Source organism: Stutzerimonas degradans (assembly GCF_024448505.1).
GTDB lineage: Bacteria > Pseudomonadota > Gammaproteobacteria > Pseudomonadales > Pseudomonadaceae > Stutzerimonas > Stutzerimonas degradans.
Genome location: NZ_JAMOHV010000001.1, coordinates 1 through 54,624, shown reverse-complemented (window position 1 = coordinate 54,624; position 54,624 = coordinate 1). Strand labels below are relative to the sequence as shown.

Below are 54,624 nucleotides of genomic sequence, written 5' to 3'. Positions count from 1 at the left end.
TGGCTGATCGGCTCGCTGCGCCCGGGGCGGCGCTTCATCGGTTTCTGCTGTTTTCTGCTGAGCAATCTGCTCTGGGTGATCTGGGGCTGGCACGCCCAGGCGTGGGCGCTGATCGTGCTGCAGGTCTGCCTGGCACTGATGAACTTGCGTGGCGTGAAGAAGAACGATGCGCCCACAACCCGCGTGGCAGACGCTTCCGATGTCTGAATTGCCAGTCAGGAATGGCTGTCTATACTCCGTTCGTAGGCGTACCTGATTGAAGTTCCGACTGCGCGTGCAGGCGCCGGCGTAACCACCGCTTCATAGCGGCGGTGCGGCGGCAAAATCGGGCTGATCGAAAACGTAGCTGGCATCCCGGAACGATTCCGGCCAGACGATTTTCGGCGGTGGCGATGGCAGTCGGCGGGATAACAAGAATCATAAGGGGAACCCGCAATGTCTCGACATCCATGCATCTGGATGGGGCTTGGACTATCGACGCTCGTCAGCCAGGCGCAAGCGGCCTGGGACGTGAACATGCGCTCGGGGGCGACGGAGGTCAGTCGCTCGGTATTCGACCTGCATATGGCGATCTTCTGGATCTGCGTGGTCATCGGCGCGCTGGTGTTCGGCGTGATGATCTATTCGATGATCGCGCACCGTCGCTCACGCCGGCAGGAGTCGGCCAACTTCCACGAAAACACCAAGGTCGAGGCGCTCTGGACGATCATTCCGCTGCTGATCCTGATCGGCATGGCGGTCCCGGCCACGCGCACGCTGATCCACATCTACGACTCCAGCGAATCGGACGTCGATGTGCAGATCACCGGCTACCAGTGGAAGTGGCACTACAAGTACCTGGGCGAGGACGTGGAGTTCTTCAGCAACCTCACCACGCCGCGCGAGCAGATCAACAACCAGGCGCCCAAGGGCGAGCACTACCTGCTGGAAGTCGACCAGCCGCTGGTCATCCCGGCCGGTGCCAAGGTGCGCTTCCTGGTCACCGCGGCGGACGTGATCCATTCCTGGTGGGTGCCGGAGCTGGCGGTGAAGAAGGACGCCATTCCCGGCTTCGTCAACGAATCCTGGACCCGTGTCGAGCAGCCCGGCATCTACCGCGGCCAGTGCACCGAGCTGTGCGGCAAGGACCACGGTTTCATGCCGGTGGTGGTGGAGGTCAAGTCGCAGGAGGACTACGCCGCCTGGATGGCCGAGCGCAAGGCCGAGGCCGCCAAGCTCAAGGAGCTGACCGGCAAGGAGTGGACACTCGACGAACTCTCCGCGCGCGGCGAGAAGGTCTACCAGACCAACTGCGCCTCCTGCCACCAGCCGACCGGCGAGGGCCTGCCGCCGATGTTCCCGGCGCTCAAGGGCTCGGCCATCGCCACCGGCGAAGTCAGCGGCCACCTCAACATCGTCGTCAACGGCAAGCCGGGCACCGCGATGGCGGCTTTCGGCAAGCAGCTCTCGGAAGTCGATCTGGCCGCGGTCATCACCTACGAGCGCAACGCCTGGGGCAACGCCAAGGGCGACATGGTCACGCCGAAAGACGTGCTGGATTTCAAACAGGCCGAAGAAGCCACCCAGTAAGAGGACAGGCTGATGAGTGCAGTGATCGACGATCATGGGCATGCCGGGCATGACCACCACCACGGCCCGGCCAAGGGCCTCTCGCGCTGGCTGCTGACCACCAACCACAAGGACATCGGCTCGATGTACCTGTGGTTCAGCTTCTGCGCCTTCCTGCTCGGCGGCACCTTCGCGATGGTGATCCGCGCCGAGCTGTTCCAGCCAGGCCTGCAGATCGTGCAGCCGGAATTCTTCAACCAGATGACCACCATGCACGGCCTGGTGATGGTGTTCGGCGCGGTGATGCCGGCCTTCGTCGGCCTGGCCAACTGGATGATTCCGCTAATGATCGGCGCGCCGGACATGGCCCTGCCGCGGATGAACAACTTCAGCTTCTGGCTGCTACCGGCGGCCTTCGGCCTGCTGGTGTCGACGCTGTTCATGGAGGGCGGCGGGCCGAACTTCGGCTGGACCTTCTACGCGCCCTTGTCCACCACCTACGCGCCGGAATCGGTGACCTTCTTCATCTTCGCCATCCACCTGATGGGCATCAGCTCGATCATGGGAGCGATCAACGTCATCGCCACCGTGCTCAACCTGCGCGCACCCGGCATGACGCTGATGAAGATGCCGCTGTTCGTCTGGACCTGGCTGATCACCGCCTTCCTGCTGATCGCGGTGATGCCGGTACTGGCCGGCGTGGTGACCATGATGCTGATGGACATCCACTTCGGCACCAGCTTCTTCAGTGCCGCTGGCGGCGGCGATCCGGTGCTGTTCCAGCACGTGTTCTGGTTCTTCGGCCACCCCGAGGTGTACATCATGATCCTGCCGGCGTTCGGCGCGATCAGCTCGATCATCCCGGCATTCAGCCGCAAGCCGCTGTTCGGTTACACCTCGATGGTCTACGCCACCGGCGCCATCGCCTTCCTCTCGTTCATCGTCTGGGCGCACCACATGTTCACCGTCGGCATCCCGCTGACCGGCGAGCTGTTCTTCATGTACGCCACCATGCTGATCGCCGTGCCCACCGGCGTGAAGGTGTTCAACTGGGTATCGACCATGTGGCGCGGCTCGCTGACGTTCGAGGCGCCGATGCTGTTCGCCGTGGCGTTCGTCATCCTGTTCAGCATCGGCGGCTTCTCCGGGCTGATGCTGGCCATCGCCCCGGCGGACTTCCAGTACCACGACACCTACTTCGTGGTGGCGCACTTCCACTACGTGCTGGTGCCGGGGGCGATCTTCGGCATCTTCGCCTCGGCCTACTACTGGCTGCCGAAGTGGACCGGGCACATGTATGACGAGACGCTGGCCAAGCTGCACTTCTGGATGAGCTTCATCGGCATGAACCTGGCGTTCTTCCCGATGCACTTCGTCGGCCTGGCCGGCATGCCGCGACGCATCCCCGACTACAACATGATGTTTGCCAACTTCAACATGGTCTCCAGCGTCGGCGCCTTCATGTTCGGCGCCACGCAGCTGTTGTTCCTGTTCATCGTCATCAAGTGCATCCGCGGCGGCGTGCCGGCCCCGGCCAAGCCGTGGGACGGCGCCGAAGGGCTGGAATGGAGCGTGCCGTCGCCGGCGCCCTACCACACCTTCACCACGCCGCCGGACATGGACACCCTGCACGAGCACCGCACGGGGCCCAAGCATGACTAGCGCAGCCGCCGGCCGCCCACGCGGGCGGCGCCTGCCGAGGAGCCGCCGATGAGCGAGTCACTGCCCACCGCGCGTCTGGTTCGCCGCCTGTTGCTGGTGGTGGCGGCGATGTTCGCCTTTGGCTTCGCCCTGGTGCCGATCTACGACGTGATGTGCCAGGCGTTCGGCATCAACGGCAAGACCGCCGGCGCCTATGACGGCAAGCAGACGGTGGATGCGGCGCGCCAGGTGCGCGTGCAGTTCCTCGCCACCAACGCCGCAGGCATGGCCTGGGAGTTCCAGCCGCTGGCCGCGCAGGTGGAGGTGCATCCGGGCGCCAGCCAGGAAATCCGCTTCGTCGCCTTCAATCCGACGGACAAGCCGATGACCGCCCAGGCGGTGCCGAGCGTCTCGCCGTCGAAGGCCGCGGCGTTCTTCCACAAGACCGAATGCTTCTGCTTCACCCAGCAGGTGCTGCAGCCGGGCGAGCGCATCGAGATGCCGGTGCGCTTCATCGTCGATCGCGACCTGCCGGCCGATGTGCGCCACCTGACCCTCGCCTACACGCTGTTCGACATCACGTCCCGCCAGCCACCGGTCGCCGCCCTGGCACCGGCCGCGGCCAAGGAGAGTCTGCAATGAGCACCCAGACCCACGAGCAGTACTACGTCCCGGCGCAGAGCAAATGGCCGATCATCGCCACCGTCGCCCTGCTGGTCACCTTCTTCGGCCTGGGCACCTGGTTCAACGACCTGAAGGCCGAGCGCGCCGAATCCAGCGGGCCGCTGATCTTCTTCATCGGCGCGCTGCTGATCGCCTACATGATGTTCGGCTGGTTCGGCGCGGTGGTGAAGGAGAGCCGCGCCGGGCTGTACAGCGCACAGATGGACCGCTCGTTCCGCTGGGGCATGAGCTGGTTCATCTTCTCCGAGGTGATGTTCTTCCTGGCCTTCTTCGGCGCGCTGTTCTACGTGCGCTACTGGGTCGGCCCCTGGCTCGGCGGTGAAGGCGACAAGGGCGTCAGCAACATGCTGTGGCCGGGATTCGAGTACAGCTGGCCGCTGCTGAACAATCCCGATCCCAAGCTCTATCCGGCACCGGAAGGCACCATCAGCGCCTGGGGGCTGCCGCTGGTCAACACCATCCTGCTGGTGTCCTCCAGCTTCACCCTGACCTGGGCGCACCACGCGCTGCGCAAGAACAATCGCCAGCAGCTGAAGATCGGCCTGGCGGTGACGGTGCTGCTCGGCGCGGCCTTCCTGATCCTGCAGGCCGAGGAATACATCCACGCCTACAACGAGCTGGGGCTGACGCTCGGTTCGGGCATCTACGGCGCGACGTTCTTCATGCTCACCGGCTTCCACGGCGCGCACGTGACGATGGGCGCGATCATCCTCACGGTAATGCTGATCCGCATCCTGCGCGGGCATTTCAGCGCCGAACACCACTTCGGCTTCGAGGCGGCGAGCTGGTACTGGCACTTCGTCGACGTGGTGTGGATCGGCCTGTTCGTCTTCGTCTACGTGATCTAGGAAGCCAGCCCCGGGCGCAGTTCGCCGGACCAGAAGCCCCAGGCGATCAGCGCAACGGTCAGCGCAGCCAGGCAGACGCGCACGAACAGCGCCGCGATCACGCGAGAGCGGCGCCCCTCGTCGCGCACCAGGAAGAACAGGCCACTGAACAGACTGACCAGCGTGGCCACTAACAAAAGAACGATCGCCGTCTTGAGCATGAGCGATTCCAGAGGGCACCTCTAAAAACGTAGACGAGGCAGCCAGCGCAAGGCGGAAACAGGCGAAAAAGCGCAGTTTACGAGTTGTAAATGAGCATTTTGAGCCTGTTTCCAACGCAGCGAGGGCAACGCAGGTAGTTTTTAGAGGTGCCCTAGATGGGAGGGGAGTGGGGGTGGATTATAGCCAGCCATATCTACATTCCAGGGTGCCGGCCATGAGCCGCTTCCGCCCGGGGCTGCTGCCGACCCTGCTGGTGTTGGCGCTGCTGCCGCTGCTGATCTGGCTGGGTTTCTGGCAGCTGGAACGCAGCGAGCAGAAGCGCGAGCTGCTGGAGCGCCAGCAGGCCCGCCAGGAGGCCGCGCCGCTGACGCCGGAGCAGCTCGACGGCAGCGCCGGGCAGGCCTACGCGCGCGTGTACCTGCAGGGGCGCTTCGATGCCGCGCACAGCTTTCTGCTCGACAGCCGCACGCGCGACGGCCAGGTCGGCGTGGAGCTGCTGCAGCCCTTCTACGACGAACCCAGCGGTCGCTGGCTGCTGATCAACCGCGGCTGGCTGCCCTGGCCGGACCGGCGCATCGCCCCGCAGTTCGACACACCGCAGCAGCCCCTCAAGCTCGCCGCCTGGCTGTACGTGCCGCCGGGCAAACCGTTCGTCTTCAGCGAGCGCATGGCCGAGGGCTGGCCGCGGCTGATCAGCCACGTCGATGTTCCGGCGCTGTGGGCGCTGCTCGGCCGCGACGGCGTGGCCCAAGAACTGCGCCTGGAGCCCGGCCCGAGCGCCTACCGCGCGGACTGGCCGGTGACCAGCATGAGTCCGCAGCAGCACGTCGGCTATGCGGTGCAGTGGTTCGCCCTGGCCGCGGCGCTGCTGGCGCTGTTCATCTATTTCGGCGTGCATCAGGCACGAGGAGCACGGCATGAACCCGATGAATCCGACCATGAACGCCACTGAGCCCCGCCGCGGGCGCGGGCGTCTGCAACTGCTGCTGATCATCGCCGTGGTGCTGGGGCCGATGCTGCTGGCCTCGGCCATGTACCGCTACGGTTTCTGGGTGCCGCAGAGCCGCAGCTACCACGGCGTGCTGGTCGCCGACGGGCAGAACCGTGCGGCCATCGGCGTGCAGGCACCGGCGGCCGCGACACGCTGGGAGCTGCTGGTCACCGCGCCGCAAGGCTGCGCGGAAGACTGCCTGCGGCTGGTCTATCTGGCGCGGCAGATCAATATCGGCCTGGCCCGCGAGGCGGCGCGCGCCGGCCATGCGCTGGCCAGCAGCGCGCCGCTGGCGGCCGAAGCCGAACAGCGGCTGGCACGCGAATACCCGCAACTGCAGCGCTACGGACTGACCCCGACCGGCGATGCCGCGCCGCAGCTGTGGATCGTCGATCCGCACGGCAATCTGGTGCTGCGCTACGACGCCAAGGCCGACGGCAAGGCGATCCTCGACGACCTCAAGTACCTGCTGAAGATTTCGCAGATCGGCTGAAGCCGGCACAAGGAGCACCCGATGGCCCGCCCCGGTTACCGCCTTGCCCTGTTCGCTACCGCGCTGGCCGTGGTGGTGGTGCTGCTCGGCGCCTACACGCGGCTGACCCACGCTGGCCTCGGCTGTCCGGACTGGCCAGGCTGCTACGGTTTTCTCAGCGTGCCGATGAGCGAGCAGGCGCAGAGCCTGGCCGCCGAACGCTTTCCCGAGGCGCCGGTGGAGGTGCGCAAGGGCTGGAACGAGATGGTCCACCGCTATTTCGCCGGCAGCCTCGGGCTGGTGATCCTGGCGCTGGCGGTGCAGGCGCTGCGCCGTCGCGACGCGCCGGGCCAGCCGGTGAAACTGCCGCTGCTGCTGCTCGCCGTGGTCATCGCCCAGGCGCTGTTCGGCATGTGGACGGTGACGCTGCAGTTGTGGCCGCAGGTGGTCACCGCGCACCTGCTGGGCGGCTTCACCACCCTGAGCCTGTTGTTCCTGCTGTGCCTGCGCCTGTCCGGGGCGCTACCGCCGCTGGGCGCGGTCGACGGCCGGCTGCGCGCCTTCGCGGCGCTCGCCCTGCTGCTGGTAGTCGGCCAGATCACCCTCGGCGGCTGGGTCAGCAGCAACTATGCAGCGGTGGCCTGCACCGATTTTCCCACCTGCCACGGTGAATGGTGGCCACGGATGGATTTCGCCAACGCCTTCAACCTCACCCATCACGACATCGGCCCCAACTACCTCGGCGGCCTGCTCTACGGCGAGGCGCGCACGGCAATCCACGTCAGCCACCGGCTCGGCGCACTGAGCGTAACACTGGTGCTGCTGACGCTCGCCGCGCTGCTGCGGCGCAACGGCCTCGGCCGCCTCGCGGCGCTGGTGCTCGGCGCGCTGACGCTGCAGGTCGGGCTGGGTATCGCCAACGTCGTGCTGCACCTGCCATTGCCGGTTGCGGTAGCGCACAACGGCGGCGGCGCCGCGCTACTGCTGGTACTGGTGCTGATCAACTACCGCCTGCGCCAGCCTGCACGCGCCCGACATCCCGCATCGATGACGTCCTCGGCCGGTCGCTTCGACCTGCCCGGCGCCCGACCATAAGGAGAACATCATGGCCACCGTACTCAGCGAACGCCGCGTCCAGGCCAGCTGGCGCGACTACCTGGAGTTGACCAAGCCGAAGGTGGTGCTGCTGATGCTCATCACCTCGCTGGTCGGCATGTTCCTCGCCACCCGCGCCGGCGTGCCCTGGACGGTGCTGCTGTTCGGCAACCTCGGCATCGCGCTGTGCGCCGGTGGCGCGGCGGCGGTCAATCATGTGGTGGACCGCCGCATCGACGCGGTGATGGCGCGCACCCATAAGCGCCCGCTGGCCGAGGGCCGGGTGTCGCCCGCCGCCGCGCTGACCTTTGCCCTGGCGCTGGGCGTCGCCGGGCTGGCACTGCTGCTGGCCTTCACCAACGCGCTGGCGGCCTGGCTGACGCTCGCCTCGCTGATCGGCTACGCGGTGATCTACACCGGCTTTCTCAAGCGCGCCACGCCGCAGAACATCGTTATCGGCGGGCTGGCCGGCGCCGCGCCGCCGCTGCTCGGCTGGGTCGCGGTGACCGGCCAGATCAGCGCCGAACCGCTGCTGCTGGTGCTGATCATCTTCGCCTGGACGCCGCCGCATTTCTGGGCGCTGGCGATCCACCGCCGCGCCGAGTACGCCAAGGTGAACATTCCGATGCTGCCGGTGACCCATGGCGTGCACTACACCAAGGTGCATATCCTGCTCTACACCGCGATCCTGCTGGCGGTCAGCTTCATGCCGTTCGCCATCCACATGAGCGGCCTGCTGTACCTGGTCGCCGCGGCGTTGCTGGGCGGGCGGTTTCTCTACTGGGCCATCGCGCTGTACCGCGACAGCCGGCCACATGCGGCAATCAAGACCTTCAAATTCAGCATCTGGTACCTGTTCGCGCTGTTCATCGCGCTACTGGTTGATCATTATCTGCTGCTCGATTTCTAGTGGCCGAACAGGCCACCCAGCCACCCACAGGACGCCCATGACCCGCATCCAGAAAACCGTCTTCATCCTCGTTGCGCTGATCGCGCTGGTCGTCGGGCTGACGGTTTCCAAGGTGCTCAATGGCGAGCGCCAGCCCGACCCGACCCAGTTGCTGGATGCCGGGATCGTGCTGCTGCCGCAGAGCCGCCCGCTGCCGGCGCTGAGCCTGACCGACGAGAATGGCCAGGCGGTGCAGGTCGACCAGCTCAAGGGCGGCTGGACGCTGCTGTTCTTCGGCTACACCTTCTGTCCCGACATCTGCCCGACCACCCTTGCCGAGCTGCGCCAGCTCAACGGCCTGCTCCCCGAAACGGTGCGCGGGCAGCTCCAGCCGATCCTGGTCAGTGTCGATCCGAACCGCGACACGCCGGCCAAGCTCAAGGAATATTTGGGTTATTTCAACGCCGGTTTTCACGGCTGGACCGGCACGCCGGAGGCCATCCAGACGCTGGCCAACGGCGTCGGTATCCCGTTCATTCCGCCGGACACCAGCAAGGAAAACTACACCGTCGACCACAGCGGCAATCTGGTCATCATCGGCCCGGACGGTCGCCAGCACGGCTTCATCCGCGCACCGCTGCGGGTGCAGAAGCTCGCCGAACAGTTGCCCGCGCTGGTGCAGCAGCCGCGCTGAGTGACCACCCCTTTCCGTAGAAACGACAAAGCGCGGCGAAAGCCGCGCTTTGCATTCGGGCCGCGCTTACTTGGTCTGCAGGATCAGATCGCGGCGCATCAGCGTCTTGATCTTCAGCAGGTGATCGTCTTCCTGGGTCTTGGCCTTGACGAAGCTGTCGCCGATGTTCGGATGGCCCGCGGCCTGCGCCAGCTCGATCAGCAGTTCCCAGGCGGCGTTGTCCGCCAGCTCCGCCGTCAGCAATGCATTCAGACACTGCGGGATGTTGGTGCGTGGATCGGTCAGCACCTGCATGATGCCCATCGCCATGACCCCGGCCACGTCGGCACAGGGCGTCTGCGCGGTGGGATCGGCGCCGAGTTTTTCCATCGCCGCGTGCACCAGCATCATGTGCTCGAACTCTTCGTCACGGATGTGCTGCAACTCGTCCACCAGCGCGCTACCGGAATCGAGGTTGCGCGCCTTGGCGATCATCGCCTCGTACAGACGCACGCCGTTGCGCTCGAACGCCAGGCGCTCGCCGAGCTTGTCGATGAACACCTCGGGGCTCTTGCCCTTCATCATGTCGAAGCCGGTCTTGAGCATGCCCTTGGCCGAACCCGGCACCGGCACGGAGCCGATGCGGTCGGCCTCTTCATTGCGCTCGGCACGCTCGACCAGCATGCCGTGTTCGTCGCCCGGCACGTCCGGGTGAATCTCGTTGACCGCTTCCAGCAGGCGCTTGGTGTCCTTCGGCGACATCTGCACGCCGGTGAAATTGGTTCCTACTTTCGCTGCAGTAGCCATGGTCGTCTCCTCAGGAAGCCTTGCGCATCAGTTCGCCACCCGGCGCCCACTGGTAACCCGCCGAGACGATGTCCGAGGCGAGCCCTTCTGAGGCGAGGTGGTTGCGGTAGTCGAGCGAGGACTGCGGCTCCTTGGCCTTGTCCACGTAGGCCGGGCCGGCGGTACGCAGGTTGACCTCGGCGGCCAGCACCTGGCGGACGAAATCGCGCTGGCTCTTGAACTCGACCATCTTCGGCAGCGGGCCGGCGAGAATCTCGGCCGGATCGCGACCTTCGAGTTTCTTGAACCACTCGCAGGCGACATTGAGGTGGCCCAGCTCATAGTCGAGGAAGCGCTCCCACATGGCCTTGATCCGCGGGTTGGTCTCCTGCTCGGCGCAGCTGGCGTACATGTAGACCTCCATCGCTTCGTGCACCAGCCACTTCTCGATGTGGCTCTCGCTGGGGTCGGACAGCGCGCCGTACTGGGTCACGTGCTGCTCCTCCACCGAAGCGATCTCGGCGTACAGCTGGCGCGCCAGCGGGTCGGCGAACAGCGGGCCGATGTTCATGTAGTAGTCGTGGGTCTGGTATTCCGCGCCGGTGATCAGCGCCGCGTGGATCTTGGTGATCAGCGCGGCGCTGTTCTTCTCGTAGTTGTCGCGGATGTCGTTTTCCGGATGGCGATGGTGCTCGGAGGTTTTCCGTCCCGGCACGATGTCGGTGTAGCCCTGCAGGATGTTGTTGGCATCCTTGCCCTCGAGGCGATCAAGCATCGCGGAGTAGCGATACAGGTGGTCGAAGTCTTCCAGCAGGCCGAAGCGATAGGTCTGTGCCTGGTAGGGATCGGGCTCGTTCTGCGCCACGGCGGCGGTCACCTCGATGGCGACCTGCTCGTAGGCGACGGTGGTTTCCAGCGGCGAGTGGTCGGCGCCGATCAGCCAGTTGATCATGGTCGCCTGGTGCTGCTCGGTGCGACGAATCTGCGCCAGCGGCAGGCGCAGTTCCTTGTTGAAGCGGGCGATGCCGTGGGAAAGGCGCAGGGCATCGGTCTCGACGCCGTTCATGAGGATGATGCGCACACGGGTAAAGGCATCGTCATCGAGCTTGCTGATCGGCTTGCCGGCCATTTCCTTCCAGGTGAACTTTTGCTTCTCCAGCGGCGTGCCTTTGTTGTCGAAAATTCCGGATAGGGTCTCCATGGAGCCTCCGTGGTTATGCGTGGGTATCAGGCATGAGGGATCGCCGCCGTATGAATCGGCGACCTAGTAAAGAGGACCGGAGGCTTCGGCAAACGATTCGCACCGTTCACGGTCGAGGGAATCGCCGCCGATGAACGGTATATCGCAACTTTTAGACACATGAACCGCGTTCGGCGCAAAGCGCCGTGGTAGCGCGCGGCGCCGTTGCGCCTGCTCAGTCGGACAGCTGCCTGAGCGCGGCCTCCCGCTCGTCGGCGGGATGCTCGGCGAGCGCCTCGACCGCCGCGTGAAAGCGCGCCCAATCGCGTTCGCTCTGTTCGAACAGTGCGGCAAACGCCGGCACCCAGCGGTCGTACAGGCCGAACGGCACCAGGCTGGCGTTGTTCAGCGGCCGCGCGAACCAGCCATCGAAACGCCGCGAGCCGCCCCAGGCACCGTCGCGCAGGTGCCGGTAGTCACGCCGCAGCCGCGTGAATTCGGCCTGTTTGAGTGCCCGCAGCTCGGCCTGCGGCCTGTCCGAGGCATACAGCGCGGCCAGCCGCTCGCGCGTAGCCAGCAGCAGTTCGACCAACTGGCGATACTGCCGCTGCGCCTGGCCGTCCAGCGGCGGCAGGCCGCGCGCGCGGCGCCACTGGCGCAGTCCCTCGCGCTCGACGAAGGTGGCGTAGGACTCGTTGAACGCGGTGTCACCGGGCACGTAGAGACGCTGGTGCGCCAGCTCGTGGAACAGCAGCGCGGCAAGCTGCTCGTCGTCACGGCGCAGCATCGAGCTGAGCAGCGGGTCGGCGAACCAGCCGAGCGTCGAATAGGCCTCGACGCCCGCCACGTGGGTATCCAGCCCCTGCGCCTGCAGACGCGCCGCCTCGCCGCGCGCGGCACCCTGGCGGTAATAGCCGCGATAGGCCACGCAGCCGGCAATCGGGAAGCAATGCTCGACGGGCTTTACCGAGAACGCTTCGGTGGCGAACAGGTTCCACACCACGTAGGGCCGCTGGATGTCCGCGTACAACCGGTAGCTGTCGTTGTCCGGCAGCCCCAGCGCGCTGCTGGCGAAGCGGCGCGCTTCCAGCGCATGCGTCAGGCGCTGACGCAACGCCGGGGCGCGGGTTTGGTCGGCGATCACCCGCGCGACCGGCTCGCGCTGGCGCAGCAGTTCGAGCTGACCGACCGCCAGCTGGCTGTAATAGCTGCAACCGTTCAGACCAACGGCAAGCAGCAGGGGAACCCAGCGCAGGGCGCGGTGGTCGATGGTGGCGGCGTTGGGCTTCGGCATCGGGAATCAACCGGTGAGTCGCAACCGGCGTCGTGCCGGGTCAGTCGGCACCCTACAAAGGCCGCGCGGCGGATGGCAATCCCACGCCGGCATTCGCTTTCGTTTCGCTAGCCGGGCGCCCGCTGCCCGGTCGGAGCCTTCCCGATGCGCGCTCTCCTCGTTGCCCTGCTGCTTTCGCCCCTCGCCGGTTGTTCGCTGTGGATGCCCAAGCCCGATCCCAGCCAGGCCTGGGTGGATCTCAAGCCGCATGGCGAAACGCAGCTGCAGGCACTGGCGGTGGACGGCAAGGCGCTGGATGACGGCCGCTACTTTCAGGTCGAGCCGGGCAGCCGCACGCTGGAGATGCGCTATCGCTTCCAAGTCGAGGGCAGCAACATCGGCCCGGCCAGCGCACCGCTGCCGCGCGACTGCAAGCTGACCCTGGCCTACGACCGTTTCAATGCCGGCGCGCGCTATCGGCTGGTGGCCGGGGGTTACGGCTTCCGTCCGTGGGCCAAGCTCTACGACGAACACCAGTACGTGCTGGCGCGCGCCGAGGAAAAGGGCTGCGGCAACCTCGCCGAACGCTGAGGCCGGTGCCCGCCCGGCGCGGTTGAAAAGCCCCGGCATCTGGCGCAGGCTCGCAGGATCGTGACGAGGCAGTGGCCTCGTGCATGCCCGTCGAGGAACTCATCATGCGCCTGACGCTCGCCCTGTTGATCGCTCTCGCCGTGACCGGCTGCGCCAGCCCGCTGCCGCCGCACGATCCGCAGATGGCCTGGGTGGACATGCGCGCGCAGACCATCGACATCTTCATGTCCGACCGGCTGGACGGCAAGCGCACCTACGACGGGCGCTTCTTCCAGGTGCCGCCGGGCCGTCATGAACTCGAAGCCAACTACGAATTCGAAGTCAGTGGCGGCGGCCTCGGCATGTTCGGCGAGACCCAGACCATGCGCTGCACGATGGTGGTGCAGTACGACCACTTCGAGGCCGGCAAGCGCTATCTGTTCCAGGCGCGCTCGCTCGGCTTCACGCCACAGGGCTGGCTGCTCGACGAACAGCGCAACGTGCTGGTCGAGGCACAGGCCGAGCACTGCTATTGAGGAAGAGGTAGACGATGTCCCGTATTGCCCAGACCCGCTTTTCCGCCCTAGACCTGGCACCGATCCGCGATGACGGCACGCCGGCCCAGGCGCTGCACAATGCCCTGGCGCTGGCACGGCACGTCGAAGGGCTCGGCTTCGAGCGCTTCTGGGTCGCCGAGCACCACAACATGGACGGCATCGCCAGTGCCGCCACCGCCGTGCTGATCGGCTACCTGGCCGCCAACACCACGCGCATCCGCCTCGGCGCCGGCGGGGTGATGCTGCCCAACCACGCACCGCTGGTGATCGCCGAACAGTTCGGCACGCTGGAGGCCCTATATCCCGGGCGCATCGATCTGGGCCTCGGCCGTGCGCCGGGTGCCGACCAGTTCACCGCGCACGCGCTGCGCCGCGACCGCATGGGCAGCGCCGACGACTTCCCGCAGGACGTCGAGGAACTGGAACGGTTGCTCGGCCCGCGCCAGCCGAACCAGCGCGTCATCGCCATGCCCGGCATGAACAGCAACGTGCCGATCTGGCTGCTCGGCTCCAGCCTGTTCAGCGCCCAGCTGGCCGCGGCCAAGGGCCTGCCGTATGCCTTCGCCTCGCATTTCGCGCCGCGCTTCATGCATCAGGCGATCAAGCTCTACCGCGACAACTTCCAGCCCTCGGCGGTCCTCGACAAACCCTACGTGATGCTCGGCGTACCGCTGATCGCCGCTGACAGCGACGAGCAGGCCGAGTACCTGGCGACCAGCGTCTACCAGCGCATCCTCGCGCTGATCCGCGGCCAGAGCCTGGTGCTGCGCCCGCCGGTGCCGAGCATGCACGGCCTGTGGCTGCCGCATGAGCAGCAGGCGGTGGGCGATTTCCTCGGTCTGGCGCTGATCGGCGGGCCGGAGAAGGTGCGTGCGCGGCTGGACGTGCTGCTGGAGCAGACCCAGGCCGACGAACTGATCTTTACCTGCGATCTGTACGAAACCGCCGACCGCCACCGCGCCTTCGAGATTCTTGCCGGGCTGAAGTGAGCCCGGCACGCCTCAGCGCGGCTGCCGCGTCAGCTGTCGTTGAGGCGGAAGCCGATCTTCACCGTGACCTGGAAGTGCGCCACCTGGCCGTCGCGGATGTGCCCGCGAATCTCGCCGACCTCGAACCATTCCAGGTTCTTCAGCGTCTTGCCCGCCTCGGCCACGGCGTTGCGGATCGCCTCGTCGACGCTGTTGCGCGACGAGCCGACGATCTCGATCTTCTTGTAGGTGTGATGGTCCGACATGAATGCCCCCTTGCGTTCGATGAGCCTCCGCTCGATTGAGGCCGTCCCTGCCTGAATTGAGGCTAGCAGAGCCACGCGAAGTTCAGCCGCCGCGGCGGCCATTCATGCGATGCGCCGGTAGGGGTAGTGCTGCGGCTTGAATACCTGATTGAAATGCCGGCCCAGCGAATCGGCCTGCAGCAGCGCTTGCACCGCCGCGGCCGGCACCTGCTCGTAGCGGTACAGCGCGCCGCTGGCGAACTCCACCTCCAGCACCTGCTGCGCGGCGTCGTAACCCAGCGAGCGTAGGCTGCTGGAGGCCACCGGCGTGCGCTTCATCGCCGGCTGATCCGCTTCACGGCTTGCGCTCGATCCGCTGATCGACGCCGCCGACGGCGAAGTGCGGCTCCTGGCCCTGCCAGAGCAACTGGTTGTCGGCACCTTCGACGGACACCTGCGCCGGCGCGTCGAAGCGCAGCTCCAGTTCGTGCTCGGCACCGCTCACCTCCACGACCGCCGGCTCGGCGCCGGCCACGATGGCCGTGCGCACACGGTTGCGGTTGGTGTCCACGCTCAGGCTGCCGACGGCCTCGGCCTGCACGCTGTTCTCGGCACCGGAGACGGTCAGCGCGGCGGCACGCTGCAGGCTCACCTGATGATCCGAGCCATAGACCTCGACCGCGCCGCAGTCGCCGGTCAGCTGGATACGGTTGCCGTTACCGGAGATGTTCACTGCCTGACCGTTGCAGGGTACGTCCCGCGACAGGCCGATGCCGTCCAGTTCGATGACGGCGGCCTGCGCCGCGGCCGAGGCCGAGGCCGAGGCCAGCAGACCGGCCAGCAGGGCCGGAGCGAGAAAGAGCGGGGTCATCTGGAAAATCCTTTTTTGCGCGAAGGGGCTCGTCGCAAGGCCCGTCGAACGCGCCACGCGGCGATGCGCATAGGACTCGACGGTCACGCCGGAGTTCGGCCGCGGCGCAGGGTCAGCCCGGCGACGGGCGCGCCTCGTGAAGCTCCGCACGCAACCACTCGGCCAGCCGCTCGGCACGCCGGCCGACCCGCCGTGTCGGCACCCACAGCGCCAGCCGTGCGGAGGTCTCGACGAAGCCCCAGGGCGCCAGCAGACGGCCGCTGGCGAGGTCATCGGCGACCAGCTGCTGCGGGGCGATGGCCACGCCGAGCCCGGCCAGCGCCGCTTCCAGGAGAAAATACAGGTGCTCGAAGCTCTGCCCCAACCGCAGCCGTGCCGGCTCCAGCCCTTGCTGCTGTGCCCAGCTCGGCCAGGCCTGCGGTCGCGAGGCCGGGTGCAGCAACGGCTCGTCGAGCAGCGCCGCCGCCGGCAGCGCACGCAGCGCGGCACACCGCGGATGATGCGGGCTGAGCACCGGGCCGATGCGCTCGGCGTCCAGCTCGAACACCTGCATGTCGGCCGGCCACGGCGGCTCGGCGTACCACAGCGTGGCATCCAGGCCGGGGCGACGCGGGTCCAGCTCGCCCTCGCTGGCCGACAGTTGCAGGCGCAGTTCCGGCAGATCGCGGTTGAGCCGGTCCAGCCGCGGAATGAACCAGCGCGCCAGCAGGCTGCCCGGACAGCCGAGCACGAACGGCGCCTCGGCGGTATCGCGACGGAGTTCGTCACAGGCGCCGCGCAGCTTGGCGAAAGCCTCGCCACTCGCCTCGCCCAGCCGACGCCCGGTATCGGTGAGTTTTACGCCGCGCCCTTCCTTTTGCAGCAGCGCCACCCCGAGGGTTTCCTCGAGCGTTCGCAGCTGCCGGCTGATGGCCCCGTGGGTGACGTTCAGCTCGTCGGCAGCGCGCTTCAGGCTGCCCAGGCGGGCGACCGCCTCGAAGGCACGCAACGCGTTGAGGGGGGGAAGCTCAGTCGCCATAGGTGAGTTTTCCTGACGTGTTTCGGCGATCTTATCGCTTTTCCGCGAGGGCCTGCAGCCGTAAGCTCGCCCTCATACCTGCCGTAGGGTGGAAAACCCGCGAAGCGATTTTCCACCGTCGATCACGATGGTGGACAAGGCTGCGCTGTTGTCCACCCTACGGTCACCCCGACTGCGTACACCGGCACCCAATCAAGGAGCGCTCCATGACCTCATACCGCACCGGCCCGGACAACCGCGGGCTGTTCGGCCGCTTCGGCGGCCAGTTCGTCGCCGAAACCCTGATGCCGCTGATCAACGAGCTGGCCGCCGAGTACGAGAAGGCCAAGAGCGATCCGGCGTTCCTCGAAGAGCTGGCCTACTTCCAGCGCGACTACATCGGCCGCGCCAGCCCGCTGTACTACGCCGAGCGCCTGACCGAGCACTTCGGCGGCGCGAAGATCTACCTCAAGCGCGAGGACCTCAACCACACCGGCGCGCACAAGATCAACAACTGCATCGGCCAGATTCTGCTGGCCAAGCGCATGGGCAAAAAACGCATCATCGCCGAGACCGGCGCCGGCATGCACGGCGTGGCCACCGCCACCGTCGCCGCGCGCTTCGGCATGCAGTGCGTGGTCTACATGGGCACCACCGACATCGACCGCCAGCAGGCCAACGTCTTCCGCATGAAGCTTCTGGGCGCCGAGGTGATCCCGGTCACCGCCGGCACCGGCACGCTGAAGGACGCGATGAACGAAGCCCTGCGCGACTGGGTGACCAACGTCCACAACACCTTCTACCTGATCGGCACCGCTGCCGGCCCGCACCCCTACCCGGCCATGGTCCGCGACTTCCAGTCGGTGATCGGCAACGAGGTCCGCGAGCAGATCATGCAGAAGGAAGGCCGCCTGCCCGACTCGCTGGTCGCCTGCATCGGCGGCGGCTCCAACGCCATCGGCCTGTTCCACCCGTTCCTCGACGATGAAAGCGTGCAGATCGTCGGCGTCGAGGCCGCCGGTCACGGCATCGACACCGGCAAGCACGCCGCCAGCATGGCCGGCGGCGCGCCGGGCGTGCTGCACGGCAACCGCACCTTCCTCTTGCAGGACGCCGACGGCCAGATCACCGACGCGCATTCGATTTCCGCCGGCCTCGACTACCCCGGCGTCGGCCCGGAACACGCCTGGTTGCACGAGATCAAGCGCGTCGAGTACGTGCCGATCACCGACGACGAAGCGCTCGAAGCGTTCCACCAGTGCTGCCGCCTGGAAGGCATCATCCCCGCGCTGGAAAGTGCCCACGCCCTGGCCGAAGCCTTCAAGCGCGCCGCCAGGCTGCCCAAGGAGCACCTGATGGTGGTCAACCTCTCCGGCCGCGGCGACAAGGACATGCAGACCGTGATGCATCACATGGCCGAACAGGAGAAAAAAGCATGAGCCGCCTGCAGAGCCGCTTTGCCGAACTGAAGCAGCAGAACCGCGCCGCCTTGGTGACCTTCGTCACCGCCGGCGACCCGGACTACGCCACCTCGCTGGCGATCCTCAAGGGCCTGCCCGAAGCTGGCGCCGACGTCATCGAACTGGGCATGCCGTTCACCGACCCGATGGCCGACGGCCCGGCGATCCAGCTGGCCAACATCCGCGCGCTGGCGGCCAAGCAGAACCTGCCAAAGACGCTGCAGATGGTCCGCGAATTCCGCGAAACCAACGCCAGCACGCCGCTGGTGCTGATGGGCTACTACAACCCGATCTTCGCCTATGGCGTCGAACGCTTCGTCGCCGATGCGAAAGAGGCCGGCGTCGACGGCCTGATCGTCGTCGACCTGCCGCCGGAACATAACGACGAGCTGTGCGACCCGGCCCAGGCCGCCGGCATCGACTTCATCCGCCTGACCACGCCGACCACCGACGACCAGCGCCTGCCCACCGTGCTCAACGGCAGCTCGGGCTTCGTCTACTACGTCTCGGTGGCCGGCGTGACCGGCGCCGGCTCGGCCACCCTGGAGCACGTCGAGGAAGCGGTGGCGCGCCTCAAGCGCCACACCGATATTCCGGTATGCGTGGGCTTCGGCATCCGCACGCCGGAGCAGGCCGCGGCCATCGCCCGGCTGACCGAGGGCGTGGTGGTCGGCTCGGCACTGATCGACCAGATCGCCAGCGCCAAAAGCCCGGAACAGGCGGTGCAAGGCGTGCTGGGCCTGTGCCGCGAACTCAGCACCGGCGTGCGCAACGCCCGCGGCGGCGCCCGCGGCTGAACATCCCCGCTCCACACGTAGGGTGGAAAACGGCGCAGCCTTTTCCACCGGCCGGAACGCCGCAACGGCCCAGCGCCGGTGGATGATCGCCCAGGCGGTCATCCACCCTACGCGCCACGCTTGAGCGACACGCGCTTTCCGCGCGCCCTCACACAGCACCTCCCACTCGTCGAGCATCGATGATCGCTATCGATCCGGCTGATTTCGCCCCGGCGCGCCGAGCGCGTAGCATGCTGCGCACGCCCCGATTCGAATCACGCTGAGGAGATCGTCATGTCCGACAAGAGCTACATCCCGCCGAAAGTCTGGGTTCACGACGCACCGTCCGGCGGCCAGTTCGCCAACATCAACGCACCGACCGCCGGCGCGCGAGTGCAGCGGGCGCTGCCGGTGGGCAAGCATCCGCTGCAGCTGTATTCGCTGGCCACGCCCAACGGTGTGAAGGTCAACATCATGCTCGAGGAACTGCTCGCCAGCGGCCACGCCGGCGCGGAGTACGACGCCTGGCCGATCCGCATCGGCGATGGCGACCAGTTCGGCAGCGGCTTCGTCGAGGTCAACCCGAACTCCAAGATTCCCGCGCTGGTCGATCACAGCGCCGAAGGCGGGCCGCTGCGGGTGTTCGAGTCCGGCTCGATCCTGGTCTACCTCGCGGAGAAATTCGGCGCCTTCCTGCCCACGGAACTGCGCGCACGCACCGAGACGCTGAACTGGCTGTTCTGGCAGATGGGCTCGGCGCCGTTCCTCGGCGGCGGCTTCGGCCACTTCTACGCCTACGCGCCGGAGAAATACGAATACCCGATCAACCGCTACGCGATGGAAGCCAAGCGTCAGCTCGACGTGCTCGACCGCCAGCTGGCCGAACACCGCTACGTCGCCGGTGACGACTACAGCATCGCCGACATGGCGATCTGGCCCTGGTACGGCGTGCTGGCGCTGGGTGAGCTGTACGGCGCGGGCGAGTTCCTCTCGGTGCAGGACTACCAGCACGTGCAGCGCTGGGCAAATGAGATCGCCGCACGCCCGGCCGTCATCCGTGGCCGCAAGGTCAACCGTACCTGGGGCGAGGAATCGGAGCAGGCGCCCGAACGCCACAGCGCGGCCGATCTCGACTGAGCACGCCGCGCGGTTCGTAGGGTGGAAAACGGCAATGCCTTTTCCACCTTGCCCGCGTCCCGAACGGTGGATAAGCGCGCTGCGCGTTATCCACCCTACGCGCTACCTCACTTGCGCAACATGACGGCGAGATCCGTCTTTGCGTTGCATCCGGCCCTCGCGCATCAGGAGGCCGAGAAGGCTCCACGACAGACCCGTAGGGTGGAAAACGGCGCAGCCTTTTCCACGCGCCCACGCGTTACGTCCGGGCTGCCTTCGCTACCCCTTCGGAATCGATTCCGGACGCAGATAGGGCAGCATGTGCGCCACGTAATCCGCCTTGCCGAGCGCGATCCCTTCCTTGCGCAAGATCGAATACGCGGTCATCACGTGGAAATAGAACTGCGCCAGCGTCCAGTCACGGGCGTACTGCCCCGCGGTCAGGTCGAAGATCATCCCGTTTGCCAGCTCATGGGCGATTGGCTTGCCCGCGTTGGCATCCAGCGCATCGGCGGCGAGGCCGTCGAGCAACGCCACCGTCTCCTCGATCCGCGCATAGGCATCGGCCAGCGTGCCCGGCCGCTCACCCGCCTGCCGCCCCTCGTCCAGCAACTCGTTGATGACAGCCGGAAAGGCCTCGCCTCTCAACCGGCACACCGCCTCCCGCGCCTGCACGCAGGCAAAGCGAACCTGAGTCGACAGCGGAAACATATCCGGCGCCAGCCGCGCGGATAACAACGCCTGCGCCTCCGCTTCCGGCAGCTGGGCCTGCGCCTTCTTCAGCCAGCCGGAGAGGGTTTTGAGCATTTGCGTGTAGGTGGGGACGAGGAGAGTTGTTAGCAGCATGGGTTTGGACCTTGTGGAGAGCTACGCCGGAGAAAGTGGCAGCGTGTTACGAGCCTAGCAACCTGCGGATAAATGTCTGTCCCCCTTTTCCGTGTTTTCCTGCAATATAAAGCTAGCAACCTGCAGTAAATGAATCTGTCCCTTTCCCGGCCTAAAATAAAGCGGCATAGCACGGCCTAGCAAGCTTGCCAGCATAAATGGTCTGACCCAGGTTACCGCTGCGCTACAACTCACGATTTAAAAGGTGAACAACTTAGCCGCTCGTCAATCTGCAATGCTAAATCATACATCACATCGTACACTGCCTGTTCAAACCCTAAATAATATGAGACCTCATCAATCAAATTATTTTTCCCATGAGCAATTTCGTTCCTCCGGCTAACCAAGGTTCTTAGTTTAACCTCATGCTCCAAAATCTTAGAGCAACTCAAATCAGCAGTGACAAGCAAATCATTAAGCACGTTCGGCCAAAGGTTAGACTGAGTATCTACCTCAGGAAAGACGGGAGCTTTTTCCATATAGCTAGCGTGGAACTTTTTCACACCCTCCAGGAAGTCCGGAACACTGGAGTGCTTTAGCAAATTCAGAGGAACTGCTAACGCAAATACCTGCGTTGACGCAGGCAATTCAGAGCATACAACTTCAGCCTTGCTTATCGCATCAAAATATATAGTAAGCGCCTCTTTACAAAATCCCTCATAATGAGCATAGAGCATCGCCCACGCTGCCCTAAGCAGGGTTCTTCGCTGTATGTTAGAACTCGATGCAGAAAGCAGAACTCGCATAGTTGCGATTTCAGTTTCACGCCAGTCAAGATCTCTAGTAAGAGCATCCAGAACATCTGTCATGCAGCTAGGTACTCTGACACTACCGCAATCCTTTCGTTAAGCTTGGGAACAGTATTAGCTCCAGGTCCTGTTGCGTTAATAAAACGGTCATCTGAGAAAGCAGCCTGAAGCCGCTTTCTCACATCCTCAGCAGAAAGCGCTACCAAAGAATCTCGATTACTGTCAAACGCACATACAGAAGCCTCATAGTATGCAGGCGCCAGCCTACCCACTGCTTGCCCATCGTCATTGAAGCGAGTGAAGGCATCACTGCCTAATTTTTCACTAATTAAGTCAAATACCGTAAAGAACCGCTGTCGCTCCGCTGTTAAATCAAAAGGTTGTCTGCCGAATAAAATGTCCTCCATGAAGGAATCCAGCCAAGTCTCAATATTACCCTTATAATTTTGGCGATATAACGTAACCGCAAAGAACCGAAGAACAAGCTCCTCATCAGCTCGCTTCTCTCTAAAATTAGCCGGCAGTCGAGAGGTTGCAGTTAGGTAGTTTGGGTATTGCGCCATTTCCTGGATCGCATCATAAAATATATCCCCCCCCTCCACCATTCTCGAGCTACAATTTCTTATTTCTTGCGCTGACAAAAGAGAGCCGCCAGTATTCAGCCGCTTAAACATCTCGTACTTAACAAAAGCATCACCGGTTTTGTTGATTATTGTCGCTCGTATGGGGGATCTTTTTACTTTTAATCGAACGGTTAGCGGAAGATCTTGAAAGCGCAGGCCATTTAGCGAATCTAAAATATCGCACCCGATCAACACGAGCTCCGGCTCATTTATAGCTTCATGATCTAAGAACTGCAAAACAGAGCTAGTTCGCTGTAGGCCGTCAATAAGCTCCAAGACACCATTATCGCCTTCAACAAGGAATATAGGGGGAATCGGCAAACCCAATATTATCGATTCTATCAGTCTAGATCTTTGTTCGTTTGACCAGCGGAATAGCCTTTGATACTCCGGACGAATTATTATCTCTTTATCGTTATGCAAATTAAGCAATTCACCAAAAGAAAAATCTACAGCAGTAGTACGTATCTCTTTTCCAAACTCTGTTGTGTCATTCATGGACGTTACACGCCTTAAGATAAGTCTGGTCGGAGTCTAGCTTCCGTTGGTAAATTTGTAAAAACACATTGATGACACTTACTTTTACGGCGTGGGAATTTTTATCACCGCCAATTCGGCCACCACATCGCTTCCTGCGCCACTTCCACGACGTGTATCGAGTGCGCAGTTGCTGCGCGTGATGGCACATTAGTCACTGCTTACGCATGGGGTAAAGCAGACGATGGATTGATGCCCGCTTTTGGTGCGGTTTTCTGATCGCGGTCAACCAGTCGGCGGCCTCGACCATAGCTAGCCGGAAACCGCGCCGGTTGAAGCCACTCAGCACTGGCGCCAGACTCACCTCTCCGTCCTCTCAGACGATCCCCATGAAAACCAACCTCGACGAAATGCTCGCCTTTGTCAGCGTGGTCGACAGTGGCTCGATCAGTGCCGCGGCCGAGCAGCTGGAACAGACCGCTTCGGGCGTCAGCCGGGCGTTGAGTCGGCTGGAAGAGAAGCTGGCGGTAACGCTGTTGCGCCGCACCACGCGGCGGTTGGAATTGACCGAGGAAGGCGCGGCGTTTCTCGCCCAGGCACGGCGGATTCTGGCCAGCGTCGAGGAAGCCGAGGAGCAGATGGCGCTGCGCCGGCAGGCGCCGGCCGGGCGCTTGCGGGTCAATACCGCGTCGCCGTTCATGCTGCATGTGATCGTGCCGCTGATCGGCGATTTCCGTGCACGCTTTCCGCTGATCGAGCTGGAGCTGTACAGCGATGACCGCATCGTCGATCTGCTGGAGCGGCGCATTGATCTGGCCATCCGCATCGGCCCGCTGCCCGATTCCAGCCTGCATGCACGGCCGCTGTACCACACCCTGCGCCGGGTGCTGGCGAGCCCGGCCTATCTGGCGCGGCATGGCACGCCGCAGCGGGTCGAGGAGCTGGCGGATCACAGCCTGATCGGCTTTACCGAGCCGGATCGCCTCAACGACTGGCCACTGCGCCATGCACTGGGCGAAAGCTGGCGGATCGCCCCGGCGCTGCGGGCCTCCAGCGGCGACACGGTGCGCGAGCTGGCGCTGGCCGGCGAGGGGCTGGCGTGCCTGTCCGATTTCATGACCGACAGAGATCGCCAGCGCGGCGCGCTGGTGGAGGTGCTGGCGGCGCAGCGGGTCGACGTGCGCCAGCCGATCAACGCGGTGTATTACCGCAACAGCGCGCTGGCCTCGCGCATCGCCTGTTTTCTCGATTACCTCAGCGAGCACCTGGGCGCGGATGCGGCGCGCTGAAGCTCGCTATCGCTCGCGGCGCGACATGGGAACGGCGACACCGCTTTCGATGCTACCGGGCAGTGCATCGCCTTCCTGCTCGTAAGGCTCGATCTCGTCCCGGGCGCGCTGCCAGTGTTCGGCTTCCTGACCGTCGGGGCGGCCCTCGGCGTCCCATATCTCGTAGGCGCGTTGGCGAATGCGTTCCTCGATATTCATGGCTGGACCTCCGCTAACAGGCCGGCGACGGCCGGCCGCTATGCAGGAGAATGGCAGCTTCAGTGATTGCTTCCAGCCCGGGCGACGAGCGTATTCGGTTTCACCGGAACGCCGGGCTGTGGAACCGTCGCCGCGCACGCGGTCTTAGCTCTGGATAAATGGCGCCGACTGGCGTTTCATTCGCTTCGCGCCGCGCCCCGATTGGGCCGGCGTTTCGCCTTCTTCACACAGGACCCATCGATGAGCCTCGCCCCCAATGCAGGACGCCTGCCCGACCCGCATACCCTCACCCACCTGCCGCGCCTGGTGGCACGCTACTACAGCGACCGCCCGGACCCGGCCGACCCGGCGCAGCTGGTGGCGTTCGGCACCTCCGGGCACCGCGGCTCCTCGCTCAAGGGCAGCTTCAATGAGTGGCACATCCTCGCCACCACCCAGGCGATCTGCGATTACCGCCGCCAGGAGGGCATCGACGGTCCGCTGTTCATGGGCATGGACACCCACGCGCTGTCCGAACCGGCGTTCATCTCGGCGCTGGAAGTGCTGGCGGCCAACGGCATCCAGACGCGCATCGACGCCGGGTGTACGGAGACCAACGGCGAGCCGGGCTATACGCCGACGCCGGCGATTTCCAACGCGATCCTCACTTACAACCGCGGCCGCACCAGCGGGCTGGCCGATGGCATCGTCATCACGCCGTCGCACAACCCGCCGGGCGATGGCGGCTTCAAGTACAACCCCACCAATGGCGGCCCGGCCGATACCGGCGTGACCAAGTGGATTCAGGAACGCGCCAATGCGCTGCTGGTCGCCGGACTCGAGGGCGTCAAGCGCATGGATTACCGCCAGGCGCTGAAGGCCTCGACCACCCAGCGCTTCGACTTCATCGACGCCTATGTCGGCGGGCTGGAGCAGGTGATCAACCTCGCCGCGATCCGCGATTCCGGGCTGAAATTCGCCGTCGACCCGCTGGGCGGCGCCGGCGTGCACTACTGGACGCGCATCGCCGAACGCTACCGACTGCCGCTGGAAGTGCTGTCCACGGTGGTCGACCCGACCTTCCGCTTCATGCGTCTGGACTGGGACGGCAAGATCCGCATGGACTGCAGCTCGCCGCATGCCATGGCCGGACTGATCGAGAACAAGGACCGCTTCGACGTGGCCTTTGCCTGCGACACCGACCACGACCGCCACGGCATCGTCACCCGCTCCGGCGGGCTGATGAACCCCAACCATTACCTGGCGGTGGCCATCGAATACCTGTTCACCCACCGCCCGGGCTGGAGCGCCGAGGCCGGCATCGGCAAGACGCTGGTGTCCTCGTCGATGATCGACCGCGTCGCCGCCGGCATCGGCCGCCGTCTGGTGGAAGTGCCGGTGGGCTTCAAGTGGTTCGTCGACGGCCTGATGGACGGCAGCCTGGGCTTCGGCGGCGAGGAATCGGCCGGTGCGTCGTTCCTCGACCTCAACGGCAATGCCTGGTCCGCCGACAAGGACGGGCTGATCCTCGGCCTGCTCGCCGCGGAGATCACCGCCGTCACCGGCCAAGACCCGAGCGAGCGCTACCAGGCACTGACCGAGCGCTTCGGCGCGCCGGTGTACCAACGTATCGACGCGGCCGCCAACCGCGAGCAGAAGGCGCGCCTGGGCAAGCTGTCGGCCTCGCAGGTCACGGCGAAGGAACTGGCCGGCCAGCCGATCACCCGCATCCTCACCGAGGCACCGGGCAATGGCGCGGCCATCGGTGGGCTGAAGGTGGAGACGGAAAACGGCTGGTTCGCCGCGCGGCCGTCCGGCACCGAGGACGTCTACAAGATCTACGCCGAGAGCTTCGACGGCGAGACGCACCTGGCGCGCATCCAGGCCGAAGCCAAGGCGCTGGTGGATTCGGTGCTGGCCGGCTAATCGGCAGCCGCGCCGCGCAGTCAGTGACGCAGAGTCAGTGACGCGCCGGCGCGGCCTCGGTACCACCTTCCTCGGCAGACGGGGCCGCGCGGCCGCAGACGCTCTTCTTCATCTTGCCGACCACCTGCAGGCAGAGGTCGCTGTGCGGCATGATGCGGCAGGCCAGCGCCATGCCCTGCGCCTGTTCCTCGGCGCTGACATGGGCCTGGCTCATCACCTTCGCCTCGTAGCTGCCCTGGGTCACCTGCACCTTGCACACGCCGCAGCCGCCGCCGCGACAGCCCAGCGGAATGCCGCGCCGGCCGAGGCGCGCCATGCCGTGCAGCACCGATTCGTGCTCGTCGCAGGGATAGTGCTCGGCGGTGTCTTCGATGGTGATCTGGTGCTTCATCATCGCGCCCTCACTCTGCCGTGTTCAGACCCAACGCTGCCAGCGCGGCGCGGGCACAGGCTTCGTCCTGCTCCTCGCTGCCGCCGGAGACGCCGACGCCACCGATGCAGCGCCCCTCGATGAGGATCGGCAAACCGCCGCCGAGCACCACCAGCCGTGGCCGGGTGGTCAACCCGATGTGCAGGCGCGGGTTGTCGCCGATCACCTCCAGCCATTGGCCGGAGGGAAAGCCGAAGCTGGCGGCCGTGTACGCCTTGTCGATGGCGATGCTCTCCGAATGCAGGAAGGCCTCGGCCATGCGCAGATAGGCCAGCGTATTGCCGCTGCGGTCGACCAGCGCCACATGCACACGGATGCCCAGCCGCTCGGCGCAGTCCAGCGCCGCCTGCGCGGCCACGGCGGCGCCGCGCCAGTCCAGACGCAGCCCCTGGGGTTGGAGGAATTCGGCCTGCGTCATGGCGCGACCTCCCCTGCCTGCTCGCGCGCCGCGATCTCCGCCGCGCGCAGCAGGTCGGCCGGTACGCCGCCGATCGACCAGCCAACTTCGCCGGCCACGGCAAAACACTCGCGCGGGCGTCTGCTGCGCAGCGCCGCATCGCGCCGCAGCACGCGTCGCGAGTACTCTTGCGTGAACTGCAAGACCGGGAACCCGCATGAGCCTCGATGACATCGACTTCGCCGAACGCTATCGCCAGCACCTGCGCCGCAGCGCCCGCCCATCCAAGCCGCCGGGCGCCTGGGACAAGCGTGCCGTCGAACTGGCGGGCAAACCGCTGGGCGGCGCCTATACCGACGCGTTCATAAGGCTCATGGACCTGAGCGGCGCTCGCAGCCTGCTGGATATCGGCTGCGGTCCCGGCACCCTGTGCCTGCCGCTCGCCGCGCAATTCGAGCAAATCTACGCGCTGGACTACAGCCCCGGCATGCTGGCCTGCCTGCAGGCGCGCATCGATGAATCGGGCGTGGACAACGTGCAGCCCCTGCAATGCGCTTGGGAGGACGACTGGAGTGCAGTTCCGGTGTGCGACATCCTGATCGCTTCGCGCTCGGGCCTGGTCGATGATCTGGATGCCGCGCTGGAGAAGATCCACCGGCATACCCGGCTGCGGGCCTACATGACCCAGCTGGCCGGCGGCCACTTCATCGATCCGGCCATTGCCCGCCTGCTCGGACGCGAGCAGGCCAGCGTGCCGGACTACATCTACACCCTCAACCTGCTGCACCAGCGCGGCATTCATCCGCGCCTGGACTATATCGAGCTGCCCAGCCGCCTGGCTGGCTGCACCACCTTCGAGGAATTCGCCGAGCGCGTCGCCGGATCGCTCGGTCCGCTCGACAACGGGCAGCGCGAAACCCTGGCCGACTGGTACCGCGCCGACCCGGAGCGCGCCCGCCAGGGCGGCGCGCCGATGCGCTGGGCCTTCATCGGCTGGACGGTACCGTCGGCCACCACCTAACGGCGGGGGCCAGCGCGGTTATTCCACGGTGACGGACTTGGCCAGGTTGCGCGGCTGGTCAACGTCGGTGCCACGTAGCACGGCGACGTAGTAGGACAACAGCTGCAGCGGCACGGTGTAGAGGATCGGTGCCAGCGCATCGTGGATGTGCGGCATGTTCACCACGAAGGTGCCCTCGCCATTCTCCAGCCCGGCGGCGCCATCGGCGAAGACGATCAGCTCGCCGCCACGCGCACGCACTTCCTGCAGGTTGGACTTTAGCTTCTCCAGCAGCTCGTTGTTCGGCGCCACGGTGACCACCGGCATGTCGGCGTCCACCAGAGCCAGCGGACCGTGCTTGAGTTCGCCGGCCGGGTAGGCTTCGGCGTGGATGTAGGAGATCTCCTTGAGCTTGAGTGCACCTTCCATCGCCACCGGATACTGCGCGCCGCGACCAAGGAACAGCGTGTGGTGCTTCTCGGCGAAATGCTCGGCGACCTTCTCCACCGTGGTGTCCATCGCCAGCGCTTCGCCCAGACGCGTCGGCAGGCGGCGCAATTCGGCCACCAGCTCGGCTTCCCTGGCCGCCGTCAGGCTGCCGCGCACCTGGCCGAGGGCGAGGGTCAGCAGCATCAGTCCGGTCAGCTGGGTGGTGAAGGCCTTGGTCGAGGCGACGCCGATCTCCGGCCCTGCCTGGGTCAGCAGGCAGAGGTCGGATTCACGCACCAGCGAGCTGATGCCGACGTTGCAGATCGCCAGGCTGGCCAGATAGCCGGCGTCCTTGGCATTGCGCAGCGCGGCCAGGGTGTCGGCGGTCTCGCCGGACTGGGAGATGGTGACGAACAGGCTGTCGGGCTGGACCACGACCTTGCGGTAGCGGAACTCGCTGGCAACCTCGACCTGACAGGGAATCCCGGCCAGTTCTTCGAGCCAGTATCGCGCGACCATGCCGGCGTGGTAGCTGGTGCCGCAGGCGACGATCTGCACGTTGCGCACCTTGGCGAACAGCTCGGCGGCCTGCGGGCCGAAGGCCTGCACCAGCACCTGGTTGTCACCCAGGCGACCTTCGAGGGTGCGCTGCACAACCTTGGGCTGCTCGTGGATTTCCTTGAGCATGAAGTGCCGGTACTCACCCTTGTCCGCCGCCTCGGCGCCTTCGTGGTATTGCACCGCTTCGCGCTGTACCGGCTGCCCGGCGGCATCCCAGATCTGCACGCTGTCGCGGCGAATCTCGGCGATGTCGCCTTCTTCCAGGTACATGAAGCGGTCAGTGACCTGACGCAGCGCCAGCTGGTCGGAGGCGAGGAAGTTCTCGCCCAGTCCGAGGCCGATCACCAGCGGGCTGCCGCTGCGCGCGGCGAGCAGGCGATCCGGCTGGCGCGCCGAGATCACCGCCAGGCCGTAGGCGCCGTGCAACTCCTTGACCGCCGCCTTGAGCGCCACGGTGAGATCGCCGAACTCGTCGAGCTTGTGGTGCAGCAAGTGGACGATGACTTCGGTATCGGTGTCGGACTGGAATTCGTAGCCCAGCGCCTTGAGGCGGCTGCGCAGCGCCTCGTGGTTCTCGATGATTCCGTTGTGCACCACGGCCAGGTCGTGGCCGGAGAAATGCGGGTGGGCGTTGCGCTCGCAGGGCGCGCCGTGGGTGGCCCAGCGGGTGTGCGCGATGCCCAGACGGCCGGCCAGCTGGGCCTCGGTCTGCGCCTGCTCCAGCTCGGCAACCTTGCCGGTGCGGCGCAGGCGCTGCAGCGTTCCGGCGCCATCCAGCACGGCGACGCCGGCACTGTCGTAGCCGCGGTATTCCAGGCGCTTGAGGCCTTCGAGCAGGATCGCGGTGATGTTGCGTTCGGCGACGGCGCCAACGATGCCACACATGGGTCAGGTCTCCAGATTGGGTTCGATGGCCGCGCAGATCAGTCTGACGCCACGGGCCTGAATGGATGCGCGCGCCGCGTCTGAGAGGCGCTCGTCGGTGATCAGGGTGTGGATTCTGCCCCAGGGCAGTTCCAGATTAGGGATGCGCCGGCCGATCTTGTCGGACTCGGCCAGCACGATGACTTCGCGGGCAACCTCGGCCATCACCCGCGACAACCCCAGCAGTTCGTTGAAGGTGGTGGTGCCACGCTCCAGATCGATGCCGTCGGCACCGATGAACAGCTGGTCGAAATCATAGGAGCGCAGCACCTGTTCGGCCACCTGGCCCTGGAAGGACTCGGAATGCGGGTCCCAGGTGCCGCCGGTCATCAGCAGCACCGGCTCGTGCTCCAGCTCGCGCAACGCGTTGGCCACGTTCAGCGAGTTGGTCATCACCACCAGCCCGTGCGTGTGGCCGAGCTGCGGGATCATCGCCGCGGTGGTGGTACCGCTGTCGATGATGATCCGCGCATGCTCGCGGATGCAGCCAACCGCGGCGCGGGCGATGGCCTGCTTGGCCGGCGAGACCGGCTGCACGCCGTCGCCGATCAGCTCCTGCGGCAGCGACACCGCGCCGCCGTAACGGCGCAGCAGCAGACCATTCTTCTCGAGCGCGGCAAGGTCCTTGCGGATGGTGACTTCGGAGGTTTCAAAGCGCTGCGACAGCTGATCGACGCTCACCTCGCCCTGCTCGGCGAGCAGCGCAAGGATCGCGTGGCGGCGTTGCGGTGTGTTGCGCTTCGACATCAGCGATGTTTCGATCCGAAAGTTACAGGCGCGAATCAAAACATAAAGCGTTTGGAGGCTGCAAGCGGAGTCTTAGGACTTCTTCTTCACCGGCCTCTGCCAGCCATCGATGTTGCGTTGACGACCGCGGCCGAGGCCGAGGGTGTGCGCGGGTACGTCTTCGGTGATCACCGAACCCGCGCCGGTGGTAGCACCGTCGCCGAGCATGAGCGGCGCGACCAGCGAGCTGTTGGAACCGATGAACACGTCTTCGCCCATCACCGTGCGGAACTTGTTGGCGCCGTCGTAGTTGCAGGTGATGGTGCCGGCGCCGATGTTGGTCCGCGCACCGATCTCGGCGTCGCCCAGGTAGCTGAGATGGCCGGCCTTGGCGCCCTCGCCGAGCACCGCGTTCTTCAGTTCGACGAAGTTGCCGACGTGCGCCTTGCGGCCGAGCACCGCGCCGGGCCGCAGCCGGGCGAACGGCCCGCAGTCGGCGCCCTCCCCCACCTCGGCGCCTTCCAGGTGCGAATTGGCCTTGATGATCGCGCCCTTGCGCAGGACGCTGTCCTTGATCACGCAATTGGGGCCGATCTGCACATCGTCCTCGATCACCACGCGGCCTTCGAGGAGCACGTTGACGTCGATCAGCACGTCGCGACCGACCGCAACCTCGCCCCGCAGGTCAAAACGCGCCGGATCGCGCAGGGTGACACCTTGCGCCATCAGCCGCCGCGCCGCGCGCTGCTGGTAGTGGCGCTCCAGCTCCGCCAGCTGAATGCGGTCGTTGGCGCCCTGCACCTCCATTGCGTCCAGCGGTTGCTCGGTGGCGACGCGCAGACCGTCCGCGACCGCCATCGCGATCACGTCGGTCAGGTAGTACTCGCCCTGTGCATTGCTGTTGGACAGGCGGCCCAGCCATTCACCGATCCGCGCGCCCGGTACGGCGAGGATGCCGGTATTGCCTTCGCGGATGGCCCGCTGCGCGGCGCTGGCATCCTTGTGCTCGACGATGGCCTGCACCTCGCCCTGAGCGTCGCGCACGATGCGGCCGTAACCGGTCGGATCAGCAAGCTCGACGGTGAGCAGCGCGAGCTGGTCGGGGCCGACCTTGTGCAGCAGTCGCTGCAGGGTATCGGTTTCGATCAGCGGTACGTCGCCATAGAGGATCAGCACCCGTTCGGCCGTCAGGTTCGGCAGCGCCTGCGCCACCGCGTGGCCCGTACCGAGCTGCTCGGCTTGTACGACATAGCTCAGATCGTCACCCGCCAGGCGCTGACGTACCTGTTCGGCACCGTGACCGATCACCACCTGGATGCTCTTTGGCTGCAGCGCGCGGGCAGTGTCGATGACGTGGCCGAGCATGGACTGCCCGGCCACCGGATGCAGGACCTTCGGCAGGGCGGAACGCATGCGGGTGCCCTGACCAGCGGCGAGAATGACGATATCAAGAGACATGACGGTGATCCTGAACGGTTTGGCGCCGTCCGTTGGCCGGGCAGGTCGGTCGCCGGTGCGGACAGAATGGCGGAAAAGAAAAAGGGTAGCCAAGGCTACCCTTTTACTCGTACGCGATGAAGTCGCGGATCGATCAGTGCCGACCGTACTTCTTGCGCAGTGCCTCGATGGTCCGCAGCTGGGCAGCGGCCTCGGCGAGACGAGCGGCGGCGGAACCGTAATCGAATTCCGCGCCCTTCTCGTTCAGCGCCTTTTCCGCGGCCTTGACCGCAGCCTGCGCAGCGGCCTCGTCGAGGTCCCTGGCGCGCGTGGCGGTATCGGCAAGCACCTTCACCATGTTCGGCTGCACTTCGATGAAGCCGCCGGAGATGTAGAAGATCTCTTCGTCGCCACCCTGCTTGATCACCCGCACCGGACCCGGCTTGAGATCGGTCAGCAGAGGCGCGTGGCCCGGCAGGATCCCGATGTCACCCAGGTTACCGTGAGCGACGACCATTTCCACCAGCCCCGAGAACAGCTCTTCTTCCGCGCTGACGATGTCGCAGTGGACTGTCATAGCCATACATATGCCTCGGTAATCGGCCTGGCCGGCCGAGGCCGGTCAGGCTGGATCGGCGCCCGCGAACGGGCGCGCCAGTTACAGTTTCTTGGCCTTCTCGATGGCTTCGTCGATGGTGCCGACCATGTAGAACGCCTGCTCCGGCAGGTGGTCGTAGTCACCATTGAGAATGCCCTGGAAGCCACGGATGGTTTCCTTGAGGGACACGTACTTGCCCGGAGCGCCGGTGAAGACCTCGGCCACGTGGAACGGCTGCGACAGGAAGCGCTGGATCTTACGCGCACGAGCAACGAGTTGCTTGTCCTGCTCGGACAGTTCGTCCATACCCAGGATGGCGATGATGTCCTTCAGTTCCTTGTAGCGCTGCAGCACGTACTGCACGCCGCGAGTCACTTCGTAGTGCTCCTGGCCAACTACCAGCGGATCCAGCGAACGGCTGGTGGAGTCCAGCGGGTCCACGGCCGGGTAGATACCCAGGGAAGCGATGTCACGCGACAGAACGACGGTAGCATCGAGGTGGGCGAAGGTGGTCGCCGGGCTCGGGTCGGTCAGGTCGTCCGCGGGAACGTATACGGCCTGGATCGAGGTGATCGAACCGGTCTTGGTGGAGGTGATGCGCTCCTGCAGAACGCCCATTTCCTCGGCCAGAGTCGGCTGATAACCCACCGCGGACGGCATACGACCCAGCAGTGCCGACACTTCGGTACCGGCCAGGGTGTAGCGGTAGATGTTGTCGATGAACAGCAGAACGTCGCGACCTTCCTCACGGAACTTCTCGGCCATGGTCAGGCCGGTCAGGGCAACGCGCAGACGGTTTCCCGGCGGCTCGTTCATCTGGCCGTACACCATCGCCACTTTGTCGAGAACGTTGGAGTCCTTCATCTCGTGGTAGAAGTCGTTACCCTCACGAGTACGCTCACCCACACCGGCGAACAGGACAGACCGCTGTGCGCCTTGGCGATGTTGTTGATCAGCTCCATCATGTTCACGGTCTTGCCGACACCGGCACCACCGAACAGACCAACCTTGCCGCCCTTGGCAAACGGGCAAACCAGGTCGATGACCTTGATGCCGGTTTCCAGCAGGTCGTTGCCGCCCGCCTGATCAGCGTAGCTCGGCGCCGCGCGGTGGATGCCCCACTGCTCGTCGCAGGCAACCGGACCGGCTTCGTCGATCGGCTCGCCGAGGACGTTCATGATGCGGCCCAGGGTGCCGGTACCGACCGGAACCTGGATGGCGTTGCCGGTGTTGTTGACGTCCAGACCGCGCTTGAGGCCTTCGGTCGAACCCATCGCGATGGTACGAACAACGCCGTCGCCCAGCTGCTGCTGGACTTCCAGGGTGGTCTCGGCGCCTTGTACTTTCAGCGCGTCATAGACGTTCGGCACCTGATCGCGCGGGAATTCCACGTCGATGACGGCGCCGATGATTTGAACGATACGTCCGCTACTCATGTTTGGTTCCTCTGAATATTTGAACCGTTCTTAAACCGCGGCAGCGCCGCCGACGATTTCCGAAATTTCCTGAGTGATCGCAGCCTGACGGGCCTTGTTGTAGACCAGTTGCAGGTCGCCGATCAGCTCCCCGGCGTTGTCGGTTGCGTTCTTCATGGCAATCATCCGCGCGGCCTGTTCGGCTGCGCCGTTCTCAACTACCGCCTGGTAGACCTGGGACTCGATGAAGCGCACCAGCAGGGCATCCAGCAGCTGCTGGGCATCCGGCTCGTAGAGGTAGTCCCACTGACCTTTCTTGACCGGCTCGGCGCTCGCGTCTGCCGCCAGGGGCAGCAGCTGATCGACCGTCGGCTTCTGGGTCATGGTGTTGATGAACTTGTTGGATGCCAGGTACAAGCGATCGATACGGCCTTCGTTGAAGCCGTCCAGCATGACCTTGACGCTACCGATCAGATCGTTGATCGACGGTGCTTCGCCGAGGTTGCCGATCGCCGCAACGACGTTACCGCCGAAGCTGCGGAAGAAGCTTGCGCCCTTGTTGCCGATCACGCACAGGTCGACCTCGACCCGCTGGTCGTGCCACTCCTTCATGCTCTTGATCAGGGCCTTGAACAGGTTGATGTTCAGGCCACCGCACAGACCACGATCGGTCGACACGACGATATAGCCGACACGCTTGACCGGACGCTGCACCATGAACGGATGACGGTATTCCGGGTTGGCATTGGCCAGATGGCCAATCACCTGCCGGATCCGCTCCGCGTAGGGACGGCTGGCCGCCATGCGCTGCTGAGCCTTGCGCATTTTGCTGACCGCCACCTTTTCCATGGCGCTGGTGATCTTCTGCGTGCTTTTGATGCTCGCAATCTTGCTGCGAATCTCTTTTGCGCCTGCCATTTGACACCTATCGGGTTAGCAGGCGGGAGCCTTGCGGCTCCCGCTGCGGCTTACCAGCTCTGCGTGGCCTTGAACTTCTCGATACCCGCCTTCAGGCCGGCGTCGATTTCGTCGTTGAAGTCGCCCTTCACGTTGATCTTCGCCATCAGATCGGCGAACTCGCGGTTGAAGAAGGCGATCAAGGCCTGCTCGAAGGCGCCAACCTTGGCCACTTCCACGTCCGCCAGGTAGCCACGCTCGGCGGCATACAGGGACAGGGACATGTCGGCGATGGACATCGGCGCGTACTGCTTCTGCTTCATCAGCTCGGTGACGCGCTGACCATGCTCCAGCTGCTTGCGGGTCGCTTCGTCGAGGTCGGAAGCGAACTGTGCGAATGCGGCCAGTTCACGGTACTGAGCCAGTGCGGTACGGATACCACCGGACAGCTTCTTGACGATCTTGGTCTGCGCGGCACCACCGACGCGGGATACCGAGATACCGGCGTTGACGGCCGGACGGATGCCTGCGTTGAACATGGCCGATTCTAGGAAGATCTGACCGTCGGTGATCGAAATCACGTTGGTCGGAACGAACGCGGAAACGTCGCCCGCCTGGGTTTCGATGATCGGCAGAGCGGTCAGGGAACCGGTCTTGCCAGTCACCGCACCGTTGGTGAACTTCTCGACATACTCCTCGGAAACGCGCGAAGCACGCTCCAGCAGACGGCTGTGGAGATAGAACACGTCGCCCGGGTAGGCTTCGCGTCCCGGCGGACGGCGCAGCAGCAGGGAGATCTGGCGATAAGCCACGGCCTGCTTGGACAGGTCGTCATAGACGATCAGCGCGTCTTCGCCGCGGTCGCGGAAGTATTCACCCATGGTGCAGCCGGAGTACGGAGCCAGGTACTGCAGGGCAGCGGACTCGGACGCCGAAGCGGCAACGATGATGGTGTTGTGCAGCGCGCCGTGCTCTTCCAGCTTGCGCACCACGTTGGCGATGGTCGACTGCTTCTGACCGATGGCGACGTAGACGCAGCGGATGCCGCTGTTACGCTGGTTGATGATGGCGTCGATGGCCATCGCGGTCTTGCCGATCTGGCGGTCACCGATGATCAGCTCGCGCTGGCCACGGCCGACCGGGATCATGGCGTCGACCGACTTGTAGCCGGTCTGTACCGGCTGGTCGACCGACTTACGCCAGATCACGCCCGGTGCCACTTTCTCGACCGCATCGGTCAGCTGGGCATTGATCGGGCCCTTGCCGTCGATCGGGTTACCCAGGGCATCGACCACGCGACCCAGCAGTTCCGGACCTACCGGAACTTCGAGGATGCGGCCGGTGCACTTGGCGCTCATGCCTTCGGTCAGGCCCAGGTAGTTACCCAGAACCACGGCACCGACGGAGTCCTGCTCCAGGTTCAGTGCCATGCCGAAGATGCCGCCAGGGAACTCAATCATCTCGCCGTACATGACGTCGGCCAGACCATAGATGCGTACGATACCGTCGGAAACGCTGACGACGGTGCCCTCGTTACGGGCTTGAGCGGCGACATCGGATTTCTCGATGCGCTGCTTGATGATTTCACTAATCTCGGAAGGATTCAGTTGCTGCATGCCATGACCCTCAAATCAGGATTTCAACGATTCGGCCAACTGGCTCAGTTTGCCGCGGACCGAACCGTCGACAACCACGTCACCGGCGCGAATCAACACGCCGCCGATCAGCGCAGGGTTCACGACCTGCTGGAGGTTGACGGTACGATCTAGCCGCTTCGACAGGGCGGCAGCCAAAGTTTGGAGTTGCGCATTGCTGAGCTCGAAGGCGGTTTCAACCTCTGCCTCGAGCGTTTTCTCGGCTTGCGCCTTGATGTCCTCGTACAGCTCCCACACGGTCGGCAGGACCGTCAGGCGATCATTCTCGCCAAGGGTCTGGACGTAGTTGCGGAACGCTTCGTCGGCATCGTTGCCGAGCAGACGCACCAATTCCTGAACCTTGCTCGCGCTGGTCAGGCGGGGGTCGTTCAGCAACGCCGCGACTTCAGGGACTTCAACAGCGATGGCGGCCAGGTTCAGCATCTTCGACCAGGAACCGGTCTGTCCGGCCGCGCTGGCGAACTCGAAAGCGGCTTTCGCGTAAGGCCGAGCAAGCGTCTGGGTATTGATCATCGCTTGCCTCGCTTAGAGTTGGGAGGCCAGTTTTTCGACCAGCTCGTTGTGCACCTTGGCGTCCACCTGGGACTCCAGGATCTTCTCCGCACCGGCGACGGCCAGAGCCGCTACCTGACTGCGCAGTTGGTCCCTGGCACGGTTCACTTCCTGTTCGATCTCGGCGCGTGCACCGGCGACCAGACGCTCGCCTTCGACACGTGCCTGCTGCTTGGCTTCCTCGATGATCGAGTTGGCGTGCTTGTTCGCCTGCTCGAGAATCTGGGCAGCCTGCTCCTTGGTCTCACGCAGGGTGTTGGACACCTTGTCCTGAGCCAGCTTCAGGTCTTGCTGCGCACGGCCTGCCGCATCCAGCCCTTCAGCGATCTTCTTCTGGCGTGCGCTCATGGCAGCCGTGATCGGCGGCCAGACGAACTTCATGCAGAACCAGACGAAGATAGCGAAGGCGAGCGTTTGACCGAACAGCGTCAAGTTAATGTTCACAGCGATATACCTCGTGCTATCTCGTTCAACGCGGGAGTCATTCCACGGCGACGGGGTTCGCCCGGCGAACCCCATCTCAAACCGGAAAAATGATTAACCGGCGACAACGAAGATGAGGTACATCGCGATACCAACGCCGATCATCGGCACGGCGTCGAGCAGACCAGCCATCAGGAAGGTCTTGGTCTGCAGCTGCGGGGCCAGCTCAGGCTGACGCGCGGTGGATTCCAGCAGCTTGCCGCCCAGCAGGGCGAAGCCGATGCCAGTGCCCAGGGCACCCAGACCGATCATGATGGAGGCGGCGATGTAGACGAGTTCCATGTAAAGCTCCTGAAGCTAGGGGGGTTTAAGGTTTTTCGGTTAAAGCGTTGCGTTTTCAGTGATGTTCTTCATGGGCAGAGCTCAGGTACACCACCGTCAGTACCATGAAGATGAAGGCCTGAAGCGGGATCACCAGGATGTGGAAGATCGCCCAAGGCACATTCAGGGTCCACTGCACGTAGAACGGCAGCAGTGCGATGAGGATGAACACCACCTCACCGGCATACATGTTGCCGAACAGACGCAGTGCGAGGCTGAGCGGCTTGGTCAGCAGACCGAGGATTTCGAGGAACAGGTTGAACGGCACCAGCGACCAGTGGTTGAACGGAGTGAACGCCAGCTCCTTGCTGAAACCACCGAAGCCCTTGACCTTGACGCTGTAGAACAGAATCAGGATGAACACGCCGAGCGACAGGCCGAAGGTGCCGTTGGGATCGGCGGTCGGCACGATCTTGAACGCCGGCAGACCGAGCAGACCGGCGATGCCCGGAATATAGTCGACCGGAATCCACTTCAGGCTGTTCATCAGGAACACCCAGACGAAGATGGTCAGCGCCAGCGGAGCGATCAGCGTATTGCGGCCGTGGAAGGTGTCCTTGACCACGCCTTCGACGAATTCCACGCACATCTCGACGAAATTCTGCAGCTTGCCCGGTACGCCCACGGTGGCGGCCTTGGCAGCACTGCGGAACAGCAGGATGAACAGCGCGCCCATCAGCAACGACCAACCCAGGGTATCCAGGTGTACGGCCATGAAGCCCATGTCGCGCGCTTCGAGGCCGGTCTGGGCAATGGTCCAGGTCGCCTGATCGAGGACGCTGCCATCAGCACGCTCGTAACCGGCCGGCAGCTTGCCGTAAGTCAGGTTTTGCAGGTGATGCTGGATATATTCAGCCGGTGTGCTCGCCATAAACGCCTCAAATGCTCAATGCTTCGGATTGTTTTTCATCAGCAGGAGTGCACTCGCGCCGACGCCCAGCACCAGCAGGTAGCCGGTGAACAGGGCAACCGGTTCGAGCGGTCTCACCCCCACAAACACCAGCGCAAAAAGCGCTGCTGCCAGAATCTGTTTACCCATCTCGCCGGACCAGAAGGACTGGATGATCGCCCTGGTCGAGCGTGCGCCAAAATAACGGAATGCCTTGTAGGCGAAGTACAGATTCGCCAACCAGGCGATCAGCCCACCGAGCAACGCCGAATAACCGGCGACGATGCCGAAAACCATTCCACAAAGGACCGCGGCCGCCAGGGCTGCCAATACCTGTATCTGCAACACGCGAACGGCCGGCAAACGGTGCAAAGGCGTCTTGTTGCGTATGTTCACCAAAAAACCATCGCTGGCGGCGAGGCCGCGCTGGGCGCGTTTGCGCAGTCCAAAAAAGCGCGGCGAGTATAGGAGGAGGACCCACCTCGTTCAACCATCGGGTAGTAATTTCCGACCGGCACTACAAATTCTTTGTATCAGCGGATGTGCGCCAGTACGCCCTGCAGCTCATCCAGCGAATTGTAGCGGATCACCAGCTGCCCCTTGCCCTTCTGACCATGCTTGATCTGTACCGGAGAGCCCAGCCGCTCGGCCAGGCGCTGTTCCAGACGGCTGATGTCCGGGTCTGCCTTGACGGCGCTTTTCGCCGCCGGCTTGCCACTCAACCACTGGCGAACCAGCGCCTCGGTCTGCCGTACCGTCAATCCGCGTGCGACAACATGCCGCGCGCCATCGATCTGCTGTTCGGCCGGCAGGCCGAGCAGGGCACGGGCGTGGCCCATCTCCAGATCCCCATGCGACAGCAGCGTCTTGATCTCCTCCGGCAGCGCGATCAGGCGCAGCAGATTGCTGATCGAGACCCGCGACTTGCCCACCGCATCGGCGAGCTGCTGCTGGGTCAGCTGGAATTCCTGCTGCAGGCGCTGCAGCGCTACCGCTTCCTCGATCGGGTTGAGGTCCTCGCGCTGGATGTTCTCGATCAGCGCCATCGCGATGGCCGCTTCATCGGGAATATCGCGTACCAGTGCCGGAATGCTGTCCTTGCCGGCCTGCTGACTGGCACGCCAGCGGCGTTCGCCGGCGATGATCTCGTAGCGACCGCCGCTGATCGGACGCACCACGATCGGCTGCATCACGCCCTGACTGCGGATCGACTGCGCCAGTTCATCGAGGGCCGTCGGATCCATGTCCCGGCGTGGCTGGTACTTGCCGCGTTGCACGAGATCCAGCGGCAGGTGCTGCAACTCGCGGTCGTCGACGCGTACGGCATCTTCCTGCATCGCCGCGACCGTGGCGCCGCCGAGCAGGGCATCCAGCCCGCGTCCGAGCCCTCGTTTCTTGGTAGCCATGAAGATTCCTTATGCGATAGCGCTGCGTGCGGCCTTGCGCTGACGCCGCGACAACTCGCCAGCCAGCGCCAGGTAGGCCATCGCGCCTTTGGATTGCTTGTCGTACGCCAGCGCCGGCATGCCATGGCTCGGCGCCTCGGCCAGGCGCACGTTGCGCGGGATGACGGTGTCGTAGAGCTTGTCGCCGAAGTGCGCCTTGAGCTGCGCGGACACATCGCTGGTCAGGCTGCTGCGCGGATCGTACATGGTGCGCAACAGGCCTTCGATGGTGAGATTGGGATTGAGCAGCTGGGCGATGCGCTGGATCGAGTTGACCAGATCGCTCAAGCCCTCCAGCGCGTAATACTCACACTGCATGGGGATGATCACGCCGTCGGCGGCGGTCAACGCGTTGATGGTCAGCATCGACAGCGACGGCGGACAGTCGATGAGGATGTAGTCGTAATTTTCGCGCACCGGTGCCAGCGCCTCGCGCAGGCGATTTTCCTTGGCCGGCAGGTTGAGCAAGGCCACTTCGGCCGCGGTAAGGTCGCGATTGGCTGGCAGCAGCTGGTAGCCGCCATGTTCGGAGAACTGCATGGCATCGACCAGGCTGCATTCGCCGATCAGTACGTCGTAGATCGAGTACTCAAGATTGAGCTTGTCCACACCGCTGCCGGTGGTGGCGTTGCCCTGCGGATCCAGATCGATCAGCAGCACCCGACGCCGCGTCGCCACCAGCGATGCCGCCAGGTTGATGCAGGTGGTGGTCTTGGCGACACCGCCCTTCTGGTTGGCGATGGCGAATACTCTGGCCATGATCAGTCTCTGTCCCCGGTCATGAATCGTGGGTCACGAAGTGCGGCGCAGTATCAGCAGATGGCGCTGGCCTTGGCAACCGGGAACCTTGAGCACGTGACAGGCCTCCAGCCGGAAGTCCGCGGGCAGTGCCTGCAGCTCGTCGTCGGGCTGCACGCCCTTCATCGCCAGCCAGCGCGTCTCGGCTCCGCCGAGGTGGCGGGTCCAGGCCGCGAAATCCTGCAGCGCGCTGAAGGCGCGCGAACTGATACCGTCAAACGGTGCGTCCGGGCGGTACTGCTCGACACGGCTGTGGATAACCTCGAGGTTGGCCAGGCTGAGTTCCAGCTTCACCTGCGTGAGGAAGCGGGTCTTCTTGCCGTTGGAGTCCAGCAGGGTGAACGCGCGTTCGGGAAACATGATCGCCAGCGGGACGCCCGGCATGCCGCCGCCACTGCCCACGTCCAGCCAGCGTGTGCCGCCTTCGGCGACGAACGGCACCACGCTCAAGCTGTCGAGCAGGTGGCGCGAAACCATCTCGTCCGGGTCACGCACGGCAGTCAGGTTGTAGGCCTTGTTCCACTTGATCAGCAGCGCCAGGTAGGCGAGCAGTTGCTGCTGTTGCCGCTCGCTCAGCTCGATGCCGAGCTCACGGGCGCCGCACAGCAGTTCGGCGGCATGCGCATCACTGACCATCAGGCGCTGTGCTCCAGCTGCTGGCCGGCGCCGCGCTTCTTCAGGTGGATCATCAGCAGCGACACCGCCGCCGGCGTGACGCCGGGGATGCGCGAGGCCTGGCCGAGGGTTTCCGGACGCGCCTGGGCCAGCTTGTGCTGGATCTCCTTGGACAGCCCGGAAATGCTCGCGTAGTCGATGTCCGCCGGCAACCGCAGATTCTCGCTGGCACGCAGCCGCTCGATCTCTTCCTGCTGGCGTTCGATGTAGCCGGCGTACTTGGTGCGAATCTCCACCTGTTCGGCGACCTGCGGATCCGCAACGCCGTTGCCGGTCAGCTCGACCAGGCTCTGGTAATCGATTTCCGGGCGCGCCAGCAGATTGAGCAGGTTGTATTCGCGGGTCAGCGGGCTGTCGAAGCGCGCGCTGATCGCCGCGTTCTCGGCGCTGCCCGGATGCACCCAGCTGTTCTTCAGGCGCTGTTCTTCGCGCTCGATGCCTTCGCGCTTGGCGCAGAACGCCGCCCAGCGGGCGTCGTCCACCAGGCCAAGCTCGCGGCCCTTCTCGGTCAGACGCAGATCGGCGTTGTCCTCGCGCAGGATCAGCCGGTATTCGGCGCGCGAGGTGAACATGCGATACGGCTCCTGCGTGCCGAGGGTGATCAGGTCATCGACCAGCACGCCGAGGTAGGCCTCGTCGCGGCGCGGACACCAGCTGTCGCGTCCCTGGGCACGCAGTGCCGCATTGGCGCCGGCGAGCAGCCCCTGAGCCCCCGCCTCCTCGTAGCCGGTGGTGCCGTTGATCTGCCCGGCGAAGAACAGCCCGCCGATGACCTTGGTCTCCAGGCTGTACTTGAGGTCGCGCGGATCGAAGTAGTCGTATTCGATGGCGTAGCCCGGACGCACGATGTGCGCATGCTCCATGCCGAGGATGCTTTGCACGATCTGCAGTTGCACGTCGAACGGCAGCGAGGTGGAAATGCCGTTGGGATACAGCTCGTGGGTGGTCAGGCCCTCGGGTTCGAGGAAAACCTGGTGGCTGTCCTTGTCGGCGAAGCGGTGGATCTTGTCCTCGATGGACGGGCAATAGCGTGGCCCGACGCCTTCGATCACCCCCGAATACATCGGCGAGCGGTCGAGGTTGGCGGCGATGATCTCGTGGGTGTGCGCATTGGTGTGGGTGATCCAGCAGCTGACCTGGCGCGGATGCTGCTCGCGCTTGCCGAGGAACGACATCACCGGCAGCGGCGTATCGCCCGGCTGCTCGGTCATCTGGCTGAAGTCGACCGAACGACCGTCGATGCGCGGCGGTGTGCCGGTCTTCAACCGACCGACGCGCAGCGGCAGCTCACGCAGGCGTTGCGCAAGCGCAATCGACGGCGGATCGCCGGCTCGGCCGCCGGAGTAATTCTGCAGCCCGATGTGGATCAACCCACCGAGGAAGGTACCGGTGGTCAGCACCACCGAGGTGGCGAAGAAACGCAATCCCATCTGGGTGACCACGCCCTTGACCACGTCCTGTTCGACGATCAGGTCGTCGGCGGCCTGCTGGAATATCCACAGGTTCGGCTGGTTCTCGAGTATTTCGCGAATCGCCGCCTTGTACAGCACGCGGTCGGCCTGCGCGCGGGTGGCGCGGACCGCCGGTCCCTTGCGGCTGTTGAGCACACGAAACTGGATACCGCCGAGGTCGGTGGCAACCGCCATCGCTCCGCCCAACGCATCGATTTCCTTGACCAGATGGCTTTTGCCGATACCGCCAATGGCGGGGTTGCAGCTCATCTGGCCGAGGGTTTCCACGTTGTGGCTGAGCAGCAGGGTCTTCACGCCCATGCGTGCCGCTGCCAGAGCAGCTTCGGTGCCGGCATGACCGCCGCCGATCACGATCACGTCAAAACGGGAAGGGAAGTCCACCACGCACCTCGTGCCTGTTCAGATGGGAAATTTCGGGAAGCCGCGAAGTATAGGCAGTTAGCCCACGCATAAGAAGGGCTCTGGACAAAAAATGATCAGCCAGGGGCCAGGCGGTGAAAACACATAAGAAAGAAGAAATTTATAAAGAGCTTGTTTATATGTTTATGTATGGAGTCAGCCTTTTCTGTGGATAACCTTCTGTAGCCTCCGTTCTGTCTAGATCACAGGTAAAAATAACCCTGTGCGCTAGCTGGGGCGTGCCGGTGCAGTGCCCGTCACTAACCTGTGTATATAAAGCAGGGTTATGCACAGGCGCGGTTATCCGCACTCTCCAGGCCCGCTTATCGACCGACCTCAGGGCAGGTTGTGCACAGGGTTGCGGTAAACACAAAGGCACGCCGTTGGGCGTGCCTTTGTGGAGTTCAAAGCGGAATGGCGTTCGCGGAACGCTGTCACTTGCCGATGCAAAAGCTCGAGAAAATGCGTCCGAGCAGATCGTCCGAGCTGAACGCCCCGGTGATTTCGCCAAGTGACTGTTGTGCCAGGCGCAGGTCCTCGGCCAGCAGTTCGCCAGCGCCGGCCTGAGTCAGCTGGGCATGGCCGTGTTGCAGATACTGCTCGGCCAGGCGCAACGCATCGAGGTGCCGACGGCGTGCGCTGAAACTGCTTTCCGCGGTCTGCTCGTACCCCATGCAATGCTTGAGATGTTCGCGCAGCAAATCGATGCCCTCGCCTGCCTTGGCGCAAAGACTGAGGGTGACGTGACCGTCGGCGGCCTGGTTCAGCACGATAGCCTCGCCAGTAAGATCGGCCTTGTTACGAATCAGCGTGACCTTGTCCGGCTGTGGCTGGCTGGCAAGGAACTCGGGCCACAATGCCAGTGGATCGCTTGCCTCGGGCGAGCTGGCGTCGACCACCAGCAGCACGCGGTCCGCGCTGCCGATGGCGTCGAGCGCGCGTTCCACCCCGATGCGCTCGACCTGATCGTCGGTAGTGCGCAGACCGGCAGTGTCGAGAACGTGCAGCGGCATACCGTCGATGAGGATGTGCTCGCGCAGCACATCACGGGTGGTACCGGCGATATCGGTGACAATCGCCGCTTCACGACCGGCCAGTGCATTGAGCAGGCTGGACTTACCAGCGTTCGGCCGCCCGGCGATGACTACGGTCATACCATCACGGAGCAATGCCCCCTGCCCGGCTTCGCGCAACACTGTGGATAACTCGTTGCGGACGCCGTCCAGCAGCTGGAGCACGTGTCCGTCGGCAAGGAAGTCGATCTCCTCCTCGGGAAAGTCGATCGCCGCTTCGACGTAGATACGCAGCTGTATCAGTCGTTCGGTGAGCTGGTGTACCCGCCGGGAAAATTCGCCCTGCAGGGAGCGCACCGCATTGCGTGCCGCCTGCGCCGAGCTTGCTTCGATAAGGTCGGCGATCGCTTCGGCCTGGGCCAGATCGATCTTGTCGTTGAGAAAGGCCCGCTCGCTGAACTCGCCGGGACGCGCCAGCCGCGCACCGAGCTCCACGCAGCGCCGCAGCAGCTGATCGAGCACCACCGGGCCGCCGTGCCCCTGCAGCTCCAGCACGTCCTCGCCGGTAAACGAGTGGGGGCCGGGGAAGAACAGCAGCAGGCCTTCGTCGATCACCTCGCCGTCGTTGGCATGGAACGGCCCGTAGTGGGCGTGGCGCGGCGTGGGTTCGCGACCGCTGAGGGTGATCGCCAGCGCGCGTGCGCGTGGCCCGGAAACCCGGACGATACCTACCCCACCGCGACCAGGCGCGGTGGCGACGGCGGCGATGGTGTCGCGAACGATGCTCATGGCAGCTCTCCGATATTGGCCGGGCAAATAGCAGAACGCCCCATTCAAGGGGCGTTCTCGGTGTCGATGACTGGAGGCGGTCAGGCGCTCTTGGCCTGCTCGATCTGCCGGGTAATGTACCACTGCTGAGCGATCGACAGGACGTTGTTGACCACCCAGTACAGCACCAGACCAGCCGGGAACCAGAGGAAGAAGAAGGTGAAGATGATTGGCAACAACTTCATCACCTTGGCCTGCATAGGGTCCGGCGGCGTCGGGTTGAGCTGCTGCTGGATGAACATGGTGACGCCCATGATGATCGGCAGGATGAAGAACGGATCCTTGATCGACAGGTCGGTGATCCAGAACATCCAAGGCGCCTGGCGCATTTCCACGCTTTCCAGCAGCACCCAGTACAGGGCGAGGAAGACCGGCATCTGCACGATGATCGGCAGGCAGCCGCCGAGCGGATTGATCTTCTCCTTCTTGTACAGCTCCATCATCGCCTGCGAGAGCTTCTGGCGATCATCACCGTACTGGTCCTTGAGCGCCTGCATCTTTGGCGACACCGCACGCATGCGCGCCATCGATTTGTAGCTGGCGGCCGACAGCGGGAAAAACGCCAGCTTGATGATGATGGTCAGGACGATGATCGACCAGCCCCAGTTGCCCAGCAGCGCGTGGATGTTCTCCAGCAGCCAGAAGATCGGCTGGGCGATAAACCAGAGAATGCCGTAGTCGACGGTCAGGCGCAGGCCGGGCGACAGCTCTTCCAGCTGCTCCTGGCTCTTTGGCCCCGCGTACAGCGTCGCGCCGGTCTCGCCTTGCGCACCTGCGGCAACGCTGACTGCCGGACCGGTAAAGCCGATGATGTAGTTGCCTTGGCTATCCTTGCGGGTTTGCACCAGGTTGGTGTCGCCGGGCTGGGGAATCCAGGCGGTGACGAAGTAGTGCTGCAGCCAGGCGATCCAGCCGCCCTGAACCGTCTCGCGCAGGCTCTTGTCATCCATGTTGCCCATCGACACCTTGGTGTAGGGCTCGTCCTTGGTCCACAGCGCGGCGCCCAGATAGGTGGCGGTGCCGGTTGCGGTGCTCGAGGACGGATCGGCGCTGGCGTCGCGCTTGAGCTGGCCGAACAGATGACCGGTCCAGGGTTTGCCGCTCTGGTTGTCGATCAGGTAACGCACAGCCAGATCGTACTGGCCGCGTTCGAAGACGAAGCGCTTGGTGTAGTCGACGCCGTCGGCACTGTATTTCAGATCGACCACCAGCTGATCCTGGCCCTCGCCAAGCTGATAGTCGGTTTTCTCGCTGCTGTACTGCGGACGGGCGCTGGCCTTGTCGGGACCGTCGCCAATCAGGCCGCTCTGGGCCTCGTAAGTCCGCTCGCCGCTGCGTTCGAACAGCTGGAACGGTATGTCCGGACGATCTTGCCGACGTGGGTACTGCGGCAGACGCAGTTCGACGATGTCGCCGCCATGCGGATCGATCGCCACGTCCAGTACGTCGGTGCGCACGCGGATCAGCTGCTTGCTCGGCTCGCTGGCCGCAATGGCGTTGGCCTCCGGCTGGCCAGCCAGGCTGGGAACGTCTTCGTTGGCCGCGGCGTTCGCTGGGGTTGTCTCCGGCAATGCGGCCACGGACGGCTGGGTTTGGGCGGTCTCGGCCGGAAGTGCGGCCTGGCCATAATCCTGGTTCCACTGCAGAACCATCAGGTAGGCAACGACTGCCAATGCCACGAGCAGGATCGAGCGTTTGATATCCATGGTTACTCGGCCATCGATGATGAATTGGAAGTTTTGGGAGAAGGCACGGGATCGTAGCCGCCTGGATGCCACGGGTGGCATCGGCCGAGTCGACGTAGACTCAGCCAGCCGCCCTGCAGCAAGCCATGTGTTTCGATGGCTTCTAGCGCATAGCACGAGCAGCTGGGATAGAAACGGCAATGGCTGGCCATCATCGGACTGATGGCGTACCGGTACAGCTTGATGGAAGCGATGGCCAAGTTACGCATGGGTAGGGTTGGCTGCTCCAGGATCGCCCGTTAGCGCGGGCTGCTGGCGGGACAAGCGTTTCCACAGTTTGGTGAACTGCCGGGCCAGCTCGGGATTGTCCAGATCGGCCAACCCCTTGCGTGCAACGATCACCACATCCCATCCAGTCAGCTCAAGCTGGTGCTGACGAAACGTCTCGCGTATCTGCCGCTTGATGCGATTGCGCTCGACCGAGAGCTTGACGCTCTTCTTGCCGATCACTAGACCGAGACGCGGATGTTGCAGACCGTTCTCGCGTGCCAGTAGCAGGACGTTCCTGCCAGGCACCTTGCCGGTCGGGGAGTCGAACACACACTTGAACTGGCGCGGTGTCAGCAGACGCTTTTCCCGGCCGAACTCTCGACTCACCCCCTGTGCCGATGTCAGACGGTCAGACGCTTGCGGCCTTTGGCGCGACGACGCGACAGGACTTGACGGCCGTTCTTGGTGGCCATGCGGGCACGGAAACCGTGGGTACGAGCGCGCTTGATGGTGCTGGGTTGGAAAGTGCGTTTCATGGTGCGTTTACCTGGTGATCCATTGCGGGCCGGAATGGCCCCCTTTCAAGAGACCGGCGATTGTAGAGAAGCAACCCGGTCAGGTCAATTTCCAGCCAGCCACGTCCGAGAAGAAATAGAAAGAAAAGAATTAGAAAAGCTTTTCCAGATATAGAGCTTGTATATGTTGCTCGCACTATCTGTGGATAACACCGCGGAAGCGTTGCCGCAGTAGACGCGTGTCAGGCTGAAACCCGGTGGAGCACGCGTGCGTTTCCAGTGGTTATGACGTTAGCTAGCTGAGGATAACCGCGAACGATATCCACAATCACGTGCCATCTCAGCTTGATCACAGCCTTTTCAACCGATCTTAGGCGGGGTTATCAACAGGGGTCATTTCATCGCTGCGGATAGCCGTGTCCGCTATGTGGCGGAGTTGTCGCGGAGGGAGTTGTGGATAACCCGGATGGCGACGGCTACAATGGCGGCCTTCTGAACTCGACGAAGGTTGATAGGAGTTTCCGTGTCGGTGGAACTTTGGCAGCAATGCGTAGACCTGTTGCGCGATGAGCTGCCTACTCAGCAATTCAACACATGGATTCGCCCACTGCAGGTGGAGAGCGAAGGCGACGAGCTGCGCGTCTATGCTCCCAACCGTTTCGTCCTCGATTGGGTCAACGAAAAGTACCTTTCGCGCCTGCTTGAACTATTGACCGAGCGTGCCGATGGCATGACACCGGCGCTGTCGCTGCTCATTGGCAGCAAGCGCACCGCACCTGCTGCGCTGCCTTCCGCGGCGGCTGCACGGCAGCAGATGGCTGTGCCTGTCGTTACCATCGCCGATGCTACCTCTGTCACTCCGATGGAGCAGGCGGCGACAACTGTCGCAGAGCCGGAGCCTGAAGTGGCCCGCCCAACGCGTAACGTGCAGGTCGAAGGCGGGCTCAAGCACACCAGTTATCTGAATCGCACCTTTACCTTTGAAAATTTCGTCGAAGGCAAGTCCAACCAGCTCGCCCGCGCGGCGGCCTGGCAGGTGGCGGACAATCCCAAGCATGGCTACAACCCGCTCTTTCTCTACGGCGGCGTCGGCCTCGGCAAGACCCACCTGATGCATGCGGTGGGCAATCACCTGCTGAAGAAAAATCCCAATGCCAAGGTGGTGTACCTGCATTCGGAGCGCTTCGTCGCGGATATGGTCAAGGCCCTGCAGCTCAACGCGATCAATGAATTCAAGCGTTTCTACCGTTCGGTCGATGCGCTGCTGATCGACGATATTCAGTTCTTCGCCAAGAAGGAGCGCTCGCAGGAGGAGTTCTTCCACACCTTCAATGCGTTGCTCGAAGGGGGCCAGCAGGTCATCCTCACCAGCGACCGTTACCCGAAGGAGATCGATGGCCTGGAAGAGCGCCTGAAGTCGCGCTTCGGCTGGGGCCTGACCGTTGCGGTCGAACCGCCGGAGCTGGAAACCCGGGTGGCGATCCTGATGAAGAAGGCTGATCAGGCCAAGGTCGATCTGCCGCATGATGCTGCCTTCTTCATTGCCCAGCGCATCCGCTCCAACGTGCGCGAGCTTGAGGGCGCGCTCAAGCGGGTTATCGCTCATGCGCATTTCATGGGGCGAGAGATCACCATCGAGCTGATCCGCGAGTCGCTCAAGGATCTGCTGGCGTTGCAGGACAAACTGGTCAGCGTTGACAATATCCAGCGCACCGTCGCCGAGTACTACAAGATCAAGGTTGCCGATCTGTTGTCGAAACGACGCTCGCGCTCCGTCGCGCGTCCGCGCCAGGTGGCGATGGCGCTGTCCAAGGAGCTCACCAATCACAGCTTGCCGGAGATCGGCGATGCGTTCGGTGGGCGCGATCACACCACGGTACTCCATGCTTGCCGTAAGATCGCCGAATTACGCGAAATAGACGCCGATATTCGTGAAGATTACAAGAATTTGCTGCGAACTCTGACAACCTGAATGCGATCCATCCAATAAGGCAAGGGACCAGACCATGCATTTCACCATTCAGCGCGAAGCCCTGTTGAAACCCCTGCAACTGGTTGCTGGTGTTGTCGAACGGCGGCAGACCTTGCCAGTGCTTTCCAACGTCCTGCTGGTCGTGCAGGGACAGCAGCTGTCGCTGACCGGTACCGACCTGGAAGTTGAACTGGTCGGTCGCGTGACTCTCGAAGACGCGGCTGAACCCGGTGAGATCACCGTCCCGGCGCGCAAGCTGATGGACATCTGCAAGAGCTTGCCCAGCGATGCGCTGATCGACATCCGCCTCGACGAGCAGAAGGTGCTGATCAAGTCGGGACGTAGTCGCTTCACGCTTTCCACGCTGCCGGCCAACGACTTTCCCACCGTGGAAGAAGGCCCCGGGTCGCTTGGATTCAGTGTCGAGCAGGGCAAGCTGAGGCGCCTCATCGAGCGCAGCAGTTTTGCCATGGCGCAGCAGGATGTCCGTTATTACCTCAACGGTATGCTGCTCGAGGTTTCCAACGGCATGCTGCGTACCGTCGCCACCGATGGTCATCGGCTGGCCATGTGCTCCATGCTGGCCGGTATCGAGCAGGCTGACCGCCATCAGGTCATCGTTCCGCGCAAGGGTATTCTCGAGCTGGCGCGTCTGCTCACCGAGCAGGATGCCGAGGTCAGCATCATGCTCGGCCAGCATCACGTGCGGGCCACTACCGGCGAATTCACTTTTACTTCGAAGCTGGTGGACGGCAAGTTTCCGGATTACGAGCGTGTACTGCCGCGCGGTGGAGACAAGCTGGTCGTCGGTGACCGCCAACAGCTGCGCGAGGCATTCAGCCGTACGGCCATTCTGTCCAACGAGAAGTATCGCGGCATCCGCCTGCAGCTGGAGAGCGGCCTGCTGAAGATCCAGGCTAACAACCCGGAGCAGGAGGAAGCCGAGGAAGAGGTCGCGGTCGACTATAACGGTGGCTCGCTGGAGATCGGCTTCAACGTCAGCTATCTGCTCGACGTGCTGGGCGTAATGACGACCGAGCGGATCCGCCTGATTCTGTCCGACGCCAATAGCAGCGCGCTGCTGCAGGAATTCGACAACGACGATTCCGCTTACGTCGTGATGCCGATGCGTCTGTAACCTCCGTTTCGATGTCCCTGACCCGCCTGAGCGTCACCGGGGTGCGTAATCTGCAACCGGTGACGCTCGCTCCCTCCCCTCGCATCAACATCCTCCACGGCGATAACGGCAGCGGCAAGACCAGTCTGCTCGAAGCCATTCACCTGCTCGGGCTGGCCAGGTCGTTTCGCAGCACCCGACTCAATCCTGTCATCGCGTACGAGCACCCCAGCTGCACGGTTTTCGGTGAAACCCAGCTTGCCAGTGGGCAGCTCTGCGCATTGGGTGTGGCACGCGAGCGTGGTGGCGACTTGCGCATCCGCATCAATGGCCAGAACGCGCGCAGCATGTCAGAGCTTGCCGATACGTTGCCGTTGCAGCTGATCAATCCAGATAGTTTCCGTCTGCTCGAAGGTGCGCCGAAGTTGCGGCGGCAGTTCCTCGATTGGGGGGTGTTCCACGTGGAACACCGCTTCCTCGGTGCATGGCAGCGCGTGCAACAGGCCCTGAGGCAACGGAACTCGTGGCTGCGGCGTGGTACACTTGACGCCGTTTCGCAGGCCGCCTGGACGCGCGAATTGGCGCAGGCGAGCGACGAGATCGACGGCTATCGACGCCGTTACATCCAGGTTTTCAAGCCGGTTTTCGAGCGTACCCTAGCGGCGCTGTTGCAGCTGGAAGAGCTGCAGCTGAGCTACTACCGCGGTTGGGACAAGGAGCGTTCGCTTGAGGACGTACTCGATGCCTCCATCGATCGTGATCGAGCGTTAGGCCATACCCAGGCTGGGCCGCAACGCGCCGATCTGCGGTTGCGTATCGGTGGTCACAACGCAGCTGACGTGCTGTCACGCGGTCAGCAGAAGCTGGTGGTTTGCGCACTTAAAATCGCGCAAGGACATCTCGTCAGTGAGGCGAAGCGCGGCCAGTGCATCTATCTGGTCGACGACTTGCCGTCGGAGCTGGACGACCAGCACCGCCAGGCGTTGTGTGAATTGTTGGAACAACTCGACTGCCAGGTTTTTATCACCTGCGTCGACTCGACTGTTTTGCAAGCAGGCTGGAAAGCAGAAACGCCAGTCTCAATGTTTCACGTGGAACATGGGCGCATTACCCAGACCACGGCCCTTTCGGAGTGAAAGTATGAGCGAAAATCACGCGTACGATTCGTCCAGCATCAAGGTGCTGAAGGGGCTCGACGCCGTACGTAAGCGCCCTGGCATGTACATCGGCGATACCGATGATGGTACCGGCCTGCACCACATGGTCTTCGAGGTCGTCGACAACTCCATCGACGAAGCGCTCGCCGGCCACTGCAGCGACATTTCCATCACCATCCATACCGATGAGTCGATCACCGTACGCGACAACGGCCGCGGTATTCCGGTGGATATCCACAAGGAAGAAGGTGTTTCCGCGGCGGAAGTGATCATGACCGTGCTGCACGCCGGCGGTAAGTTCGACGACAACTCCTACAAGGTGTCCGGCGGCCTGCATGGCGTGGGCGTATCGGTGGTCAACGCGCTGTCCGAGGAGCTGCTGCTGACGATTCGCCGCGAAGGCAAGGTCTGGGAACAGCTCTATCGCCACGGCGTTCCGCAGGCGCCGTTGACCGCGGTCGGTGTTACCGAGGGTTCCGGCACGGAGATTCATTTCCGTCCCTCACCCGAGACCTTCCAGAACATCCATTTCAGCTGGGACATCCTGGCCAAGCGCCTGCGCGAACTGTCGTTCCTCAACTCCGGCGTCGGCATCGTTCTGCGTGACGAACGCAGCGCCAAGGAAGAGCTGTTCAAGTATGAAGGCGGTCTGAGCGCATTCGTCGCCTATCTGAACACTAACAAGACCCCGGTCAACCAGGTCTTCCACTTCAACGTGCAGCGCGACGATGGCGTCGGTGTCGAAGTGGCGCTGCAGTGGAACGACAGTTTCAACGAGAACATCCTTTGCTTCACCAACAACATCCCGCAGCGTGATGGTGGTACCCACCTCGCCGGTTTCCGTTCGGCGCTCACCCGTAACCTGAACAACTACATTGAGCAGGAAGGGCTGGCGAAGAAGCACAAGATTTCAACCACGGGCGACGACGCACGCGAAGGACTCACGGCGATCATTTCGGTGAAGGTGCCGGACCCGAAATTCAGCTCGCAGACCAAGGACAAGCTGGTTTCTTCCGAGGTGAAAACCGCGGTGGAACAGGAGATGGGCAAGTACTTCGGCGACTTCCTGCTCGAGCACCCCAACGAAGCCAAGGCGGTGGTCGGCAAGATGATCGATGCCGCCCGTGCGCGCGAGGCAGCCCGTAAGGCCCGTGAAATGACCCGTCGCAAGGGCGCGCTGGATATCGCCGGCCTGCCGGGCAAGCTGGCCGACTGCCAGGAGAAGGACCCTGCCCTCTCCGAACTCTACATCGTGGAGGGTGATTCCGCGGGTGGCTCGGCCAAGCAGGGCCGCAACCGCAAGACCCAGGCGATCCTGCCGCTCAAGGGCAAGATCCTCAACGTCGAGAAAGCGCGCTTCGACAAGATGCTTTCCTCGCAGGAAGTCGGCACGCTGATCACCGCGCTGGGCTGCGGTATTGGCCGCGAGGAATACAACATCGACAAGCTGCGCTACCACAACATCATCATCATGACCGATGCTGACGTTGACGGCTCGCACATCCGCACGCTGCTGCTGACCTTCTTCTTCCGTCAACTGCCGGAACTGATCGAGCGCGGCTACGTGTACATCGCCCAGCCGCCGCTGTACAAGGTCAAGCGCGGCAAGCAGGAGCAGTACATCAAGGACGATGAGGCGATGGAGGAATACCTGACTCAGTCCGCCCTGGAAGATGCCAGCCTGCACGTCAACGAGAGCGCACCGGGGCTTTCCGGCGAGGCCCTCGAGCGCCTGGTCAACGAGTACCGTTCGGTGATGAAGACACTGCAGCGCCTGTCGCGCCTGTATCCGCAGGAGCTGACCGAACACTTCATCTATCTGCCGCGGATCAGTGTCGAGCAGCTCGCCGATGAGTCGGCCATGCAGGCCTGGCTGGAGCTATATGCCGACAAGCTCAAGGGTGTCGAGCGCTCGGGACTGAGCTACAGCGTCAGTCTGCGCGAGGACAAGGAACGCCACCTGTGGCTGCCGGAAGTGGCGATCACCTCGCATGGCCTGGTCAGCTATGTCACCTTCAATCGCGATTTCTTCGCCAGCAACGACTATCGCACCGTCACCGCGCTGGGCGAGAAGCTCAGCAGCCTGCTCGAGGAAGGTGCCTACGTGCAGCGTGGCGAGCGTAAGAAGGCCGTCGCCTCGTTCAAGGATGCCCTCGACTGGCTGATGACCGAAGGCACCCGTCGCCATAGCGTGCAGCGCTACAAGGGACTGGGCGAGATGAACCCCGAGCAGCTCTGGGAAACCACCATGGATCCTGCCGTGCGTCGCATGCTGAAGGTAACCATCGAGGATGCCATCGCCGCCGACCAGATATTCAATACGCTTATGGGCGATGCGGTAGAGCCCCGTCGCGACTTTATCGAGACCAATGCGCTGGCCGTATCCAACCTCGATTTCTGATCGCTCGCTTATGCATTCCAGCAAAGAAGACCCGGCGCAAAGCCGGGTTTTTTCTGTTCGCATATATAGTCAATGCTTATCGACCAAAGACGTTTAATCAATTTCTAAATTACCCACGCGCACCGTAAGGTAGAGACATCAAGTTCAGTCATCTTCCTTTTGCCAACTCTGTAGCGGGGTAAACCGAATGTTGGAT

At 63.8% G+C, this 54,624-nt stretch carries 58 protein-coding genes and 1 pseudogene (1 of these 59 only partly in view); 23 read left to right on the top strand and 36 right to left on the bottom strand.

Annotated features, from left to right (window positions below; genetic code table 11):
* From NAV27_RS00295 to NAV27_RS00275, 5 genes are all read left to right on the top strand, one after another.
* Positions 1-207: the 3' portion of a hypothetical protein gene (locus tag NAV27_RS00295; RefSeq protein ID WP_178099546.1), read on the top strand. 24 nt of this gene lie to the left of the window's left edge; only the last 207 of its 231 coding nucleotides appear in the window; its start codon lies beyond the left edge, outside the window; its stop codon occupies positions 205-207.
* 228 nt (positions 208-435) lie between these two features.
* Entirely contained in the window at positions 436-1,569 is a 1,134-nt protein-coding gene (gene coxB / locus NAV27_RS00290) for a cytochrome c oxidase subunit II (RefSeq protein ID WP_102828135.1), read from the top strand.
* A 12-nt stretch (positions 1,570-1,581) separates the two neighbouring features.
* Positions 1,582-3,210, top strand: coding sequence for a cytochrome c oxidase subunit I (gene ctaD, locus NAV27_RS00285; protein WP_102828136.1), 1,629 nt, complete (start codon positions 1,582-1,584; stop codon positions 3,208-3,210).
* A 48-nt stretch (positions 3,211-3,258) separates the two neighbouring features.
* The gene (locus NAV27_RS00280) at positions 3,259-3,831 is read left to right on the top strand and encodes a cytochrome c oxidase assembly protein (RefSeq protein WP_102828137.1); all 573 of its coding nucleotides are present in this window, start codon (positions 3,259-3,261) and stop codon (positions 3,829-3,831) included.
* Complete coding sequence (locus NAV27_RS00275) at positions 3,828-4,721, top strand: cytochrome c oxidase subunit 3 (protein WP_102828138.1); 894 nt, start codon at positions 3,828-3,830, stop codon at positions 4,719-4,721. Before NAV27_RS00280 ends, NAV27_RS00275 begins: the two co-directional genes overlap by 4 nt.
* Here the strand turns inward: NAV27_RS00275 and NAV27_RS00270 are convergent.
* Positions 4,718-4,921 (bottom strand): twin transmembrane helix small protein, encoded by a 204-nt coding sequence (locus NAV27_RS00270; protein ID WP_102828139.1) that lies wholly within the window; start codon positions 4,919-4,921, stop codon positions 4,718-4,720. The genes NAV27_RS00275 and NAV27_RS00270 overlap by 4 nt on opposite strands.
* Positions 4,922-5,136: 215 nt before the next feature.
* Between NAV27_RS00270 and NAV27_RS00265 the strand changes: the two genes are divergently transcribed.
* The 5 genes from NAV27_RS00265 to NAV27_RS00245 are packed head-to-tail and all read left to right on the top strand — an operon-like array spanning position 5,137 to position 9,063.
* Positions 5,137-5,874, top strand: a complete 738-nt coding sequence (locus NAV27_RS00265) for an SURF1 family protein (RefSeq protein WP_102828140.1) — start codon at positions 5,137-5,139, stop codon at positions 5,872-5,874.
* The gene (locus NAV27_RS00260; protein WP_102828272.1) at positions 5,849-6,406 is read left to right on the top strand and encodes a PA_0111/PP_0108 family redox-active disulfide protein; all 558 of its coding nucleotides are present in this window, start codon (positions 5,849-5,851) and stop codon (positions 6,404-6,406) included. The genes NAV27_RS00265 and NAV27_RS00260 overlap by 26 nt, the downstream gene beginning before the upstream one ends.
* Positions 6,407-6,427: 21 nt before the next feature.
* On the top strand, positions 6,428-7,480 hold the full coding sequence (locus tag NAV27_RS00255) for a COX15/CtaA family protein (RefSeq protein WP_102828141.1): 1,053 nt from the start codon (positions 6,428-6,430) through the stop codon (positions 7,478-7,480).
* A 10-nt stretch (positions 7,481-7,490) separates the two neighbouring features.
* Positions 7,491-8,390, top strand: coding sequence for a heme o synthase (gene cyoE, locus NAV27_RS00250; RefSeq protein WP_102828142.1), 900 nt, complete (start codon positions 7,491-7,493; stop codon positions 8,388-8,390).
* Between the two features lie 37 nt (positions 8,391-8,427).
* A complete protein-coding gene (locus NAV27_RS00245) occupies positions 8,428-9,063 on the top strand; it encodes an SCO family protein (RefSeq protein WP_102828143.1) in 636 nt (211 codons plus the stop codon).
* A gap of 66 nt (positions 9,064-9,129) precedes the next feature.
* Here the strand turns inward: NAV27_RS00245 and NAV27_RS00240 are convergent, their stop codons facing one another.
* From NAV27_RS00240 to NAV27_RS00230, 3 genes are all read right to left on the bottom strand, one after another.
* Positions 9,130-9,849 (bottom strand): ferritin-like domain-containing protein, encoded by a 720-nt coding sequence (locus NAV27_RS00240; RefSeq protein ID WP_008569166.1) that lies wholly within the window; start codon positions 9,847-9,849, stop codon positions 9,130-9,132.
* A gap of 10 nt (positions 9,850-9,859) precedes the next feature.
* Positions 9,860-11,029: a hypothetical protein gene (locus NAV27_RS00235; protein ID WP_008569165.1), complete on the bottom strand. Its 1,170-nt coding sequence runs from the start codon at positions 11,027-11,029 to the stop codon at positions 9,860-9,862.
* 214 nt (positions 11,030-11,243) lie between these two features.
* Positions 11,244-12,302 carry an aminopeptidase gene (locus NAV27_RS00230; protein ID WP_102828144.1) on the bottom strand — a complete coding sequence of 353 codons (1,059 nt, stop codon included), beginning with the start codon at positions 12,300-12,302 and terminating at the stop codon, positions 11,244-11,246.
* Positions 12,303-12,446: 144 nt separating this feature from the next.
* Between NAV27_RS00230 and NAV27_RS00225 the strand changes: the two genes are divergently transcribed.
* The 3 genes from NAV27_RS00225 to NAV27_RS00215 all read left to right on the top strand — a co-directional run bounded on the left by NAV27_RS00225 (position 12,447) and on the right by NAV27_RS00215 (position 14,397).
* Positions 12,447-12,872: a PA0061/PA0062 family lipoprotein gene (locus NAV27_RS00225; RefSeq protein WP_008569163.1), complete on the top strand. Its 426-nt coding sequence runs from the start codon at positions 12,447-12,449 to the stop codon at positions 12,870-12,872.
* 104 nt (positions 12,873-12,976) lie between these two features.
* A complete protein-coding gene (locus NAV27_RS00220; RefSeq protein ID WP_102828273.1) occupies positions 12,977-13,387 on the top strand; it encodes a PA0061/PA0062 family lipoprotein in 411 nt (136 codons plus the stop codon).
* A 14-nt stretch (positions 13,388-13,401) separates the two neighbouring features.
* Entirely contained in the window at positions 13,402-14,397 is a 996-nt protein-coding gene (locus NAV27_RS00215; protein WP_102828145.1) for an LLM class flavin-dependent oxidoreductase, read from the top strand.
* A 29-nt stretch (positions 14,398-14,426) separates the two neighbouring features.
* Here the strand turns inward: NAV27_RS00215 and NAV27_RS00210 are convergent, their stop codons facing one another.
* The 4 genes from NAV27_RS00210 to NAV27_RS00195 all read right to left on the bottom strand — a co-directional run bounded on the left by NAV27_RS00210 (position 14,427) and on the right by NAV27_RS00195 (position 16,510).
* Positions 14,427-14,642: a dodecin gene (locus NAV27_RS00210; RefSeq protein ID WP_008569160.1), complete on the bottom strand. Its 216-nt coding sequence runs from the start codon at positions 14,640-14,642 to the stop codon at positions 14,427-14,429.
* A 102-nt stretch (positions 14,643-14,744) separates the two neighbouring features.
* Positions 14,745-14,960, bottom strand: a complete 216-nt coding sequence (locus NAV27_RS00205; RefSeq protein ID WP_102828146.1) for a KTSC domain-containing protein — start codon at positions 14,958-14,960, stop codon at positions 14,745-14,747.
* A 16-nt stretch (positions 14,961-14,976) separates the two neighbouring features.
* Positions 14,977-15,492, bottom strand: coding sequence for a DUF3060 domain-containing protein (locus NAV27_RS00200; protein WP_102828147.1), 516 nt, complete (start codon positions 15,490-15,492; stop codon positions 14,977-14,979).
* A gap of 112 nt (positions 15,493-15,604) precedes the next feature.
* The gene (locus NAV27_RS00195) at positions 15,605-16,510 is read right to left on the bottom strand and encodes a LysR family transcriptional regulator (protein WP_102828148.1); all 906 of its coding nucleotides are present in this window, start codon (positions 16,508-16,510) and stop codon (positions 15,605-15,607) included.
* A gap of 206 nt (positions 16,511-16,716) precedes the next feature.
* Here NAV27_RS00195 and trpB point away from each other — a divergent pair, with 206 nt between their 5' ends.
* From trpB to yghU, 3 genes are all read left to right on the top strand, one after another.
* Positions 16,717-17,928, top strand: a complete 1,212-nt coding sequence (gene trpB, locus NAV27_RS00190) for a tryptophan synthase subunit beta (protein WP_102828149.1) — start codon at positions 16,717-16,719, stop codon at positions 17,926-17,928.
* Positions 17,925-18,746, top strand: a complete 822-nt coding sequence (trpA, locus tag NAV27_RS00185) for a tryptophan synthase subunit alpha (RefSeq protein WP_008569154.1) — start codon at positions 17,925-17,927, stop codon at positions 18,744-18,746. Before trpB ends, trpA begins: the two co-directional genes overlap by 4 nt.
* A 273-nt stretch (positions 18,747-19,019) precedes the next feature.
* Entirely contained in the window at positions 19,020-19,862 is an 843-nt protein-coding gene (gene yghU, locus NAV27_RS00180; RefSeq protein ID WP_102828150.1) for a glutathione-dependent disulfide-bond oxidoreductase, read from the top strand.
* Between the two features lie 258 nt (positions 19,863-20,120).
* On the opposite strand, the gene NAV27_RS00175 is transcribed toward yghU, so the two are convergent.
* From NAV27_RS00175 to NAV27_RS00165, 3 genes are all read right to left on the bottom strand, one after another.
* Positions 20,121-20,687: a DUF1993 domain-containing protein gene (locus tag NAV27_RS00175; RefSeq protein WP_102828151.1), complete on the bottom strand. Its 567-nt coding sequence runs from the start codon at positions 20,685-20,687 to the stop codon at positions 20,121-20,123.
* Positions 20,688-20,917: 230 nt separating this feature from the next.
* Entirely contained in the window at positions 20,918-21,535 is a 618-nt protein-coding gene (locus tag NAV27_RS00170) for an MAE_28990/MAE_18760 family HEPN-like nuclease (protein WP_102828152.1), read from the bottom strand.
* Positions 21,532-22,596 carry a DUF262 domain-containing protein gene (locus tag NAV27_RS00165; protein WP_102828153.1) on the bottom strand — a complete coding sequence of 355 codons (1,065 nt, stop codon included), beginning with the start codon at positions 22,594-22,596 and terminating at the stop codon, positions 21,532-21,534. The genes NAV27_RS00170 and NAV27_RS00165 overlap by 4 nt, the downstream gene beginning before the upstream one ends.
* Positions 22,597-22,964: 368 nt before the next feature.
* On the opposite strand from NAV27_RS00165, the gene NAV27_RS00160 reads away from it, so the two are divergent.
* Positions 22,965-23,864: a LysR substrate-binding domain-containing protein gene (locus tag NAV27_RS00160; protein WP_102828154.1), complete on the top strand. Its 900-nt coding sequence runs from the start codon at positions 22,965-22,967 to the stop codon at positions 23,862-23,864.
* 6 nt (positions 23,865-23,870) lie between these two features.
* Here NAV27_RS00160 and NAV27_RS00155 read toward each other — a convergent pair whose 3' ends face one another.
* On the bottom strand, positions 23,871-24,062 hold the full coding sequence (locus NAV27_RS00155) for a DUF2934 domain-containing protein (RefSeq protein ID WP_102828155.1): 192 nt from the start codon (positions 24,060-24,062) through the stop codon (positions 23,871-23,873).
* A 240-nt stretch (positions 24,063-24,302) separates the two neighbouring features.
* Between NAV27_RS00155 and pgm the strand changes: the two genes are divergently transcribed.
* Complete coding sequence (gene pgm, locus NAV27_RS00150) at positions 24,303-25,967, top strand: phosphoglucomutase (alpha-D-glucose-1,6-bisphosphate-dependent) (protein ID WP_102828156.1); 1,665 nt, start codon at positions 24,303-24,305, stop codon at positions 25,965-25,967.
* A 34-nt stretch (positions 25,968-26,001) separates the two neighbouring features.
* Here pgm and NAV27_RS00145 read toward each other — a convergent pair whose 3' ends face one another.
* From NAV27_RS00145 to NAV27_RS00135, 3 genes are read right to left on the bottom strand one after another with little or no spacing between them, the layout of a single operon-like run.
* Positions 26,002-26,361 carry a 2Fe-2S iron-sulfur cluster-binding protein gene (locus NAV27_RS00145; protein WP_232249080.1) on the bottom strand — a complete coding sequence of 120 codons (360 nt, stop codon included), beginning with the start codon at positions 26,359-26,361 and terminating at the stop codon, positions 26,002-26,004.
* 7 nt (positions 26,362-26,368) lie between these two features.
* Positions 26,369-26,815, bottom strand: coding sequence for a GlcG/HbpS family heme-binding protein (locus tag NAV27_RS00140; RefSeq protein ID WP_102828157.1), 447 nt, complete (start codon positions 26,813-26,815; stop codon positions 26,369-26,371).
* Positions 26,812-26,997, bottom strand: a complete 186-nt coding sequence (locus NAV27_RS00135) for a hypothetical protein (RefSeq protein ID WP_180981409.1) — start codon at positions 26,995-26,997, stop codon at positions 26,812-26,814. The genes NAV27_RS00140 and NAV27_RS00135 overlap by 4 nt, the downstream gene beginning before the upstream one ends.
* Positions 26,998-27,011: 14 nt before the next feature.
* On the opposite strand from NAV27_RS00135, the gene NAV27_RS00130 reads away from it, so the two are divergent.
* Positions 27,012-27,815, top strand: a complete 804-nt coding sequence (locus NAV27_RS00130) for a class I SAM-dependent methyltransferase (protein ID WP_102828158.1) — start codon at positions 27,012-27,014, stop codon at positions 27,813-27,815.
* Positions 27,816-27,833: 18 nt separating this feature from the next.
* On the opposite strand, the gene glmS is transcribed toward NAV27_RS00130, so the two are convergent.
* The 21 genes and pseudogenes from glmS to rpmH form a co-directional block, all read right to left on the bottom strand.
* Positions 27,834-29,669: a glutamine--fructose-6-phosphate transaminase (isomerizing) gene (gene glmS / locus NAV27_RS00125; RefSeq protein ID WP_043294932.1), complete on the bottom strand. Its 1,836-nt coding sequence runs from the start codon at positions 29,667-29,669 to the stop codon at positions 27,834-27,836.
* Positions 29,670-29,672: 3 nt separating this feature from the next.
* Entirely contained in the window at positions 29,673-30,458 is a 786-nt protein-coding gene (locus NAV27_RS00120; RefSeq protein ID WP_180981419.1) for a DeoR/GlpR family DNA-binding transcription regulator, read from the bottom strand.
* Between the two features lie 69 nt (positions 30,459-30,527).
* The gene (gene glmU / locus NAV27_RS00115) at positions 30,528-31,892 is read right to left on the bottom strand and encodes a bifunctional UDP-N-acetylglucosamine diphosphorylase/glucosamine-1-phosphate N-acetyltransferase GlmU (RefSeq protein WP_102828160.1); all 1,365 of its coding nucleotides are present in this window, start codon (positions 31,890-31,892) and stop codon (positions 30,528-30,530) included.
* Positions 31,893-32,025: 133 nt separating this feature from the next.
* Positions 32,026-32,454, bottom strand: coding sequence for a F0F1 ATP synthase subunit epsilon (locus NAV27_RS00110; RefSeq protein ID WP_102828161.1), 429 nt, complete (start codon positions 32,452-32,454; stop codon positions 32,026-32,028).
* A 75-nt stretch (positions 32,455-32,529) separates the two neighbouring features.
* Positions 32,530-33,905: pseudogene (gene atpD / locus NAV27_RS00105) on the bottom strand (F0F1 ATP synthase subunit beta).
* A 30-nt stretch (positions 33,906-33,935) separates the two neighbouring features.
* Positions 33,936-34,802 carry a F0F1 ATP synthase subunit gamma gene (gene atpG / locus NAV27_RS00100; RefSeq protein ID WP_102828162.1) on the bottom strand — a complete coding sequence of 289 codons (867 nt, stop codon included), beginning with the start codon at positions 34,800-34,802 and terminating at the stop codon, positions 33,936-33,938.
* Between the two features lie 50 nt (positions 34,803-34,852).
* Entirely contained in the window at positions 34,853-36,397 is a 1,545-nt protein-coding gene (atpA, locus tag NAV27_RS00095) for a F0F1 ATP synthase subunit alpha (protein WP_054094241.1), read from the bottom strand.
* 15 nt (positions 36,398-36,412) lie between these two features.
* Positions 36,413-36,949 carry a F0F1 ATP synthase subunit delta gene (locus NAV27_RS00090; protein ID WP_054094240.1) on the bottom strand — a complete coding sequence of 179 codons (537 nt, stop codon included), beginning with the start codon at positions 36,947-36,949 and terminating at the stop codon, positions 36,413-36,415.
* 12 nt (positions 36,950-36,961) lie between these two features.
* Positions 36,962-37,432 carry a F0F1 ATP synthase subunit B gene (locus NAV27_RS00085; protein WP_008569110.1) on the bottom strand — a complete coding sequence of 157 codons (471 nt, stop codon included), beginning with the start codon at positions 37,430-37,432 and terminating at the stop codon, positions 36,962-36,964.
* A gap of 93 nt (positions 37,433-37,525) precedes the next feature.
* A complete protein-coding gene (atpE, locus tag NAV27_RS00080) occupies positions 37,526-37,753 on the bottom strand; it encodes a F0F1 ATP synthase subunit C (protein WP_003290909.1) in 228 nt (75 codons plus the stop codon).
* A 55-nt stretch (positions 37,754-37,808) separates the two neighbouring features.
* Positions 37,809-38,663, bottom strand: a complete 855-nt coding sequence (gene atpB, locus NAV27_RS00075) for a F0F1 ATP synthase subunit A (protein WP_008569109.1) — start codon at positions 38,661-38,663, stop codon at positions 37,809-37,811.
* 15 nt (positions 38,664-38,678) lie between these two features.
* A complete protein-coding gene (locus NAV27_RS00070; protein WP_077682426.1) occupies positions 38,679-39,077 on the bottom strand; it encodes a F0F1 ATP synthase subunit I in 399 nt (132 codons plus the stop codon).
* A 137-nt stretch (positions 39,078-39,214) separates the two neighbouring features.
* Positions 39,215-40,087 (bottom strand): ParB/RepB/Spo0J family partition protein, encoded by an 873-nt coding sequence (locus NAV27_RS00065; RefSeq protein WP_102828163.1) that lies wholly within the window; start codon positions 40,085-40,087, stop codon positions 39,215-39,217.
* A 9-nt stretch (positions 40,088-40,096) separates the two neighbouring features.
* Entirely contained in the window at positions 40,097-40,885 is a 789-nt protein-coding gene (locus NAV27_RS00060) for a ParA family protein (protein WP_054094238.1), read from the bottom strand.
* A 33-nt stretch (positions 40,886-40,918) separates the two neighbouring features.
* The gene (gene rsmG, locus NAV27_RS00055) at positions 40,919-41,560 is read right to left on the bottom strand and encodes a 16S rRNA (guanine(527)-N(7))-methyltransferase RsmG (protein ID WP_102828164.1); all 642 of its coding nucleotides are present in this window, start codon (positions 41,558-41,560) and stop codon (positions 40,919-40,921) included.
* Complete coding sequence (mnmG, locus tag NAV27_RS00050; protein ID WP_102828165.1) at positions 41,560-43,452, bottom strand: tRNA uridine-5-carboxymethylaminomethyl(34) synthesis enzyme MnmG; 1,893 nt, start codon at positions 43,450-43,452, stop codon at positions 41,560-41,562. The genes rsmG and mnmG overlap by 1 nt, the downstream gene beginning before the upstream one ends.
* 452 nt (positions 43,453-43,904) lie before the next feature.
* Entirely contained in the window at positions 43,905-45,272 is a 1,368-nt protein-coding gene (mnmE, locus tag NAV27_RS00045) for a tRNA uridine-5-carboxymethylaminomethyl(34) synthesis GTPase MnmE (RefSeq protein ID WP_102828166.1), read from the bottom strand.
* Between the two features lie 80 nt (positions 45,273-45,352).
* Complete coding sequence (yidC, locus tag NAV27_RS00040) at positions 45,353-47,017, bottom strand: membrane protein insertase YidC (protein ID WP_102828167.1); 1,665 nt, start codon at positions 47,015-47,017, stop codon at positions 45,353-45,355.
* 2 nt (positions 47,018-47,019) lie between these two features.
* Positions 47,020-47,265 carry a membrane protein insertion efficiency factor YidD gene (gene yidD / locus NAV27_RS00035; protein ID WP_008569099.1) on the bottom strand — a complete coding sequence of 82 codons (246 nt, stop codon included), beginning with the start codon at positions 47,263-47,265 and terminating at the stop codon, positions 47,020-47,022.
* Positions 47,258-47,653, bottom strand: coding sequence for a ribonuclease P protein component (gene rnpA / locus NAV27_RS00030; RefSeq protein WP_008569098.1), 396 nt, complete (start codon positions 47,651-47,653; stop codon positions 47,258-47,260). Before rnpA ends, yidD begins: the two co-directional genes overlap by 8 nt.
* Before the next feature lie 14 nt (positions 47,654-47,667).
* Positions 47,668-47,802 carry a 50S ribosomal protein L34 gene (rpmH, locus tag NAV27_RS00025; protein ID WP_003290924.1) on the bottom strand — a complete coding sequence of 45 codons (135 nt, stop codon included), beginning with the start codon at positions 47,800-47,802 and terminating at the stop codon, positions 47,668-47,670.
* 502 nt (positions 47,803-48,304) lie between these two features.
* On the opposite strand from rpmH, the gene dnaA reads away from it, so the two are divergent.
* Genes dnaA through gyrB form a run of 4 tightly spaced genes read left to right on the top strand, consistent with a single transcriptional unit; the run spans position 48,305 to position 54,428 of the window.
* A complete protein-coding gene (gene dnaA / locus NAV27_RS00020) occupies positions 48,305-49,753 on the top strand; it encodes a chromosomal replication initiator protein DnaA (RefSeq protein ID WP_008569097.1) in 1,449 nt (482 codons plus the stop codon).
* Between the two features lie 34 nt (positions 49,754-49,787).
* Positions 49,788-50,891: a DNA polymerase III subunit beta gene (gene dnaN, locus NAV27_RS00015; RefSeq protein ID WP_102828168.1), complete on the top strand. Its 1,104-nt coding sequence runs from the start codon at positions 49,788-49,790 to the stop codon at positions 50,889-50,891.
* Positions 50,892-50,902: 11 nt separating this feature from the next.
* Positions 50,903-52,006 carry a DNA replication/repair protein RecF gene (gene recF / locus NAV27_RS00010; RefSeq protein WP_102828169.1) on the top strand — a complete coding sequence of 368 codons (1,104 nt, stop codon included), beginning with the start codon at positions 50,903-50,905 and terminating at the stop codon, positions 52,004-52,006.
* A gap of 4 nt (positions 52,007-52,010) precedes the next feature.
* The gene (gene gyrB, locus NAV27_RS00005; protein ID WP_008569094.1) at positions 52,011-54,428 is read left to right on the top strand and encodes a DNA topoisomerase (ATP-hydrolyzing) subunit B; all 2,418 of its coding nucleotides are present in this window, start codon (positions 52,011-52,013) and stop codon (positions 54,426-54,428) included.
* Positions 54,429-54,624: the final 196 nt, after the last annotated feature.

Excerpts from the sequence above, each read along its gene's own strand:
- rpmH (WP_003290924.1), bottom strand. The coding sequence starts at position 47,802 with ATGAAACGCACTTTCCAACCCAGCACCATCAAGCGCGCTCGTACCCAC.
- NAV27_RS00110 (WP_102828161.1), bottom strand. The coding sequence starts at position 32,454 with ATGGCTATGACAGTCCACTGCGACATCGTCAGCGCGGAAGAAGAGCTG.
- yghU (WP_102828150.1), top strand. The coding sequence starts at position 19,020 with ATGTCCGACAAGAGCTACATCCCGCCGAAAGTCTGGGTTCACGACGCA.
- rsmG (WP_102828164.1), bottom strand. The coding sequence starts at position 41,560 with ATGGTCAGTGATGCGCATGCCGCCGAACTGCTGTGCGGCGCCCGTGAG.
- coxB (WP_102828135.1), top strand. The coding sequence starts at position 436 with ATGTCTCGACATCCATGCATCTGGATGGGGCTTGGACTATCGACGCTC.
- NAV27_RS00090 (WP_054094240.1), bottom strand. The coding sequence starts at position 36,949 with ATGATCAATACCCAGACGCTTGCTCGGCCTTACGCGAAAGCCGCTTTC.
- recF (WP_102828169.1), top strand. The coding sequence starts at position 50,903 with ATGTCCCTGACCCGCCTGAGCGTCACCGGGGTGCGTAATCTGCAACCG.
- NAV27_RS00060 (WP_054094238.1), bottom strand. The coding sequence starts at position 40,885 with ATGGCCAGAGTATTCGCCATCGCCAACCAGAAGGGCGGTGTCGCCAAG.
- trpB (WP_102828149.1), top strand. The coding sequence starts at position 16,717 with ATGACCTCATACCGCACCGGCCCGGACAACCGCGGGCTGTTCGGCCGC.
- NAV27_RS00265 (WP_102828140.1), top strand. The coding sequence starts at position 5,137 with ATGAGCCGCTTCCGCCCGGGGCTGCTGCCGACCCTGCTGGTGTTGGCG.
- NAV27_RS00210 (WP_008569160.1), bottom strand. The coding sequence starts at position 14,642 with ATGTCGGACCATCACACCTACAAGAAGATCGAGATCGTCGGCTCGTCG.
- trpA (WP_008569154.1), top strand. The coding sequence starts at position 17,925 with ATGAGCCGCCTGCAGAGCCGCTTTGCCGAACTGAAGCAGCAGAACCGC.
- NAV27_RS00240 (WP_008569166.1), bottom strand. The coding sequence starts at position 9,849 with ATGGCTACTGCAGCGAAAGTAGGAACCAATTTCACCGGCGTGCAGATG.
- NAV27_RS00255 (WP_102828141.1), top strand. The coding sequence starts at position 6,428 with ATGGCCCGCCCCGGTTACCGCCTTGCCCTGTTCGCTACCGCGCTGGCC.
- glmS (WP_043294932.1), bottom strand. The coding sequence starts at position 29,669 with ATGTGTGGCATCGTTGGCGCCGTCGCCGAACGCAACATCACCGCGATC.
- NAV27_RS00140 (WP_102828157.1), bottom strand. The coding sequence starts at position 26,815 with ATGACGCAGGCCGAATTCCTCCAACCCCAGGGGCTGCGTCTGGACTGG.
- atpB (WP_008569109.1), bottom strand. The coding sequence starts at position 38,663 with ATGGCGAGCACACCGGCTGAATATATCCAGCATCACCTGCAAAACCTG.
- atpG (WP_102828162.1), bottom strand. The coding sequence starts at position 34,802 with ATGGCAGGCGCAAAAGAGATTCGCAGCAAGATTGCGAGCATCAAAAGC.
- yidC (WP_102828167.1), bottom strand. The coding sequence starts at position 47,017 with ATGGATATCAAACGCTCGATCCTGCTCGTGGCATTGGCAGTCGTTGCC.
- pgm (WP_102828156.1), top strand. The coding sequence starts at position 24,303 with ATGAGCCTCGCCCCCAATGCAGGACGCCTGCCCGACCCGCATACCCTC.
- NAV27_RS00165 (WP_102828153.1), bottom strand. The coding sequence starts at position 22,596 with ATGAATGACACAACAGAGTTTGGAAAAGAGATACGTACTACTGCTGTA.
- NAV27_RS00065 (WP_102828163.1), bottom strand. The coding sequence starts at position 40,087 with ATGGCTACCAAGAAACGAGGGCTCGGACGCGGGCTGGATGCCCTGCTC.
- NAV27_RS00215 (WP_102828145.1), top strand. The coding sequence starts at position 13,402 with ATGTCCCGTATTGCCCAGACCCGCTTTTCCGCCCTAGACCTGGCACCG.
- NAV27_RS00280 (WP_102828137.1), top strand. The coding sequence starts at position 3,259 with ATGAGCGAGTCACTGCCCACCGCGCGTCTGGTTCGCCGCCTGTTGCTG.
- NAV27_RS00130 (WP_102828158.1), top strand. The coding sequence starts at position 27,012 with ATGAGCCTCGATGACATCGACTTCGCCGAACGCTATCGCCAGCACCTG.
- NAV27_RS00230 (WP_102828144.1), bottom strand. The coding sequence starts at position 12,302 with ATGCCGAAGCCCAACGCCGCCACCATCGACCACCGCGCCCTGCGCTGG.
- dnaN (WP_102828168.1), top strand. The coding sequence starts at position 49,788 with ATGCATTTCACCATTCAGCGCGAAGCCCTGTTGAAACCCCTGCAACTG.
- glmU (WP_102828160.1), bottom strand. The coding sequence starts at position 31,892 with ATGTCTCTTGATATCGTCATTCTCGCCGCTGGTCAGGGCACCCGCATG.
- atpE (WP_003290909.1), bottom strand. The coding sequence starts at position 37,753 with ATGGAACTCGTCTACATCGCCGCCTCCATCATGATCGGTCTGGGTGCC.
- NAV27_RS00225 (WP_008569163.1), top strand. The coding sequence starts at position 12,447 with ATGCGCGCTCTCCTCGTTGCCCTGCTGCTTTCGCCCCTCGCCGGTTGT.
- NAV27_RS00235 (WP_008569165.1), bottom strand. The coding sequence starts at position 11,029 with ATGGAGACCCTATCCGGAATTTTCGACAACAAAGGCACGCCGCTGGAG.
- gyrB (WP_008569094.1), top strand. The coding sequence starts at position 52,011 with ATGAGCGAAAATCACGCGTACGATTCGTCCAGCATCAAGGTGCTGAAG.
- yidD (WP_008569099.1), bottom strand. The coding sequence starts at position 47,265 with ATGCGTAACTTGGCCATCGCTTCCATCAAGCTGTACCGGTACGCCATC.
- NAV27_RS00175 (WP_102828151.1), bottom strand. The coding sequence starts at position 20,687 with ATGCTGCTAACAACTCTCCTCGTCCCCACCTACACGCAAATGCTCAAA.
- NAV27_RS00155 (WP_102828155.1), bottom strand. The coding sequence starts at position 24,062 with ATGAATATCGAGGAACGCATTCGCCAACGCGCCTACGAGATATGGGAC.
- NAV27_RS00145 (WP_232249080.1), bottom strand. The coding sequence starts at position 26,361 with ATGATGAAGCACCAGATCACCATCGAAGACACCGCCGAGCACTATCCC.
- mnmE (WP_102828166.1), bottom strand. The coding sequence starts at position 45,272 with ATGAGCATCGTTCGCGACACCATCGCCGCCGTCGCCACCGCGCCTGGT.
- NAV27_RS00205 (WP_102828146.1), bottom strand. The coding sequence starts at position 14,960 with ATGAAGCGCACGCCGGTGGCCTCCAGCAGCCTACGCTCGCTGGGTTAC.
- NAV27_RS00260 (WP_102828272.1), top strand. The coding sequence starts at position 5,849 with ATGAATCCGACCATGAACGCCACTGAGCCCCGCCGCGGGCGCGGGCGT.
- NAV27_RS00270 (WP_102828139.1), bottom strand. The coding sequence starts at position 4,921 with ATGCTCAAGACGGCGATCGTTCTTTTGTTAGTGGCCACGCTGGTCAGT.
- NAV27_RS00160 (WP_102828154.1), top strand. The coding sequence starts at position 22,965 with ATGAAAACCAACCTCGACGAAATGCTCGCCTTTGTCAGCGTGGTCGAC.
- NAV27_RS00200 (WP_102828147.1), bottom strand. The coding sequence starts at position 15,492 with ATGACCCCGCTCTTTCTCGCTCCGGCCCTGCTGGCCGGTCTGCTGGCC.
- NAV27_RS00220 (WP_102828273.1), top strand. The coding sequence starts at position 12,977 with ATGCGCCTGACGCTCGCCCTGTTGATCGCTCTCGCCGTGACCGGCTGC.
- atpA (WP_054094241.1), bottom strand. The coding sequence starts at position 36,397 with ATGCAGCAACTGAATCCTTCCGAGATTAGTGAAATCATCAAGCAGCGC.
- ctaD (WP_102828136.1), top strand. The coding sequence starts at position 1,582 with ATGAGTGCAGTGATCGACGATCATGGGCATGCCGGGCATGACCACCAC.
- NAV27_RS00275 (WP_102828138.1), top strand. The coding sequence starts at position 3,828 with ATGAGCACCCAGACCCACGAGCAGTACTACGTCCCGGCGCAGAGCAAA.
- NAV27_RS00170 (WP_102828152.1), bottom strand. The coding sequence starts at position 21,535 with ATGACAGATGTTCTGGATGCTCTTACTAGAGATCTTGACTGGCGTGAA.
- cyoE (WP_102828142.1), top strand. The coding sequence starts at position 7,491 with ATGGCCACCGTACTCAGCGAACGCCGCGTCCAGGCCAGCTGGCGCGAC.
- NAV27_RS00245 (WP_102828143.1), top strand. The coding sequence starts at position 8,428 with ATGACCCGCATCCAGAAAACCGTCTTCATCCTCGTTGCGCTGATCGCG.
- NAV27_RS00195 (WP_102828148.1), bottom strand. The coding sequence starts at position 16,510 with ATGGCGACTGAGCTTCCCCCCCTCAACGCGTTGCGTGCCTTCGAGGCG.